Below are 57,671 nucleotides of genomic sequence, written 5' to 3'. Positions count from 1 at the left end.
CGGCACCGGCAAGGGCGCCGACACGATCACCAGCGGCCTTGAGGGCATCTGGACGAACACGCCGATCACCTGGGACAACAGCTTCCTGGAGATCCTCTACGGCTACGAGTGGGAGCAGTTCAAGAGCCCGGCCGGCGCCCACCAGTGGCGTCCCAAGGACGGCGCGGGCGCCGGCACCGTGCCCGATGCCCACGACCCGTCGAAGCGCCACGCCCCGACGATGCTGACGACCGACCTGTCGCTGCGCGTCGACCCGATCTACGAGCAGATCACCCGGCGCTGGCTGGACAACCCGGACGAGCTCGCGGACGCCTTCGCCCGCGCCTGGTACAAGCTGACCCACCGCGACATGGGCCCGATCGTGCGCTACCTCGGCTCGGAGGTCCCGGCCGAGACGCTGCTCTGGCAGGACCCGCTGCCCGAGCGGACGCACGACCTGCTCGACGCCGCGGACGCCGCCGCGCTCAAGGCCCAGGTCCTCGCCTCGGGTCTGTCGGTGTCGCAGCTCGTGTCCACCGCGTGGGCTTCGGCCGCGTCCTTCCGCGGCAGCGACAAGCGCGGCGGCGCCAACGGCGCGCGGGTACGCCTGCAGCCGCAGAGCGGGTGGGAGGTCAACGACCCCGACCAGCTCGCGACCGTGCTGCGCACGCTGGAGGGCATCCAGCAGGCGTTCAACGCGGGCGGCAAGCACGTCTCGCTGGCCGACCTGATCGTGCTCGCCGGCAACGCGGGTGTCGAGAAGGCCGCCGGGGACGCCGGCTTCGACGTCGAGGTGCCCTTCGCGCCGGGCCGCGTGGACGCCGCGCAGGAGCAGACGGACGTGGAGTCGTTCGCCGCGCTGGAGCCCACGGCCGACGGCTTCCGCAACTACCTCGGCAAGGGCAACCGCCTGCCCGCCGAGTTCCTGCTGCTCGACCGGGCGAACCTGCTCACGCTGAGCGCCCCCGAGCTGACGGTCCTCGTCGGCGGCCTGCGCGTCCTGGGCGCGAACCACCAGCAGTCGTCGCTGGGCGTGCTCACCACGACGCCCGGGAGGCTGACCAACGACTTCTTCGTCAACCTGCTCGACCTGGGCACGACGTGGAAGGCGACCGCCGGGGACGCCAACACCTTCGAGGGCCGCGACGCCTCGGGCCAGGTCACGTGGACCGGCACCCGGGCCGACCTGGTGTTCGGCTCGAACTCGGAGCTGCGCGCGCTCGCCGAGGTCTACGCGAGCGACGACGCGAAGGAGAAGTTCGTGAACGACTTCGTCGCGGCGTGGAACAAGGTCATGAACCTGGACCGGTTCGACCTGCGCTGATCACCCTCGCCGGACCGGAAGCCCTCGCCCTCCCGCAGGAGGACGAGGGCTTTCCCGTGCCGTCAGCGGCCGACCTTGGTGGAGATCTGGGCGGCCAGGTTGCGGGGGACGAGCCTGCCCACCGCGACGATCGCCTTGTAGCGCAGGTCCGGGATGCTGATCACGCGGCCCAGGGCCAGGTCGCGCATGGCTTCGGCGACCACGTTGTCGGCCTTGAGCCAGAGGATGCCGGGCAGGCCGGAGGTGTCCATGTTGGCGCGTTCGTGGAACTCGGTACGGACGAGTCCCGGGCACAGCGCCATGATCTTCACGCGCGGGTGGCCCACTTCGACGGCGGCGGCCGTGCTGAAGTTGACCACCCAGGCCTTCGAGGCGCTATAGGTGCCTCGGGTGAAGAAGGCGGCCACCGAGGCGACGTTGATCACGGCGCCGCGGCCCCGGGACTTCATGCCGGGCAACGCGGCCAGCGTCAGGCGCAGAACGGCCTCGCAGTGCACCTTCAGCATGCGCTGCTCGTCCTCGACCGAGGTCCGCAGGAACGTGTCGGTGTGAGCGAAGCCGGCGTTGTTCACCAGGAGGTCCACGCCGTCGCGGACGCGGGATTCGACCGCGGTGAGACCGTCCTCGGTGGACAGGTCGGCGGGCAGGGTCTCGACGGCGCCGCCGTACCGGAGCTTGAGCTGCTCGGCGCTCTCGGCCAGGCGCTGTTCGTCGCGGGCGACGAGGACCAGCGTGAAACCGTCGGCGGCCAGGCGGCGGGCGAAGGCGGCGCCGATGCCGGCGGTCGCGCCCGTGATCAGTGCGGTAGGCATGTTCGCAGATTAGCCCGCCGTCGAGGGCGTGGGTGGCGTGAGAGGATCGGGGGGTGCGATCGGCTCTTCTCGCGCCGCTGGCCGTCGTGGTGCTCACCGTGACGGCGCTTGCCTGCGCACCTTCCGCTCCCGTGGCCGGTACGCTCTCCGCCCCGGCCGGCGCGCCTTCGGCCACGCCATCGGCCACCGCGCCATCGGCCACGACGGGTTCGCCCGAGACGCCGGGCAAGCTGGTGTTCACCGAGGTGGCCACGATGGACAAGCCGGTGGCCTTCGCCGTGCGCAAGGACGACGCGCGCGTCTACGTCGCCGAGCAGGCGGCAAGCTCCGCACGCTGGACGGCGCGACCGTGCTCGACCTGTCCGGCGAGGTCAGCACCGGCAACGAGCAGGGTTTGCTCGGGGTGGCCTTCCATCCGAGCGGGCGGTGGCTGTACCTGGACTGGACCGACCGCGACGGCCACACCCACGTGACCGAGTGGGCCTTCGACGGGCGCGAGGCCACCGGGCGCCGGGACGTTCTGCGGCAGGACCAGCCGTTCGCCAACCACAACGGCGGGCAGCTGGCGTTCGGCCCCGACGGGTATCTGTACATCGCGCTGGGCGACGGGGGCAGCGGCGGCGACCCGGAGGGCAACGGGCAGGATCTCGGCACGTGGCTGGGCAAGATCCTGCGCATCGACCCGCGCGGGACGCCGTACAAGGTGCCGGAGGACAACCCCTTCACCGGGAAAGAAGGCGCGAAGCCGGAGATCTGGGCCTATGGGCTGCGAAATCCCTGGCGGTTCACCTTCGACCGGGACAGCGGCGACCTCTGGATCGGGGACGTCGGCCAGAACGCCTGGGAGGAGGTCGACTTCCAGCCGGCCGGTTCCGAGGGCGGCGAGAACTACGGGTGGAACCTGCGCGAAGGTGACCAGCCGTTCAACGGCGGCAGGGGGAGGGAACTCACCGATCCGGTGATCACCTATCCGCTGGGCGAGGGCGGCAACTGCTCGGTCATCGCCGGGTTCGTCTACCGGGGCGAGAAGATCCCGTGGTTGCGCGGGCGGTTCCTGTACGGGGACTTCTGCGCGGGATGGGTGAAGGCGGCGCAGGCCGACGAGCTGGAGGACGTCGTGGACGTGGGCACGGTCGAGCAACTGTCGTCGTTCGGGCAGGCGGCCGACGGGGAGCTGTACGCGCTCAGCCTCCAGGGACCCGTCTACAAGATCGAGGCGGCGTCGTGAGCCGCCTGCTGATCGTGCACCACACGGTCTCACCGGCCACGCACGAGCTGTTCGAGCAGGTGCTCAAGGGGGCGACCACGGACGAGGTCGAGGGGGTCGAGGTGGTGACGGAACCGGCCCTGGGCGCCACGGCGGCCGACCTGCTGGCCGCCGACGGGCTGCTCATGGGGACGAGCGCCAACATCGGCTACATGTCGGGCGCGCTCAAGCACTTCCTGGACACCGTCTACTACCCGTGCCTGGCCGAGACGCGGCGGCTGCCGTACGGGCTGTGGGTGCACGGCGACAACGACACCACCGGAGCGGTGCGCGCGGTGGAGTCGATCGCTGGCGGGCTGGGCTGGGAGCGAGCGGCCGCGCCGGTCACCGTCACGGGCCGCCCCGCCAAGACCGACCTGGAAGCCTGCTGGGAGCTGGGCGCGACCCTGGCCGCGGTCATCAGCCCGGCCGGTTGACCTCCGGCGATCTCACGAACCAGGCGATCATCAGGGCCGCCGTCACCGCGTGCGTGACGCTGGAGGCCACGCCCGCGCCGGTCGCGCCCCAGGCGGGGATCAGCGCGGTGTCCAGGCCGAGGTTGAGCGCCAGGGCCGACAGCGTGATCATGGTCATCGGGCGTGGCCTGGACAGCCGGGCCAGGTGCTGCTCGACGGGTTTGATGAGCGCCGCCATCACGGCCGCGGGCGCGAGGGCGAGGAGCGGGGCCACGCTCGCGGCGTACGGCGGGCCGTACACGAAAGGCAGCGCACAGGCGGCCCCGGCGGCGATCAGCGCGACGCACCCCAGTGAGATCACCAGGTTGAGCGTGAGCATGTGGGCGGTGACGGCGCGCGAGCCGGAGGCGGTGCCGCCCGCCTGGCCCGGCAGGCACACGTGGGCCACCGCCTCGGTCGGGATCTTCACCAGCATGAGGACCCCGGCGGCGACGGTGTAGAAGCCCGCCTCGCGGGGTGAGTGCAGGAACCCGAGCAGCAGCGTGTCGGCGGCGGGCAGCAGGTGGAAGGCGACGAGGCCGAGGTGGTAGCGGCCGGACAGGGCGAGCTGGCGGACGGCCAGGGCCCTGGCGGGGCGCAGCGCGCGCGCCCCGAGCGCGCCGGTGAAGCGCAGCACGGCCGGTACGCTGGCCGCCGCCCAGCACGCGACGACGGCGGTGAGCGTGAGCAGGTCGAAGGCGGCCAGCGCCAGGATCGGGAGGTACTGCGCGAACCCGGAGGCCAGTTGCGCCTGGTTGACCAGCCGGGTCCGGCCGCGCAGGAGCAGGACGCCGCGCAGGTTGAGCCAGCAGACGGTGAACGGGACCGACGCCAGCGCGATCGCCAGCGCGGGCGTGGCGGCGCGCGGATCGCAGGCGGCGGCCGCGGCGAAGGCGAGCAGGGCGGTGATCGTGCCCATGCCGAAGCCGATGACGACGGCGTTGCCCGCCAGCCGCGCCCGCAGTACCCGGTGCGGCCAGAAGGCGATCTGCGAGGTGTTCAGCGACCAGTGCCCGATGAGGACGGCGGTCGTGGCGATGCTGACGATCGCCGCGTAGAGGCCCCTGCCCTCCGGGTGGAGGGCGCGGGCCAGGGCGGCGCCGGCGACGATGCCGAGCGCCGTCTTCACGGCCTCGGCGGCCATCATCGGGAAGGCCGCGCGGATGGTCGTTCTCAGCGCCCGGCCCATGGGGCAGATCCTATGGACCACTCCCGTCGCGGATTATGTGGCGTGGTTTTCCGTGAAGTCGGGAGATCGTCTGCATTTGCCAAGGAGGGGAATTCAGCCGGAAATCTGGTCGATGAGATCCTCCACCTGGGCGTTGAGACGGGCGCCGCGGGTCCAGCCGGCGTAGTGGGTGAGGAAGGCGACGACCTCCCGCAACTCCTCCACGCTCAGCTCTCTGGCCCGCACCGCCGCGTCCAGTTGGATCAGCAGTTCCTCGTCCAGGCCGCCCTGGCCGACGAGCAGGCCGAGCAGCAGGAGCCGGCGTTCTCGGAAAGAGAGCGCGTCTCGTGACCACAGATCGGCGAACGTCATCTCTGCCATACAAACCGCACTCCCTATCCGGGTGATCCCCATATCTTTCGCTACTTCCGGAGATGGACCAATGGGGGTTGCGGGAACGTTGCGGCGGAGTGACCGTGAAGGCATGCGTGCCTTAGGTCTTCTCGCCGCCGCGTTGCTGTTCGTCACGGCCTGCGGGGCCGATCAGGGGGAGGCGCCGGGCGCGGCGCTGCCCCGCAACGACGGCGGCAACGCCAGCCAGCGGGGCGTGCACGTGCGCAACGCCTACCTGCTGAAAGGCGGCTCGCTGCACGCCGTGCTGATCAACTCCGGCGCGCGGGGCGACCGGCTCGTCCAGCTCACGATCACCTCCGGGACGCTCGCCCTGCCCGCCCCGATCGAGCTGCCGCCCGCCGAGCCGGTCGGCGGGGACCGGGCGATCGCCACCGCCACCGGGCTGGAGGCGCGGGTGGGCTCGTGGGTTCCGGCGACCTTCCAGTTCCAGGAGGCGGGCACGGTCACCGTGCAGGTGCCGGTCAAGGAATATCCCTAGGCTTCCGTAACAAGTAAAGCCAAGGGACGGCCAAGATTTGGTCAAGATTTGTCACCGGTCATGACGCTCATTCCGCATGAAAAAGGGCACAACAACACCGTTGGTCCGTTAAGCGGAGGTAAGCCCCGGTGATAACGGTACGGACCTGGGTCGTGGTCATGATCGCGGCTCTCCTGGCATCGGCCTGCGGCCAGCCGGCCTTCCACTACGTACGCGACAAGGGCGGCACGACCTACTTCAAGGTCCCCTCCTCCTTCGCCCAGCTCGACGCCTACCCGATCGAGCTGTACCTGAGCAGGCTCCACCCCGACTCCGAGGCCGCCAGGCTGCGCAAGGAGCGGGTGTGGTCCACCGCCTTCGACCAGGCGGGCGCGCCGACCCTCCAGCACCTGCTCAGCTCCGGCGAGCCGTTCGTGTACTCCACCGTCCACCAGCTCACCGTGCGCGAGCGCGACCGGGTCTCGCTCGACGGGCTGCGCGACTTCGTATTCCCGGTGACCGAGCCGGCCAGGACCGCGTACGTCACCGACCGGCTCGGCAGCGGGCAGATGCCGCTCTACCGCAAGTTCGAGCCGCTGCTCGACCGGGTCCTGACCCTGGACGGCGGCGCCAGGGGCGTACGGCTCCGCTTCAACTACCAGATCGGCCCCGACGTCCAGACCTTCGACCAGACCGCGATCCTCGACGAGAAGGGCTCCACGGTCTCGGTGCTGATCGTCAGCTGCCGGTCGCTCTGCTTCAGGGAGCGCGGCGGCGAGATCGACGAGATCGCGCGATCGTTCAAGCTGCTCCGGCTGCCCGGATGAGGGAGCTCCAGTGACCACGACCACCCCCCACCGGGGCGCCGGTGTCGCCCGTGTCATCAGGAAGAAGCTGCGGCTGTGGGATCGCGGCAGGTTCCTGATCGGGCTGCTGGCCGTCTTCCTCGTCCTGACCTGGAAGGCGATGGCGGACTTCGAGGGGATCATCCCATTCGGGGAGGCCGTGCGGTACGTCGGGCCGGCCCATCCGTGGATCTTCTGGTTGCTGGCCGCCGAGACGGTACGGCAGGCGCACTTCCTGGCCGGCGAGCGTTCCTCCGGCTATCACCGGTTCTGGAGCCAGAAGGTCTTCGGCGGCCTGGAACGCTGGTCGCACCGCCGCTTCGGCGACTGGACCCGCTTCCGCGCCGCCAGAGCCGTCAAGATCGTCTTCTGGGTGTCGCTGGTCGCGCTGGTGCTCGGGGTGGTGCTGGACGTCAGCCCGTTCGTCGCCCCGTTCAGGGCTCCGGCGCTGCCGTTCGTCCTCCCGCTCCTGGTGATCGTCGTCCTGGCCGCCGGGCTGTTCTGGCTCCTGTCGCGCGGCGGCGTGGAGACGTACCTGCCCGACGACATCACGACCCGCTTCGCCGACGTGTGGGGGCAGGACCACGTGGTCGAGCGGCTCAGGGAGAACATCGTCTTCCTGGACAGGCCCGGCGCCATCGAGGAACGCGGCGGCTACGTGCCCGGCGGGCTGCTGCTCTGGGGGCCGCCGGGCACCGGCAAGACGCTGATGGCCGAGGCGGTGGCCGGTGAGGCCGGCAAGCCGTACGTGCTCGTGGATTCCGGCGCCTTCACCGGCAGGTTCACGGGCGGCCTCAAGGTGAAGGCGCTCTTCAGGAGGCTGCGCAAGCTCGCCCTGCGCCACGGCGGCGTGATCGTCCTCTTCGACGGGGCCGACTCCCTCGGCAGGCGCGACCGCCCGGCCCGGCAGTGCTTCAGCGGCTGCCACGGCCTGAACTACCTGCCGGAGGAGACCCGGTCCGTCCTCGCCTTCCAGGCGCGCCGCCCCGAGCCGGACCCCGATTCCGGCGTCCTGCGAGCGCTGCTCACCGAGCTGTCCGGCCTGAAGAAGCCGCGCGACCGGCAGGTACGCCGCGTGCTGAACATGCGGCCCAAGCCACCACCCAGGTACCGCATCCTCATCATGATGGCCGCCACTCACCCCGGCGCGCTCGACGAGGCGCTGTTACGGCCCGGCCGCATCGACCGCGTCCACAAGGTCGGCTACCCGTCCAAAGCCGGGCGGGTACGCACCTACCAGGGCTACTTTGGCAAGGTCCGGCACGAGCTCACCCCGGAACAGATCGGCAAGCTGGCCACGATCACGCCCTACGCCACCGGCGCCACGATCAAGGAGCTGGTCAACGAGTCGCTGATCACCGCCGTCCGCGCCGGCCGCGAGGTCATCACCTGGGCCGACGTGCTCCGTGCCCACCGGTTCAAGCAGCTCGGGCCGCCGGAGGGCGTCGAGTACATCGAGCGCGAACGGCACGCCGTCGCCGTCCACGAGGCCTGCCACGCCGTGGTGGCCTACCACGTGCGCTCCCATCTGGAGATCGACGTCGCCACGATCGAGAAGGGCGCCGACCACCTCGGCATGGTCGCCTCGATCAGGCCGGAGGACCGGTTCACCCGGTGGAAGTCGGAGTACGAGGCCGACATCATGGTCTCGCTCGCCTCGCTGGCGGGGGAGCGGATGTTCTTCGCCGAGGACAACTCCTCGGGGGTCTCCGGCGACCTGCACGCGGCCACGTTCCTGACCGCGCTCATGGAGTCCTCGTGGGGGATGGGCTCCGGGGTCGCCTCGCTGCCCGCGCTGCGGGAGCTGGAGATCATGACCGGCCTGATGCCGGACGGGCTGGGGGAGCGGATCGAGGTCACCCTCGCGCGGCTGTTGGACAAGACCGAGCTGCTGCTGCGGGAGCACCGGCGGGAGGTGCTGAGCGTCGCCCACGCGCTGGAGACGCACCGCACGCTCGACGGGGACGACGTGGTGGCGATCATCGAGCGGCGGGCCGGCCCGCTGGCCGACGGGACCGTGTACGCCTCGGAGGAGTTCCACGCCGAACTGGAGGACTACCACCGGGAGGCGGCCAGGGCGCACCGCGAGCACAGCCGGGTCGAGCGGGAACTGCCGGGCGTGGTGGCGGACGAGGTCGTGGATCACCGGCCCGCGGCGGTGCCCTTCCGGAACCCGCCCATGCCCGCCCCGGCCGGGCCGGTTCCGCCTGGGGTCGTGCCTTCCTGGGGCAGGGCTGGTTCCGGTGGGCCTGCCGTACCGGCTGCGGGGGGTACGGCGCGGCCGGAGTTCGTGGCCTGGATACCCCCGCAACAGGCCCGGCCACAGCAGGTCCAACCGCAACAGACCCGCCCACAACAGGTCCAGCCGCAACAGACCAGCCCACAACCGGCCCGCCCGCAGCAGGTCCAGCCGCGACCGGCCCGTCCGCCGCAAGCGCACCAGCAGCGGCCCGTCGCGGCCGTCAACGAGCGCGCCCGGCCGGGCCTGGGCAGGGCGGTGCTGATCGCGGTCGGCAGCCTGGCCGGGCTGGTCACGGTGGCGGTGCTGGGCGGTCTGGCGGTCACCCGGTCGGGACCCAGCACCGAGCTGGCCTCGCCGGGACTGCTGGTGATCCTGTTCGTGGTCGTGGTGGCGCTGATCGTGGGCGCCTGCCTGGCGGTCGTGGCCGTCAGGGGGCTGCGCGCCGCCCGCGCCAGGGCGGAGGTCGAGCGCGACCGGGCCCATGCCCGCGCCCAGCTGCTGGCCGCCGCCATGGACCCCGACACGGCGATGCGCCTGCTCGGCTACGACGGCGGACGGGCTGCCGGAGAAGGATGACCTCAATCACATAAGGTGGTCGCTTCATTGCTTAGGGTGATACGGACCCGAGCAAGGAGTGATCGTCGTATGGGTCCTGGAATCGTCCGCAGCCTGGTGCCCGCGCGCATGGACCGCCTGCCCTGGTCGCCGTTCCACACCCGGCTGGTGATCGCGCTCGGCGTCGCATGGGTGCTGGACGGGCTGGAGATCACGATCGTCAGCAACGTCGCCGCGTTTCTGCAGCGCTCCGACACGCTGGGCCTGACCTCGGCGGAGGTGGGCCTGTCGGCGACCGTGTACCTCATCGGCCAGGTGGTCGGCGCGTTGTTCTTCGGGTGGCTGTCCGACCGGATGGGCAGGCGCAGGCTGTTCATCCTCACGCTGGCCGTCTACCTGATCGCCAGCGGCCTGACCGCGTTCTCCTGGGACCTCGGCAGCTTCCTCGTGCTGCGCTTCGTCGCCGGCACCGGCATCGGCGGGGAGTACGCCGCGGTCAACTCGGCGATCGACGAGCTGATCCCCTCCAAGTACCGGGGCCACGTGGACCTGGCCATCAACGGCACCTACTGGCTCGGCGCGCTGCTGGCCACCTCGGCGACCTTCGTCCTGCTCAACCCGTCGGGCCCGCTCGACCCCGACTGGGCGTGGCGGCTCGGCTTCCTCATCGGCCCGGTGCTGGGCATCCTGATCTGGGGCCTGCGCAGGCACCTGCCGGAGAGCCCGCGCTGGCTGATGACCCACGGCCGCGAGGACGAGGCGGAGCGGGTGGTCGCCGCGATCGAGAAAGAGGTGGAGAAGGAGGACAGGCTCGTCCTGGAGCCGGTGCCGGAGAGCGCGGCCATCGAGGTGGTGCCGCAGAAGCGGTTGCCGCTGGTCGAGGTGGCCAGGACGCTCTTCCGTACCTATCCGGGGCGCTCGTTCCTGAGCGCCACGCTGATGATCTGCCAGTCGTTCCTCTACAACGCGATCTTCTTCACGTACGCGCTGGTGCTCACCCACTTCTACGACGTCGAGGCCGGCGAGGTGCCCAAGTACATGTTCGCCTTCGCCCTCGGCAACCTGCTCGGCCCGATCGTGCTCGGCCGGTTGTTCGACACGGTGGGACGCCGGCAGATGATCGCCGGCACCTACATCGTCTCGGGGTCGCTGCTGGCCTTCACCGGGTGGTTGTTCGAGCGCGGCGTGCTGACCGCGACCACGCAGACGATCATGTGGTCGGTCATCTTCTTCATCGCCTCGGCGGCGGCCAGTTCGGCGTATCTGACGGTCAGCGAGATCTTCCCGATCGAGATGCGGGCGCAGGCGATCTCGCTGTTCTTCGCGATGGGCCAGGTCGTAGGCTCCTTCGGGCCGGCCGTCTTCGGCGCGCTCATCGGCGACCAGGCCAGCCCGGAGCCGACGCGGCTGTTCTACGGCTACCTCTTCGCCGCCGGGATGATGATCTTCGCGGGCCTGGTGGAGCTGCGCTTCGGGGTGAAGGCCGAGCGCGCCGCGCTGGAGACCATCGCCGAGCCGCTGAGCGCGATCGAGGCCAAGGCGCGGCGGCTCAAGAGCGAGGAACCGTGAACCGGCCGCGGTGGCGGGCCGTCGTCAGGATATGAACCGCCTTCTCCCGCTGAAGGGCGTGTGCGTGCTTCTCGCCGCCCTCCCGCTCGCCGCCTGCCAGAGCGACCGTGTCTGCACGCTCATCGGTACGCCCGTCGGCATCCAGGTGGACGTGGCGCCGCCGATCTCCGACCGGGTGGCGGCGGCCGAGATGGAGGTGTGCCAGGCGGGGACGTGCCGGCCGGCCAGGCTGGAGCTCTTCCGGGCCGACCGGGGCGGCCGGTCCGGCTTCGGCAACGTGGAAGGGCTGCGCAAGGAGCGGGCCGAGGTCTCGCTGAAGCTGACCGGCACCGCGGGCGAGCCGGTGGTGGAGCGGGACGTCCAGGTGATGCCGCGCGGCCGCTTCCCCAACGGGCCCGAGTGCGGCGAGGGCGGGCCGAACGCGAAGGTGCAGGTGGACGGCCAGGGCCTGCTGCACGAAGTGCCCTGATGTCTTGACCGGACCGCCCCGTGCCCCACTAATTGGACCTAGCGGCTAATAGTGGGGTGCGAGATGCCGGAGGTCGTGCGGATCAGCCTGCGGAACCGGTTGCGGGCGCTTTACACCTTCCAGGATGTGCTCGATCGCTTCGACATGATCGCAGACCGGTCGGCGGGAGCCGTACAGGTGCGCACGAGCCGGCGCGGCGGCTACCTCGTCGTGTGGGCGCCCGAGCACGTCGAGCGCGTCTTCGTCACCCACCAGCACCTCTACGCCAAGTCCGCGCAGTACCGGTTGCTCGCCGTCGTCACCGGCGACGGCCTGCTGACCAGCGAGGGCGAGCGGTGGGCCGGCCAGCGGCGGCTCATCCAGCCGATGTTCGCCAAACGCCACCTGGGCCGCTTCGCCGAGCACATGACCGAGGCCGTCGCGGACTTCGCCAAGGAATGGGAGCAACTGCCGGACGGCGCCCGCGTGGACGCCGCCACCGCCATGAACCGGCTCACGCTCGACGTGGTCGGCCGGGCGCTGTTCGGCTCCGGCCTGTCGGAGCAGGCCGCGCGGCTCGGGCCCGTCCTCACCTCCGGCCTGCGCGCGGGCGTGCGCGCGACGCGCCTGCAGTTGCTCTTCCGCACGCCGCCGTGGCTGGTGGACGCCGCCCACGCCGTCGTACGGCGGGCGCCCAAGTGGACCCCCGGCATCCGGGGCCTGCACGACGTCCTGACCACCACCGACGAGGTCGTGGAGGCGGTCGTCGCGGCGCACCCCGGCGGCACCGACGACCTGCTCGGCCTGCTGCTCGCGGCGCCCATGGACCGCAAACAGGTACGCGACGAGGTGATGACCTTCCTGCTGGCCGGGCACGAGACCACCGCCAACGGCCTGGCCTGGTTCTGGCACCTGCTCGCCCTGCACCCCGAGGCTCGCGCCCGCGTCGAGGCCGAGGTGGCCGAGGTGCTCGGCGGCCGCGTGCCGACCGCCGAGGACGCCGACCTGCTCGTCTACACCGCCGCCGCCTTCCAGGAGGCCTTACGCCTCTACCCGCCGGCCTGGTCGATCGTGCGTACGGCGGTGGCCGACGACCACCTCGGCGACCTGCCGGTGCCCGCGGGCACGAACGTGGTCGTCCCGGTCTACCTGGCCCACCGGGACCCGGGCGCCTGGCCGGATCCCGACCGGTTCGACCCGGAGCGGTTCCTGCCCGGGGCGGCGCCGCGCCGCTTCAGCTACCTGCCCTTCGGCGCCGGGCGGCGGATCTGCGTGGGGGCCGGGTTCGCGGTGATGGAGGCGACCTTGATCATCGCCATGCTGGTGCGGCGCTTCCGGCTGGAGATGGAGGCGGGCGCGGAGGTGCGGGCGGAGGCGACGGTGACACTCCGGCCGCGCGATGGGATTCCGATGAGACTGTACAAAGTGGTCTAATTCAATCGGATCCCGCGAAGATCGGAAGGACGCCCTTGACCCGGCTCCTCAGCGCGCAGGGGCTCATCCAGGCCGTACTGCGCCGCACGAACCTGCTCATGGCCGGCAAACGCGTGGCGATCGTCGGCGACGCGCCGCCGGGCCTGGCCACGCGGTTGCGCGCGATGGGCGCCCACCCCGGCTGCTCCATCGAAGAGGCCGACCTCGTCTTCGGCGACGGCTTACAGCCACTGGCGCTGAAGCCGGGCGCCGTGATCGTGGGCAGCATACGCTGCGACATCCTCGGCATGACAGAGGTCAGGCAGGACGTGCACTGCATCAACCTGGGCGCCGACGGCGCCGAGGTGTACCTCGTGAGCGTCCCGTGCTGACCGACATCGCCAACCCCGGGCTCTGGCCCGGCGGAGCCGACCGGATCGCGTGGGCGCGGCGCTTCATGCCCGTGCTTGGCGCGCTGTCGGGGGAGCTCGACCTGGACGGCTGGCGGGTCGGCCTGGTGCTCGTCCTGGAGCCCAAGACCGCCAACCTGGCCCTCGCGCTGCGGGACGCCGGGGCCGAAGTGATCGCGCACTGCCCCGGCAGGGAGACCTCAGACGACGTGGCCGCCGCGCTGGTGCGCGAGGGCATCCAGGTGCTGGCCAGATCCCGCACGACGCGCGCCCAGGACGACGACCTGGCCCGCCGGATGCTCGACGCCGGGCTCGACGCGCTGGTCGACGACGGCTCCCGGGTGATCAGGCTGGCCCACGCCGAGGACCGGCTCGGCCCGCTCAGGGGCGCCGCCGAGGAGACCACGAGCGGGCTGCGTCCGCTGCGCGTCATGGCCGCTGACGGCACCCTGCGGGTGCCGGTCCTCGCGGTCAACGACGCCCGCTGCAAGGTCCTGTTCGACAACGTGCACGGCACCGGGCAGTCGTGCGTCATGGCCGCGCTGGACCTCAGCGGACTGGAACTCGACGGGCTGACCTGCGTGGTCGCCGGATACGGCCACGTGGGCCAGGGCGTGGCCCGCTACGCCGCGGCCCTGGGCGCGCAGGTCGTGGTCAGCGAGGTGGACCCGTTCGCCGCGCTGCGCGCCCACCACGACGGCCGGCGCGTGCTGCCCCTGATCGACGCCTGCCCGGAGGCGGACCTGCTGTTCAGCGCCACCGGCGTCGCCGGCACGATCACGGCCGGGCACCTCGCCGCGCTGAAGCCGGGCGCCTTCGTCGCGGTGGCCGGGGGAGTGGAGGACGAGGTGGAGCGGCCGCCGGGCGGCCGCCAGGTCCGTCCCGGCGTCACCGACCACGGCGGCTGGTACCTGCTGGCCGAGGGCGAGTGCGTCAACTGCGCCGCCGCCGAGGGCAACCCGATCGAGATCATGGACCTGTCCCTGTCACTGCAGGCACTGGCCGTCGGCCACCTGCTCGGGCGGCGCCTGCCACCGGGCGTGCACCCGCTGCCCGACGAGCTGGACGAGCGGGTGGCCAGGCTGAAACTGGACGCGCTGGGCGTACGGCTTGACCGGGCGACCGATCGGCAGCGCGCGTTCCTGGACCGTGGACTGTGATCGTCGACGTCCGCGACGCCACCGTCCGGTACCGCTCGACCGGGCAGCAAGTGCTGCACGGCGTGGACCTGGCCGTGGAGCGCGGCGACTTCGTGCTGGTCGCCGGGCCGTCAGGGTGCGGCAAGAGCACACTGCTGCGGCTGCTCAACGGGCTGGTCCCGCACGCCTACCGCGCCGAGGTCACCGGGCGGGTGGAGATCGGTGGCCGGCCCGCCCTGGAGCAGTCGATCCGGCAACTCTCCACCGTGGTCGGCACGCTGCTGCAGGACCCCGCCAAGCAGATCGTCGGCACCACGGTCGCCACCGAACTGGCCTTCGGCCCGGAGAACCTCGGCCTGCCCCGCGCCGAGATCCGCGCCAGGATCGACGAGGTGGCCGCCCGTGTCGGCATCGCCCACCTGCTGGCCCGGCCCACCCACGAGCTGAGCGGCGGCGAGCTGCAGATGGTGGCGTTCGCGGGAGTGCTGGTGATGCGCCCGGACGTCGTGGTCGTGGACGAGCCGCTGGCCAACCTGGACCCGGACGCCGGCCGCCGCCTGCTGGGCGCGTTACGCCGCTTCGTCGACGACGGCGGCGCGGCCGTGGTGGTGGAGCACCGGGTGGAGGAACTGCTGGAGTTCGGCCCGGAAAAGGCGCTCTACCTGGAAGAGGGCCGCATCCGCTACTCGGGCGACATTTCGGGATTTTTGCGTCAGGCACCGGTGGCGCACGTCAAACTCCCCTTCGAGACCCTCGTGGCCCGCGCCGCCGAACTGCCCAGCCTCCCCGAGCCGGCGCGCCCGGCCCGCACCGGCCCCTCCCGCCTCGCCTACAAGAACGTCTCGCTCGGGTACGGCTCCCGCACCGTCCTGCACGACACCGACCTCGACCTGAAGGCCGACGAACGGGTCGCCGTCCTCGGCCGCAACGGCGCCGGCAAGTCGACCCTGCTGCGCGCCGCCGTACGCCTGCTCGAACCCACCGGCGGCGAGATCCTCGTGGACGGCGAGCCCGTCGGCGAACGGGACACGCTCAGCCTCGCCACGACCTTCGGCTACGTCTTCCAGAACCCCGGCCAGGCGCTCTTCTCCGCCACCGTGCAGGAGGAACTGGCCTTCGGCCCCCGCAACCTCGGGCAGGACCCCGAGCAGATCGCCGAGGTCTCCCGCGAGGCGCTGGCCACCATGCTGCTCGACCGCGAGCCCGGCATCATGTCCCGCCCGCCGCACACGCTCTCGCACGGCCAGCAGCGCCGCCTGACCGTGGCGCTCGCGCTGGCCATGCGCCCCAGGACGCTCGTGCTCGACGAGCCGACCGCCGGGCAGGACCTGCGCACCACGACCACGTTCATGGACCGCGTGCTCGACGGCGTCCAGAGCGTCTACTTCATCACCCACGACGTGGACCTGGCGCTCACCCGCGCCGACCGCATCGTCATCGTGGACGGCGGCCGCGTCGTCGCCGACGCCGCACCGGCCGAGCTGGCCCACGACGAGCGGCTGTGGACCGGCAGCGGCCTGCGCGAGACCAGTCTGGTCCGCGCCGTCCGTGACCTACTACCCGGGAAAGGAGCGATGGCGAAAGGAGCGATGGCGAAAGGAGCGATACCGCACCCGTTCGAGCTGGCCAGATCTGGAAGGACTCACCTGCCATGAAATCCCCCGACGCCTTACCCGTCCGCACCTCGCTGTGGGAGATCAACTCCCGCGTGGTCGTCTTCGCCGCCGTCGGCGCCGCCCTGTACGCGGTGCTCGGCCTGATCAGCTTCACCATTCCGGGCACCCAGAACGTCGACATCCGCCCCGCCTTCGCGCTCGTGCCGTTCATCGGCATGCGGTTCGGCCCGATCGCCGGATTCTTCACCGGCCTGGTCGGCAACATGGTCATCGACCAGATCAAGGGCTACGGCGCGCTGTTCTACTGGAACTGGAGCCTGGCCAACGCGCTGACCGGGCTGCTGGCCGGCATCCTGTTCGCCCTGCTCGTGACGCGCGTCGGCGCCTCGAAGGAGATGCTGCGCCTGGTCCTGGTGGGCGCCATCGCGTGGGTCTCGATGCTCATCGGGTTCGCCACGACCTTCACCGACATGTGGCTGCAGGACCTCACGTTCGGCGGCTGGGCCTCCTTCGCCTTCGGCCCGCTGCTGCTCAGCAACACGCTGGTCGCCCTCATTCTGGTGCCCGCGCTCGACGCGATCTGGGAACCGATCTCCAAGCGCATGGGCAGGTAACCGCGTGGACGTCACGCCACGGTATCTGGGAGGCGACTCCTTCCTGGGCCGGCGGGACCCGCGCGTGCTCCTGCTGGTCCCGGTCTGCTTCCTCGTGGCGGTGGCGCGCGTGAGCGACCTGCGCCTCATGCTGGTCTGCGCCCTCGTGGCCCTGGCCTACTACGGTGCGGCGGGCATCCCGTGGCACGCGGTCAGGGCCAACTGGGCCCTCGTCCTGACGCTGATGACGCTGACCGTGCTGGTCAACAGCGTCTTCACCAACGCGCTGCAGATCGAGGCGACCAAGCTGGCGCCGCCGTTGTTCGACATGCCGGTCACCGGGAATCCGGTCAGCCTGGCGACGCTGTCGTACTCGCTGACGCTTCTGATCAGGTTCGTGGCGATGGCCATGGTGGGCTTTCCCGTGGCGTTCTGCATCGCGCCGGGCGACCTCGGGGTCAGCTTCGCCCGGTTGCGGGTCTCGCAGCGGCTGGCGTTCGGGGTGGACCTGACGTTCCGGTTCCTGCCGTCCACGGCGGCGACCATGCAGCAGATCATCGACGCGCAGCGGGTACGCGGCTACACCCACCCGCGCACGAATAATCCGATAAAGCGGCTAATATCCCTCAAACCGGTCGTGATCCCCCTGACCGTGAACTCGCTCATCGACGCGGAGGACACCTCGAACGCCATGGACCTGCGCGGCTTCGGCGCCAAGCACCGCACCTGGATGCGCGAGCTGGCCTTCGACCGGGCCGACTACCTGCTCCTCGGCGCGTTCGCCGCCTTCGCGCTGGCACTGCTGGCGTACAAGATCCTCGGCACGGACGTCGTATGGGTCCCGTAGTCCACGGCGCGCCGCTCGTCCTCACCATGGACGGCCCGCCCATCGAGGACGGCACCGTCACGGTCGAGCACGGCCGCGTCGTGGAGATCGGGCGGGGCAGGGCCGAGGTGCATTGGCCGGGTGTAATGGTCGCCGGGTTGGTCAACGCCCACACCCACCTGCAGTACACCTGCATGGCCGAGGTCGGGCGGCGCGTCTACGACTCCTTCGAGCACTGGTCCGAGGTCTTCAACCAGGCCTACTTCAAGGGCGGCGAGGGCAGCTGGGACCCCGCGCTCAGGACCGGCGCCTGGGACTGGGCCGCCGCCGCCACCGAGGGCGCCTGGCAGTGCCTGCGCTCGGGAACCACCGCCGCCGCCGACATCGTGACCGATCCTGAGGCGTTCGTGGACACGCCGCTGGGCGGCCTGGCGTACCTGGAGATCATCGGCGACACCGACGCGAGCTGGCAGGAGGACGGGCGCGAGCGCTTCCTCAAGACGCTCGGCGGGCGCCGCGCGGGCATCTCGCCGCACTCGCCCTACACGCTCGACACCGGCGTGCTCGCCGACGCGGCCGTGCTCGCCCGCGAGCGCGGCACCCGCATCCACATCCACCTGGCCGAGTCCGCGCACGAACGCGAGTACACGATGGCGGGCACCGGGCCGCTGGCCGAGCTGGTGCGCCAGTGGTCCGCGCCGTTCGCGCTGCTGGAGGGCGGCTCGGGCCTGGCGCCCGCCGCCTACCTCGACAGCCTCGGGGTGCTCGGCCCGGACTGCCACCTCGCCCACGGCGTCCACCTCGGCCCCGACGACCGCGCGCTGCTGCGCGAGCGCGGCACCGCGATCGCGCTGTGCCCCCGCTCCAACCGCACCCTCGGGCTCGACGGCCCCGACGTCGCCGCGCTGCTGCGCGAGGGCAACCCCATCGCCGTCGGCACCGACTCGCTGTCGTCCGCGCCGTCACTCGACCTGCTCGCCGACGTCGCCGCGCTCAAGCGCCTCGCCGTACGGCAGGGCTACCACCACCCCGACCTCGACCGGCGGCTCATCGAGGCCGCGACACTCGGCGGCGCCCACGCCCTCGGCCTGCGGGACGAGATCGGCGTCCTGCGGCCGGGCGCGCGCGCCGACTTCGCCGTCTTCGACGTGGATCCCCGCGACCCCTACGCCGGCCTGGTCGAGCACGGTTCTGGACGGTGCGTGGCCACGGTTGTGGGCGGCACGAAACTTTGGGCCCTTTAGGGGCGTCCGAGCAGGTGCTAGCGTCCCGGGACGATGGCATCGCAGAGCCTGCGCTTCAAGCTGTACTCCCTCCTCAGCCTGCCGATCGTGGCGCTCGTCGCACTGTGGACCTTCGTCGCCGGTCATGTGGTCGGAGACTTCTTCGAGCTGCGCCGGGCCACCACCGCGTTCGAGAAGATCAGCGCCCCCGCGGCGGCGCTGGTCACCGAGCTGCAGCATGAGCGCAAGTCGGCGGCGATGTTCCTGTCCTCGCCGCCGCCCGACGGCAGCCTGCTCGTCTCCGCGCGCAAGCGCACCAACGCGGCGGCGGCCGCGTTCCGCACGCTGTCGGCCTCCGAGGAGGCGCAGACCATCACCACGCCCGAACTGCGCAACGCCATCGACGCCGTGCTGCGCAAGATCGGCGGCCTGGACGCGGTGCGCAGGGAGGTCGACGACCGCACCACCAGCCGCCTGTCGGTCGTGCAGGCCTACGGCGAGGCCACCGACGAGGTCTACCGCCTCTACGACCAGGCCGTCACCGTGCCGGACATCAAGCTCTACCAGCAGGCCGCCGGGCTCCAGCGCATCGCCCACGCCCGCGACCTCATGTCGCGCGAGGACGCGCTGATCTCCGGGGCGACGCTGGCCGGGCGGATCACCAGGGAGGAGTACGAGGCGGTCGAGGAGCTCTCGCCCAACAGGAAACTGCTGCTCGTCGATGGCGTGGCGGCCCTGGAAGCCGAGCTGCGCGCGCCGTACGACCTGTTGCTGGCCTCTCCCGAGCACCAGAGGATCTCCGCGATCGAGCGCGAGATCATCGAGACCGCGCGGCTGCCGCGCGTGCGCAACTCCTGGCAGGCCGCCGCCGACAGTTTCGGCGCCACTCTCGACCGGCTGCTGGTCAGCCGCTCGGAACTGCTGAACGCCCGCGCCGAGGCCGCCGCCGGCGAGATCGTCGTGCGGATCGTCGTGGTGGGCTTCCTCGGCCTGGTCACCATCATCGCGGCGGTCATGTGGTCGGCCCGCCTGGGCCGCCGCCTGGCCACCGAGCTCGACACCCTGCGCGACGCCGCCGCGGAACTGGCCGACGAACGGCTGCCGCGCGTGGTGGAGAAGCTGCGCGGCGGCGAGGACGTGGACGTCGACGTCGAGGCCCCGCCCATCCCCACCGACGGAGCCACCCAGGAGATCCGCGACGTCGCCCACGCCTTCGCCGGAGTACGCCGCACCGCGGTCGAGGCGGCCGTCGGCCAGGCCGCGCTGCGCAAGGGCCTGGGCCGCGTCTTCCGCAACATGGCCCGGCGCAACCAGGCGCTGGTACACCGCCAGCTCGTCCAGCTCGACGTGATCAGGCGGCAGATCACCGAACCGGAGACGCTCCAGGACCTGTTCACGCTCGACCGGCTCACCACCCGCATGCGCCGCCAGTCCGAGGGCCTGCTCATCCTGTCGGGCGGCTCGCCGGGGCCCGCCAACGGCGACCCGGTCCCGCTGGCCGACGTGGTGCGCGAGGCCATCTCCGAGGTCGAGGCCTACACCAGGGTGAACGCCCCGCCCATCCCCGACGCCTTCCTCGACGGCGCCGCCGCCTCCGACGTCACCCACCTGCTGACCGAGCTGGTCGCCAACGCCACCGCCTTCTCCCCGCCCACCACCACCGTCCAGGTGTACGGGCAGGTCGTCGGCCGGGGCTTCGCCATCGAGGTGGAGGACCGCGGGCTCGGCCTGCCCGACACCATCCGCGAGGAGGTCAACTCCCGGCTGGCCGACCCGCCGGAGTTCGACCTGGCCGACAGCGAACGGCTCGGCCTGCTCGTGGTCGGACTCCTCGCCCGCCGCCACGGCATCAAGGTCACCCTCAGCAAGTCGGCTTACGGAGGTATCACCGCAGTCGTCCTGCTTCCGCAGTCCCTCATCGTCTCCGGATTAACACGGCGTTCACATTCGGGCAAAAACCGGGAAACGGCAGCCTGGCAGCCTCGGCGTGGCTGAGTAAAACCCCGAAAGGACCTCCGTGAGCTACAAGGCTGAGTACATCTGGATCGACGGCACCGAGCCCACGGCTCTGCTCCGCGCCAAGACCAAGATCCTTGCCGTCGGCGCCGAGCCGCCGGTGTGGGGTTTCGACGGCTCCAGCACCAACCAGGCCGAGGGCCACGCTTCCGACCGGGTGCTCCGCCCCGTGTTCACCTGCCCGGACCCGATCCGCGGCGGTGACAACGTACTGGTCCTGTGCGAGGTCGAGGAGATCGACGGCGAGGCCCACCGGAGCAACACCCGCGCCCTCCTGCGTCCGATCGCCGAGCAGTTCGCCGACCAGGAGTCGTGGTTCGGCATCGAGCAGGAGTACACCTTCTTCAAGGGCTCGCGCCCGCTCGGCTTCCCCGAGGGCGGCTTCCCCGCTCCCCAGGGCCACTACTACTGCGGCGTGGGCGCCGAGGCCGTCTTCGGCCGCGAGATCGTCGAACTCCACCTCGACCGCTGCCTCGCCGCCGGCCTGAAGATCTCCGGCATCAACGCCGAGGTCATGCCAGGCCAGTGGGAGTTCCAGGTTGGCCCGGCGAGCCCGCTCGAGGTCGCCGACCACCTGTGGGTCGCCCGCTACCTGCTCTACCGCACCGCCGAGGAGTTCGGCGTGGAGGCCACCCTCGACGCCAAGCCCGCCCGCGGCGACTGGAACGGCGCCGGCGCGCACACCAACTTCTCCACCAAGGCCATGCGCGAGGGCTACGACGCCATCATCACCGCCTGCGAGGCGCTCGGCGAGGGCGACAAGCCGTTCGAGCACGTCCGCCAGTACGGCGCCGACATCGAGTCCCGCCTGACCGGCGCGCACGAGACCGCCCCGTGGAACAAGTACTCCTACGGCGTCTCCAACCGCGGCGCCTCGGTGCGCATCCCGTGGCAGGTCGAGGTGGACCGCAAGGGCTACATCGAGGACCGCCGCCCCAACGCCAACGTCGACCCGTACGTGGTGACCCGTCTGCTGGTCAACACCTGCTGCGCCGCCCTGGAGAAGGCCGGCCAGGTCTGACGGCACGCTCTCCGGAGGAACGCGGGCACCCCCGATCGGGACCCGCGTTCCTCCTTTTCACTTGGCAGAACCGTCACGCCAGGCGCGACTGGTAGACCCTGCGGGCCTCCGTCACCAGCCCGCCCCTGTCCTTGACGAGCTCCTCCAGCAGGTCCAGCCAGCGCAGGCAGAACGTCACGTCCTCTTCCCTCGCCACCCTGCGGCGCTCCACGTCCAGGTAGACCGGGCTCGAATGCGCCCGCACCAGGCCGCCGCCCTCCGCCACCGCCACCACGTACGTCGGCCAGTCCACGCGTAACTCCGCCGACACCTCGTTCGGCGGGCCCGCCGCCAGTTCGCCGTCGGCGGTCAGCAGCCGCACCCGCTGCACGCCGGGGCCGATCACCCGCGCCGTCGCCCGCACCCGGGTGCCCGCCTGCAGGTCGATCGTGGCGCCCGGCCGCTCGCCCTCCACCGACAGCTCCAGGAAAGGGCCCGTCGTGGCGAAGGTACGGCTGTGCCGTACCGCGTGGGCGTAGGACTCGGCGGTGAGCGGGCCGTCCACGTGCGCGTACGTGCGCTCGCCCCCGATCGGGCCGAGGCGTCCCGCGGTGCCGGCGACCGCGGCCACCCGGTTTCCGGCCCCGATCAGCCGCCGGTAGGCCCGGTCGGAGCCGATCGCCGAGGAGAAGCTGTCGACCAGGCCCAGCGCCGCGTCCACGACGGACATGCGGGCGTCGTAGATCGGGTAGCCGCCGTCGAACAACTGCTCCGGCGTCTCGACCGGGCCGCGGAAGGCGTTGGCGTACCCGATCAGCGCGCCCCGCTCGCGCAGCTTGTCCACCGAGCCCGACGGGACGCTCGGCGCGTCCTGCGCCAGGCCCACCCGGGCCACGTGGGTGGCGTCCGACCAGGGCAGGTTGCGGCCGGCCCAGAGGTCTTCTGTGTCGCCGTCGCCCGCGAGCAGGTTGACGACGTGCAGGTCCTCGCCGTGTTGCGAGTCGGCCACCCACTGGGGCGGGCGGTTGAGCCGTACGTGCAGGTCGCCGCCGTACCAGCCGCGGGCGGCGGCGTCGTAGATGCGCGGCGGGGCCAGCTCCACCAGCGTCTCGCCCGCGCCGGGGGTGAGCGTGGTCTCTGCGTGGCCGTACTCCATGCCCCGCGCCGCCCTGACGGTGAGCCGGCTCGACGGCACCTCCAGCACGACGTCGTCGCCGTGGAAGTACGGCAGGCCGTCGATGTCCCTGGCCGGTGAGGTGCCGTGCGGATACCAGCCCCGGCCGTCGGCCGTCCAGACGCTCCACCGGCATGGGAAGCCGGCGCGCAGGCGGAGGGTCTGCTGGGCGGCGAGTAGTGTCAGATCGTCACGCATCGGCTTCTCCCCGTAATCGAAGGCGCCGTTATCGTGCCACGACCCTGACTCGCCGGAAAGCCCGCCCATCCCCGGCGGAGTGGCTTTCTTACTCCGACGTAGAAGGATCTAGAGTCGAGGTGGTGGTTCGTATTTGGGCAGATCCGCGCGTTTCCCATGAAGATGGGCAATCAGCGCGCGCTGTGTTTCCGGGTCGCCGCGCCGGTCCGACTCCAGGTCCCGGATCGCCACCTCGATCAGCCCGCGGGTACGCGGCGGCACCTCCTGGAACGCCCGCTCCAGGGCATGGTCGTACGCCGTCCTCGCCGCCTCGTCATCGCCCTCGGCCCAGGCCAGCAACCCCAGGTCGAACAGCAGGAAACCCGGCCGGTCCGGCTTGACCGCCTGATACTGCTGGTAATAGTCCAGCGACTCCTGGTACCGGCCCAGCCGGTAGAGGCACCACCCCCTGGTCGACAGGTGGTCGGGATCGTACGGGCTGAGCGCGTCGAGCACCGCCTCGTAGCACGCCGCGGCCCGCTCCCGCTCGCCCAGCGAGAAGAGCGTGTCACCCTGGCCCGCCAGCGCCCCGGTGGAGCCCGCGTCCAGCGCCAGCGCCCGGTCGTAGGCCTCCAGCGCCGCGTCCAGATCGGGCGTCTCCCGGTAGCGGTAGGCCCACGCCAGCATCTCCTCGCAGTAGGCGGTCACCTGCCGGCCGGGCGCGGTCGCCTCCAGCCCCGCCTCGATCGCCAGCTCCCACGCGGCCACGTACGACAGCGTGATCGACAGCTCCGCCCAGATCCAGGCGGCGTCGGGCTCCAGCTCCACCGCCCGGGTGAGGTTTCTGATGGCCGACAGCGGGTCCCTGGCGGTGCGCTGGATGGAGCCGAGCACGTAGAGCCGCTCGGCGTTGCCCGGCGCCAGCTCCACCGCCCGGCCCGCGGCCTCGAGCGCGGCCTCGTAGCGCCCCGTGGCCGCCTCCAGCCAGGCCTGCGCCGAGTGGATCTCCGGGTCATCGGGCCAGACCCGGACCGCCTGGTGGAGCACCTCCCTGGCCTCGTCGAGGCGGCCGTCGTACTGCAGCGCCTCGGAGTAGTGCACGACGACCTGGGGGTCGGCCTCCCTGCTGACCACGGTGCCGGTCATGGCGTGGCCGCGCAGCAGGCGCACCGCCTCCTCGGCCCGGCCCAGGCGCTGCAGGGTGTTGCGGAGCATGACCAGGGCCAGCAGGTCGACCGGCTCGGCCGGGTGGCGTAGTTCCGCCGCTTCACGCAGGTCGGCCTCGGCCTCCGCGTAGTGGCCCTGGGCGAACTTGGCGGCGCCGCGTACCGACAGCAGCCACCTGCTGTCGTCGGACTGGGGGATGGCCCGGGTGGCGTGGGCGATGGCGTCGTCCAGCTCGCCGGTCATGCGGTAGACCTCGGCCAGCGTGCCGCGCGCCCAGGACAGCTCCGGGTCGATCTCGATCGCGCGTTCCAGGTCCTTTCTGGCCTCCTCCAGCCGCTGGAGGGTGTAATAGAGCTGGCCGCGCGAGCCGATCGCGAAGGCGGACGGCTGCAGCCGTACGGCCTGCTCGGCCAGCTCCAGGCCCTCCTCGGGGCGGCGCGTCATGCGCAGCACCTCGGCCAGGTCGAGCAGCGGGTCCGAGACCCCGGGCCACAGCTCGATCGCCCGGCGCAGGTGCGGCTCGGCCTCCTCGAAGCGGCCCAGCGCCAGCAGCGCGTTGCCGAGCCTGGCCCGCGCGAACGGGTAGTCCTCGTTGAGCTCGACGGCCTTGGCCAGCTCGCGCTCGGCTTCCTCGCGCCGGTCGGCCAGGCCCAGTTCGACGCCGAGGTGGGCGTGGAGGTCGGCGTAGCCGGGCGCGAGTTCGATGCCCGCCCGGAAGGCGGCCACCGCCGCCTCGCGCTCCTCCAGCTTGCTGTAGGCCAGCCCCAGCAGGCGGTGGTCCTCGGCGTCGCGCGGCGGCATGCGGGTGATGTGCCTTGCCACGTCGCGGGCGTCCTTCGCCTGCTCCTGCACGCTGAGGATCTCGCTGTAGGCCCAGCGCAGCGGGATGTCGTCGGGGGTGCGCTCGATGGCCTGCTCGACCGCCTCCCTGAGGTCGGTGACGTCGGCGACGGGTAGCTCCGGCAGCCAGAACTCGGTCAGCTTCGTCAGCGCCCGCGGGTCGAACGGGTCGATCTCCAGCGCCCTGCGGAAGGCGGCGTCGGCCTCCTGGACCCGTTTCAGCCCGTGCAGGATCTTGCCCCGGGCGGCGTGCGCGGCGGCGTCCTCCGGGTCCAGCTCCAGCGACCGGTCCAGCAGCCGCAGCGCCTCCGCCGGGTCGTCTGCCTCGGCGACCTGGGCCTGCGCGCGCAGCGTCCACGCGTTCTCGAAACCCACGCTCGCGGCCCGGTCGAGGTCGCGCTTGGCGCCGGGCAGGTCCATCAGCCGCCTGCGCAGGTCGCCGCGTACGGCCAGCATCCAGCCGTCGTCCGGGTCCAGCTCCAGGGCGTGGTCGAGCAGCGGCGCGGCCTCCTCCAGCAGGCCCAGATCGAGGCGGGCGACGGCCAGGTGGCGCAGCACGACCGGTTCGTCGGGCATGAGCGCGGCCGCCGTGGCGAGGGTCCGCTCGGCCTCCCGCACCTGGCCGACGCCGAACAGCGCGATGCCCTCCACGATCAGCGCCCTGGTGTCGTCGGGCAGGTCGGCCCTGATGGCGCGGACCAGTTCCAGCGCCCGGTCCATGTCGCCGGTGCCGAGCAGGATCTGGGCGGCGGCGAAGCGGACGACGTGGTCCTCCTCGGCGCCGAGTGCGGCGTCCACGTGCTCGCGCGCCTGGGGTCGGCGGCGCGCCCTGGCGCAGGCGTCGGCGGCGTCCAGGTGCAGCGCCGCGCCCGGCCGGCGGCGGGCGGCCTCGGCGGCGGCGTCGGCCGCGCTCTCGTCGTCGCCGATGTTCTGGAAGGCGATGGACAGCCACTCCAGGATGTCCGGATCGTCGCGGTCGGCCCGCAGCAGCGCCTCGATCGCCTCCTCGTGGCGGTCGGCCGCCAGCAGCGCGCCGCCGAGGTCGCGCCAGGCCGCCGAGGTGAGCTTGCCCAGCCGCTCGGCCAGGCCGAGCCGGAGCCTGGACAGCCTGACGTCGCCCTCCCACCGGGCGCAGGCGCGGTCGGCCAGGTCGAGCGCGGCGTACGGGTCGCCGGCCTCGGCCAGCAGTACTTGTGCGTAGGCGGTGTAGGGGCTCTCGGCGTCGCCCCCCTCGGCCACGATCCGCGCCGCCTCCTCGCGGCGGCCGGTGTGCAGCATCGCCAGCGCGTAGAGCGGCGGCGAGAACGAGGGCGGCGAGACCTTCAGCGCCCTGGCGAACAGGTCGCCGGAGCCCGCGTGGTCGCCGGACTCGCGCTTGAGCATGCCCCGGGCGATCAGCACCAGCCCGAGCAGGCCGTTCAGCTCCGCGTGCCAGTGCGCGGAGCGGGCCTTGAGCGCGGCGTGCAGGGTGTCCTCCAGGGCGGCGGCGCGCTCGGCCAGGCCGTCGGAGTGCTCCAGCCACAGGCCGGCCAGCAGCCAGCCCACCTGCTGCGACAGGTCGCCGGTGTCGGGGACCAGGTCGGCGCGCCGGCGGTTACGCCAGAGCTCGGCCATCGCCACGTGGTGTGACGTCATCATGTTCCCCTGGGGGTTCGGGTGGTGAGCGGGCGGCCGCCGCTCCTGGCATCCGGGGAGCGGCCCGTGCCGTCGTGCTTGAGATGGTGCATGAGCCGGCCGGCGATCACGTTCGTGTGGAGGGGGTCCCGATGCCTGGCCACCCAGCCCGCGTTGAGGAGGATCACCACCCGGTCGACGGGGGTCAGGGGCGGCAGGGTGTCCCCGAGGAGGAGGTGGTCAGCACATGTTTGCACGTCTGCCCAGTTCTTGGCGGAAAAGCCGCGCAAGCGGTCCCTGTGCAGCGCGGTGTGGAGGTGGCGGCAGAAGTCCGGATCGAGGACGGGCTCAGGGGGGACGCCGAGCTGCCGCAGCAGGTCCGTCCAGAAGTCCTCGAGCTGGTCGACCTCCTCGGCGAAGGCGTCCTGGCCGTCGGCGGGGCCGGCCAGCCGCAGCATGGAAAGGATCATCTGCGCCCTGAGGGTGTCCGGCGGCAGTTTCGCGACGGAGGGCACGCTCGGGTGCAGGTTCGCGACCGAGGGCATGCTCGGGTGCAGGCGGAAGGTGAACATGGCGCGGGCGTAGGCGGGGCCCAGCATGAACGCGGCCAGCGCGTCCTCGGCCAGCCGGGCCGCGTACGGCGTCGGCGGCCGGGCGAGCAGTTCGTTGAGCATCCTGGCCTTGTCGGCGGCGTGCTTGACGACGCTGGCCCCCGCCTCCCTGGCCGCCAGCGGCACGCCCCAGATGTTCCAGTCGGGGAAGCCGAGCTTGATGACCGCGCGCATGCTGAAGGCCGGTGTCCGCGAGGGCAGGGACAAGGCCTGGTGCGGGCCGAGCATCCGGGTGAGCAGGTGGTCGGTCACCATGCACACGCTGTCCTCGACGGCGCTGTCGCGCATGGCCAGGCCCGCGACGAACTCGACGTAGTTGTCGTAGACCGGCTCGGCCTCCGTCTTGACGAACTCGGCGTACCCGCGCCACAGCTCGGGCAGGTCGGCGCCGTCGGAGTCGAGCCGGTCGCGCAGTTTCTCCGCCTCGAAGCGCAGGTTCCCCGTCGCGGCCCGCAGGTCCTCCTCCAGCACGGTCTGCTTCTCCAGCTCCACCATCCGGTCGCTGAGCGGCTCGATCGTCTCGCGAATCCTGGCGACGCCGTCCTCGACCGCCCGGATGTGGCCGTCCAGGTCGGTGATGCTGGTCGTCAGCGGCCGGTTGCCGAGGTCGCCGAGCCGGCCCTTGCCCGGCCTGGCCAGCTCCTGCTTGATCGGGGCGGCGTTGCTGGCGAGCTCGCCGACGGCGTTCTCGGCCTCCTGCAGCGCGTCCATCACCTCGCGCATGTGCTCGCGCTTGCGGATCGCGTCGGTCACCGCGCCGCTGATCCGGTCCAGGTCGGCCAGCAGGCAGTCGAGCCTGATCGTCAGGATGAGTTTGCCGTCCACGTCAGCCGCCCCTGGCGAGCATGGCCAGGGCCCGGACGCCGGTCTCCCCGGTGACCCTGCCGTCGAGGCGCAGGCGCCAGACGGCGTTGAGGACGTGGGCCGGGGTGATGCCGGGACGCCGGCGTTCCTCGCCGGTCAGCGCGCGCTCGGCCGCGCCGACCATGCCGCCGGGTTCGTACCGGGCGCGGGGCAGGTGACGCTCCAGCAGGTCGAAGACGGCCGCGGCGGGAATGTGGGCCCGGTGCTCCGGCTCGGCGTTCGCCTTCTCGCCGGTGAGCGCCGTCCAGGCCGGTTCGATCATGGTCTCGACGGCGCGGGCGTACGTCCTGCCGTGCTTGTCCGCCATCGCCATGAGTAACTCGGTCATCGTGTGCACGCGTATCCGCCACGACGGGTGGGACGGGCTGGTCAGGTCCGCCTCCTCCGGGTCGATGCGCAGGCGCACGCACGACAGCGGGTAGGCGGGGCCGAGGGTGTAGGTGGCGTAGCAGTCGGCGATCAGCTCCTCGCTGTGCGGGTGGTCGGCCCGTTCCAGCAGGGGCCGCTCGTCCTTGTCCCGGACGTGGCCCACCTCGCGGATGACGTAGTGGCCGAGTTCGTGCGCGAGGACCGGGAGATGCCAGGCGTCGGGGGAGGGCGGCAGCCGGAGCATGTCGGAGGTTCTGGTGTACGACTCCGAGCGCGCGCACGCGGCGATCGCCACGTGGGCGGGGACGCCCGCGCGCTCGCACAGGAAGCTCACCAGCGCCTCGGCCGCGCCCCGGTCGGCGCCGAGCGCGTGCCGGCGCAGCAGGACGGCCTGCGCGTAGTCGAGCGCCTCGACCCGCAGCAGCTCGGTCTTCTCCCGCAGGTGGCGCAGGTGGGCCCAGTCGCGCACCTCCCGCAGTTCGAGTATCAGGTCGTCGGCGTGGCGCCTGATGGAGCGGGCGGTCGCGGTGCAGGGCTCCGAGCGGAAGGCCAGGCCGGCGGCCTGGTCGAGGGCGTCGATCTCGGCGCTGACATGGTCGTCGATCATGCGGTGGCGTCCTCGACCACGGTACGCACCCCGCGTACGGCCACCGGCAGGGACCACGCGTCGGCGTAGTCGGCGGCCAGCACGAGCACCACGCCGAGCAGGAGCGCGGCCACCGCGCCCGCGGCGAGCGGCGTGGCCAGCCACGCGACCAGGCCGGTGCTGACCGTGATCGCGATCGCGAGCACGTCCATGTGCCTGCCGAAGCGGTCGCCGAGCTCGGCCAGTTCGGCGCGGGCGCCGTCGAGCCTGGCACGGTCCAGGGCGTCGCGGGCGAGCCGCTCGTCGAGCGCGGATCTGACGCCGTCGGTGCCGAGCAGCGCGGACACCAGGAGCGGGCCCGCCGCCTCGTCCTTGTCCAGGCCGTTGGCCAGCTGGGAGACGGCCGTGTTGACCCGGTCGAGGGCGGCGGCGGGGATCAGGTGGTGCAGCGCGGTGAGCGCCTTGTGCAGGGCACGGGCGGCGAGCTTGGTGAGGGTGCCGGTGAGCGCGCCGACGCCGAGCTTGTCGAGGAGCTCCTGGGCGGTCGTGGCGACCGTGCTCACGACGGGGATCTTGGCGAGGGCGGCGCCGGCCACGCCGGCCGAACGTTCGTGGATGCGGTCCAGGCAGGCGGCGGCCTCCTGGCGGAGGGTGGCGATCGCGGTGGGCAGGTCGGGGGAGGCGCGCGTGGCGGCCTCGAAGCCGAAGTGGTCCGGGGGTTTCAGCGCCGTGGCCAGAAGCCCGAGGGAGTCCCCGGCCTCGCGCAGCCGCCCGGACCCGGCATCCGCCCCACCCCGACCTCCGCCGCCAACGGCCCCTGCTCCTCCGCCATCGCCCCAGCCTCCTCCGCTGCCATCGGCCCCGCCGCTGCCTTCTCCGGCACCGGGCTCGCCGACGTCGGCCGCGGCCTCACCGACGCCGGCTGCGGCGGAGATCAGGGCCTGGGACAGGGCGAGGTCGCGCACGGCCTCGGCGAGCAGGTCGTCCGGGCCGGGCTGTGGGGGCCGGGGTTGCGGTCCTGGTCGTGGTCCAGGTCGGGCGGGCCGGTGGGGCGGGCTGGTGGGGCGGGGTGGCTCGAAGCCGTACGTGCCGCTCTCGTCCAGGGCGGCGCGCGCCTGTTCGGCGAGGCGGTCGCGGGCGTAGCCGGCCCGCCGTTCGTTGCCCGCGGTCAGCGCGGCATGGAGCTCACCGACCGTGTCCTGCAGGGATCGTGCCGACCGCGCGAGGCCGTCGAGGTGCTGTCGTGAGCCCACTGTGCATCCCTCCGGAGCAACATTGTGAGGCTCCGGAGGGAAGGTTGCCTAGGGGAGGCGGAAGTCCAGGTCAGGAGTGATATCTGCCACGTCCATCTGGGCCTTTTGCAGACGTCCGGAATGGTCCCAGTTCATGGCCTGCCAGCGGGTGAACTGGTCAAGTACCCACATACCGGACTGGCGGCTGCCGTTGCCCGACTTGCCGTTGCCGCCGAACGGCAGGTGCGCCTCGGCGCCGCTGGTGGAGTTGTTGACGCTGACCATGCCGGCCGAGACGCCCTCGCGGAAGCGGAAGGCGTTCTTCGCGTCGGTGGTGTAGATGGAGCTCGACAGGCCGTAACCGGGCAGGTTGGCCAGCTCGATGGCCTCGTCCATGGTCTGGAACGTGGTCACGCCGACGATCGGGCCGAACGTCTCCTCCAGGAACAGCCGGTCGCCGGGACGTACGCCGTCGACCACCACCGGATGGTAGTAGAGCCCGCCCTCGCCGGTGAACTCGTGGTGCGGGCTCTCCTTGCTGATCTTGCCCGTGTCACCGGTCACGACCTCGTGGTGCGGCTGGATCCAGGTCAGGAACTCCTCGTAGCGGACCGCGAACTTCTCATCCAGCAGCGGCCCGGCCAGCACGTCGCCCATCGGCTCGCCGATCTTGGCGTTGGAGACGGCGCGGGCGAAGCGCTCGACGAACTCGTCGTGGACGCTCTCGTGCACGATGACGGTGCCGAGGCTGGTGCAGCGCTGGCCGGCCGTACCGAAGCCGCCGAAGAGCGCGCCCTCCACCGCCAGGGCGAGGTCGGCGTCCGGCATGACCACCATCGGGTTCTTGCCGCCGAGTTCGAGGCAGGCCGACTGCAGGTGGCGCCCGGTCAGCTCGCCGATCTTCCTGCCCACCTCGGAGGAGCCGGTGAAGCCGACCTTCTGCACGGTGCCCTCGGCCAGGGCGAGGTCCAGGCCCTCGAAGGTCTCCTTGCCGTCGGCGAAGACGATGTTGAGCACGCCTTCCGGCAGGCCGGAGGCGGCGAACAGCTTGTACATGGCGTGGGCGGAGGCGGCGGCGTACTCGGCGGGCTTCCACACCACCGCGTTGCCGCACAGCAGCGCCGGAACCAGATACCACGAGGGCACCGCGACGGGGAAGTTCCCGGCGGTGATCACCGCCGCCACGCCGACCGGGTTGCGGAAGGTGAACAGGTTCTTGTCCGGCATCTCCGACGGCACGGTCTGCCCGTACAGCCTGCGGCCCTCGCCCAGGAAGAAGTCGCAGGTGTCGACGATCTCCCGCACCTCGCCCAGCGACTCCTTGTACGGCTTGCCGATCTCCTCGGTCACCAGCCGCGCCAGCGCCTCCGCGTTGGCCTCCACCAGCCGCCCGATCGAGGCGATCACCCGCCCGCGCACCGGCGCCGGCACCTTGGCCCACTCGCGCTGCGCCTCCTTGGCGGTACGGCAGGCGGCCGCGAAGGCGGCGGCGTCCGCGAGGCCCACACTGGCCACGACCTCGCCGGTGCGCGCCGGGTTGGCCGAGATGTAGGTGCTGGTGGCAGGAACGTCCTTACCACCGACAATGGAGACAATCTGACGGGTCACCGATGACCTCCTCGTAGTTCCTCCGCAAAGACAATCATCCTGCCGCACATTTTCCCAAGCCCTGGCGAACGTCCGGCGATGTCCTGGTTCGTATTACTGCGCAGGCGAATCTCTGGCCCTGTCCGGATGCGTATAACCGGACGACCGTCTTCCCGAAAACGGCTGGGGTGCCGTTCCTCGAAGGGGTGTGTGCGGGGAGACGGCCGTGCGCGCGCGTCCCCGGGTGCTGTGGCGGTCCACCGGGGCGCGCGCCCTCACACCTGGAGTGACGATGCTCTTCCCCGGCCCGGTTCTGGAGTCGCTGGAGCGCGCGCCGGCGCGGACGGCCATCGAGCACGGCGAGCGGGTGGTCACCCGCGGGGAACTGCTCGGGCTGATCGCGCGGTGCGCGGGAGGCCTGCGCGCGAGGGGGCTGCGTCCCGGCTCCAGCGTCCTCGTCGTCGCCGCCTCGACCCCCGAGGTCTACGCCGCGCAGCTGGCCGCGCACGCGCTCGGCTGCCTCGTCGGCATGGCCCGTCCCGGCTGGGGCCCGGTGCGCACGGCCGAGGCGCGGGCGGCGGGCTTCGACGCCGTGCTCACCGGCGCCGAGGTGAACGAGCTGGCCGCCGGATCCGCCGCGGGCGCGGCCGAGGTGGGCGCGCGGCCCGACGACCTGGCGCGGCTCACGTTCACCAGCGGCAGCACCGGCAGTCCCAAGGCACCCGTCCAGACCTACCGCGCCTACAGCCTCGCCTACCGGACCGCCGCCTGGCCGCCGCCGCTGAAGGCACTGATGGCGAACTTCGAGCGCTGCCTGATCCACGCCAGCCTCGCCGGCCCGGTCATGATGACGTACCTGGGCAGGACGCTGGTCGCCGGCGGCGTCGCGATCATCCCCGAGCTGCCCCTGCACGAGGCGATCTCCACCCACCGGGCCACCGCCACGATGATGGCGCCGCCGGTCCTGGGCGGCCTGCTTGACCAGGACGCCGATCTGCGCAGTCTTCGTGCGCTGGTGCTCGGGGGCGCGCCGGCCGCGCCGTCGCTGCTGGAGCGGGCCGCCGACCGGCTCGGGCCGGTGATCTGGCAGGGGTACGGCCAGGCCGAGGCGGGCGTGATCGCCATGCTGACACCGGATGACGTGGCGGCCGGCCGTACCGGGGCGGTGGGGCGGCCTTTGCCGGCCGTACAGGTGAGCCTTCGTGACGGCGAGGGGCGGCCGGTGCCGCACGGCGCGGACGGCGAGGTGTGGGTGCGCAGCCCGCACATGATGGCCGGATACTGGCGCGCGCCCGAGTTGACCGGCGAGGTGCTGCGCGACGGCTGGCTGCGCACCCGCGACCTCGGCTTCCTGGACCGCGACGGGCTGCTCCACCTGACCGGCAGGACGCGCGACGTGATCATCGTCGGCGCGGAGGTCTGCTACGCGGGCGCGATCGAGCGGGTGCTGGCCGCGCATCCCGACGTGGAGCAGGCGTTCGTGGTCGGCGCGCCGGACCGGGAGACCGGCGAGGCGGTGCACGCGTTCGTGGTGCCCGCCGCGGGGCGGGCGCCGGACCTCGGCGCCCTGGCCGAGCTCGTGCCCGAGGAGTTGAGCGCGGCCAGCACGCCGAGGAGTATCACCGTCATCCGGGAGGTCCCGCTGAACGCGGCGGGCAAGCCGGACAAACGCGCGCTCAGACCCACGGGGCCGTCGGCCACCAGATGATCTCGAAGCGGCCGAGCAGCCTGCCCACCCAGTACAGGGCGGTGAAGGAGCCCGCGACGACGAACGCCGTGCCGGTGATGACGGCCGGCCGTCCCGGCCTGGCGCCCAGCCAGCGCTGCGCCCGGCCGCCGAGCGCGAGGGCGAGCAGCAGCACGAGCGCCGCCATGACGACGATGTTGCCGAGCGACTGCAGCATGAACGCCAGCGCGCCGTAGAGCGGGTTGTGGCTGGCGGCGGCGTCGCGGAAGAGCTGGCGGAACAGCCCGAACGGCCGGCCGATGAGGAAGGCGCCGATGAGCGCGCCCATGACCAGCATGCGCGCGTTCGGGAAGCGCCGCTCCAGCCGGGCCAGCGGATCCCCGACCAGGCCGAGCGCGGCCAGCCCCAGGAAGACCAGGATCAGCCCGATCAGCCCGAAGGTGACCATCGACTGGATGTTGCGCGCGAGCAGCCCGCCGGCCGGCGGCGAGTTGGCGAACTGCGGCATGGCGGTGCCGGCCAGACCCACCACGAAGCCGTAGACACCGGACGCCGCCAGCACGCCCACGGCCAGCCAGCCGAGCGGCTTGAGTGTGCGCGCCATCCGCGCGCCCGCCGAGCTGCCCGCGCCCACCAGGGGCGCGACCGCGCCCATAGCGGCGATGTTGCAGGCGGTGAACGTGCCGGCCAGCCCGGTCACGAAGGCGAAGACGACGCCGGCCAGGATCCCCGCGATCGGGGTTTCCGAGGCGTCGTGGCCGAGGAGGGTGTCGGCGACGCTCGCGCCGATGGTCTGGTCGACGAACTCGGCCGACCACACGACGGTCAGCAGGAAGCCGGCCAGCACGCTGAGCAGGACGACCAGCCACCGGCGGGCCGTGGGCCGCTCAGCCGGCGTGGTCGCGGTGGCGCGCAGGGTCATGGGAGGTGTTCCTCTCCTGTTCGAAGTGGCGCTCGCACAGGCGCAGGCGCCTGGCGTGCCAGACCATGTACGTGCCGAGGACGAGCTGGAGCGGGCTGCGCCACACCTCCTCCCATCGATCGCGCAGCCGGAGACAGGCGAGGACGAGCCGCCGGTGCCGTACCCGGCGGCCGCGCGGGGTCATCAGGCAGGGACCGCGGTTGGGCAGCGGGCGGGTGTGCCGGGCGGTGGACGCGAGATCGTGGTCGCGCAGGACCTCCCTGACGACCGCCCCGATGGTGATCGGCGCCAGGTGCCAGGCGGGGCAGGGCCGGTTGGCCGCCACCCCGAACGGGATGTGCCCGCCCGAGCGGTGGAACTCCGGATAGCTGAAACAGAGCACGGAACCGGCCGGGATCGGCTCCGCGCCCTCCAGGCAGATCTCCGCCGAGGTGATCCGGTGCGCGACGCCGAACAGCGGGAAGTCGTGCAGGGTCCGCTCGATGACCGCCTCCAGCGGCCCGTCGGCGCCGTGGGCGGCGATCTCCATGAGCACGTGCGCGGTGGCCTCGGCGCTCTGGACGACCGCCGTGTTGAAGAAGGTGCCCTGGAGATAGAAGGCGCGCTCGTGCTCGTCGAGGGTCCCGGGCAGCGGGTGCGGCACCTGGCCGAGGGTCTCGCGCAGGTGGCGGGTCAGGCGCAGGCGCCGGTCCATGTGGCGCAGGCCGCAGCACTTCAGCGAGGTGACCACGTCCTCCGAGTGGTCCACGATGAGCTCTCTGACGCCTGGCGGGCAGGGGACGCCGAACACGACCCGGTGGTAGAACTCCGCCCAGACCGGCATCATCAGGTCGCGCAGCCGTACGAGGCCGTTCTGCTGGGGGAGGGCGGCGCGCAGGCTGGCGGTGGCGAGCTCGTCGGCGGTACGGCTCGGCATCGTCAGGATGCGGCGGGTGCAGCGGGCGACGTCGTTGTAGCGGGGGCCGGGTTCCAGGTGTTCCTGGTGGACCTCGGCGCCGGGCGAGAGCCAGTACCAGAACAGGTCCGACAGCGCCGCGCCGCGGCTGCGGCCGTCGGCGGCGGGGTGCGCGTAGAGCTCCATGAAGCGGGAGAGGTCCACGAGGTCGCCGGGCACCGGGATGCCGTCCGCGCCGTTGATGCGGGCGAACAGCCACGTGCGCAGCTTGGTGACGGCGCCGGGCAGCCAGTACGGCAGGCTCAGCAGGACGGCGAGTGCCCCGAGGGTGGCGACCACAACAATCACACCCGGTTCTACGAATGCCGATATGTCCCGAGATTCACCGGAATCTTTTGGGCTGTCCTGAGCCGTACAACTCACATGGAGGTCTTCAACCTGCGCGACTTCGAGGACATGGCCCGGGAGAAGCTCGACCCGGTGTTCTACGACTACTTCGCCAGCGGGGCGCAGGACGAGGTGACGCTCGCGGCCAACGAGGCGGCCTTCCGGCGGCTGGCCCTGGTGCCGAGAATCCTGCGCGGCCACGGCCCGCCCCAGCTCGCGGGCAGAGTGCTGGGATGCGAGAGCTCGATGCCGGTCCTGCTCGCGCCGACCGCGTTCCACCGGCTGGCCTGGCCCGAGGGCGAGGCGGCCACCGCCCGCGCGGCGCGCGAGGCCGGCGTCATCATGATCGCCGCGATGCTGTCCACGATCACCATCGAGGAGATCGCGGCGGCCGGGGGCACGTTGTGGTTCCAGTTGTACATCCAGCCCGACCTGGGTTTCACCAAGTCGCTGGTACGGCGGGCCGAGGCGGCCGGCTGCCGCGCCCTGGTCGTGACCGTGGACTCACCCGCGCTGGGCAGGAACGAACGCGGCGACCGCAATGACTTCCACGACCTGCCGCCGGGCATCTTCTGCGCCAACATGCGCGGCGACGGAAACGTCCGGCAGGTCCGCCTTTCTCCCGAAATTTCGTGGAGGCATGTGGAATGGCTGTGTGGTGAGACACAGCTCCCCGTCCTGCTGAAGGGCGTCCTGCACCCCGCCGACGCCGCCCAGGCCGTGGACTGCGGTGTGGACGGCCTGATCGTCTCCAACCACGGCGGACGGCAACTCGACACCACCCCCGCCACGATCGACCGGCTGCCCGTGATCGCCGACGCGGTCGGCGGCCGGGTGCCCCTCCTGCTGGACGGCGGCGTACGGCGCGGCACCGACGTGGTGAAGGCCCTCGCGCTCGGCGCCTCGGCCGTCGCCCTCGGCCGCCCGGTGCTGTGGGGACTGGCCGGCGGCGGAGCCGACGGGGTGGCCCGGGTGCTGTCCCTGCTGCGCGGGGAACTGGAGAACGCGCTGACGCTGTGCGGGGCCGACTCGCCGGGCGCGCTGACCAAGGACCAGGTGGTGGGATGAAGGTCATCGGTGTGGGCGTCGGCAGGACCGGCACGCTGTCGCTGAAGGCGGCGCTCGAACGCCTCGGCCTCGGCCCCTGCTTCCACGGCCGCCACGTCCTGGACCACCCCGACCGGCTGCCCATGTGGCGCGCGGCCGCCGCCGGGCGCCCCGTGTCCTGGGAAGCGGTGTTCGCCGGATACGCCTCCAGCGTGGACTGGCCCGGCGCCGCCTTCTGGCCCGAGATCCTCACCGCCTTCCCCGGCGCCAAGGTGATCCTGACCGAACGCGACCCCGAGGCGTGGTACGCCAGCGTGTCCAGGACCATCTACCGCATGTTCGGCGACGCCGAGCCCGACGCCCGGGTGGCCGAGGCCAGGCGGACCGTGCCCGGCCTGGACGTGTTCACCGCGTTCCACCGGGCCATGATCTGGGACGGCTTCTTCTCCGGCCGCTTCACCGACCGCGCCCACGCCATCGCCGTCTACGAGGAGCACAACGCGGAGGTCCGCCGGGCGGTGCCGTCCGAGCGGCTCCTGGTGATCGAGCCGGGATCGGGGTGGGGTCCGCTGTGCGACTTCCTGGGCGTGCCGGCGCCGGGCGAGCCGTACCCGCACCTCAATGATCCTGAACGGTTCTGGGCGCGGGTCGAGGCCCGGATGGCGGAGTCGCGTCCCGCTCCCTAGACGGAGCGTCAGGTACGGCGGGCGCTCACCACCGCGAACGACAGGAACTCGCCCTGGTCCGCCTCCAGCATCGCGATCGTCTGCCCGGCGGCGTCGCCGGGGCGGTGCTCCATGCAGGCGCGGGCCCACAGGAGCCAGTCGTTCCAGCCGCCGGGCTGCAGGCGCGCGGACGTCACCGTGACCAGCTCGGTGATCTCCCACTGGAAGCGCCACCACTCGGCGGTGTGCCAGGCGAGCGCCTCCCAGCCCACCAGGGCCTTGATGTGCGGCGGGATCGCGCCGAGGTCGCGGATCTCGGCGGTCATGCCCGGGGTGGCGATCCCGAGCTGACCGCCCGGCTTGAGGAAGCTCGTGATGTAGGCGAGGTAGCCGTCCGCGGTGCCGAAATACTCGTAGGAGTCGATGCTGACGATCGCGTCAAAAGACTCTTTCTCGAACGGCAGCGCGTGGGCCTCGGCGTTGACCGCCTGCACCCGGTCGGCGACCCCCGCCTCCGCGAACACGGCCGCCGCCGTGTCCGCCGCCACCCAGAGGTCGGCCGCCACCACCTCGACGCCGAACTCCCTGGCCAGGAACACCGACGTCGCCCCCATGCCGGAGCCCAGGTCCAGGACGCGCATGCCCGGCTTCAGGTCGAGGTCGCGGGACAGGTCCTCCAGCAGCCACAGGGGATGCGGGCCCATGTCCAGGCCGACCACCCAGGCGGGGTCGTAGTGGGAGGAGCGGGGATAGACGTCGGGGCGGTGCAGTTCACTCAGTGCGGTCACAGGGCGGCATCCCACCACGCCACCACCCCCACCAGCAATCCAATATCCCCACCCACCCACCCACCGGGCCTCCCCGAACTGCCCGCTCAGGGTCCGGGCACCCCCAGAGCCTGTGCGTCTGCCGGTCGTCGGGGCGTCGCGCAGGGTGTCGAGCGGGTGGCGCGTTGAGGTGCCGGGCGGGGGCCTTGCGGCCGGGGGTGTCGGCTGGTCGCGTGGGGAGGGGCTGCTCGGGCTGGACAGGCGGTGGCGGGAGGAAGATCACGGGGGCGGTGGTGACCAGTGGTCAGAGGGTGCGGGGCGGTGATTGCGGGGTGGGTCGGGGTGGCGGGTCGCAGGTGGTTAGGGGGTGGTGGTCAGGGCGGTGCGGATGCGGGCCAGGCCGCGGCGGATGCGGGTCTTGGCGGTGCCCAGCGGGATGCCTTCGCGGTCGGCGATCTCCTGGGCGGTCAGGCCGTACAGGATCGACAGGACGAGCGGGCGGCTTTGGGAGGCGGGGAGGGCGAGGAGTTCCTCCTGGATGCGTTCTACTCGGGCGCCGGGGTCGGGGCGGGGCGCCGGGATGGGTAATCGCCACGGGTCCACGGGCAGGTCGCGGCGCAGGCGGACGGCGTCGACCGCCAGGTTGCGGGTGATGGTGAGGAGCCAGGTCGCGACCCGGCCGCGGCCGGGGTCGTACGCGGCGGCGTGCCGCCACGCCCGGACGAAGGCGTCCTGGGCCACCTCTTCCGCCAGGCACGGGTCGGCGACCACGCTCAGCGCCAAGCCGTACACTCTGGGTTGAAAGCGCCGCACGAACACGGCCGCCGCATCGGTGTCACCCGATGCCATTCCTGCCATGAGCGTCTCATCGGAGAGTGTCCACACATCCCACGACGATTCCCGCTGGGGGATGGTTCAAAGTTGAATGGCTGTTTTTATGCCCGGAAATCTGCGAATTCAAAGCCGGGCGAGACCACGCAGCTGACCAGAACCTCCTGAGCGGCCGCCGGGCGGGCCGACTGCCACACGCCGCCGGGCACGATCGCCTGCGGGACCTGCCCGTTCTCGACGTCCGGGCCCAGGACCACATGCTGGTCGCCGATGGTCAGGCCGAGCGGGCCGCCCCGGTGCCACAGCCACACCTCGTCCGAGCGCACCACGTGCGGGACCGACTCCTCGCCGGGCATCAGCAGGAAGTAGATGCCGGTGGCACTGGCCCGCTCGCCGTCGTAGCCGCCGGGGGTGAAGCGGGCGGTGGTTTTCCAGGTCTGGCGGTACCAGCCGCCCTCGGGGTGGGGGAGCAGGTCGAGCGCGGCGGCGACCGGCGGGCGGGGCACGAAGGCGACGGCCTTGCCGTGGACGTCGCGGCGCAGGAACCGGTCGCCGTCCAGGACGAGCTGGCCGTCCGTCGTGCCGGCCAGGGCCAGGGCCTCGGCCTCGCCGGCGACCTGGGTGGCCGGTCCGTCAGGGAAAAGGGTGAGATCCACGGGAGCGATGCTAGTCGGGGTTGACGACGAGGCCGGGGACGTCGGTCAGCGGGGTGAGGTCGAGACCGTCGGCCGGCAGGACGCTGACCAGCTTGAGCGTGGGCAGCCGGGCGATGATCGACAGGTCGGTGACGTCGGTGTGGTGGAGGCGCAGATATTCGAGGGGCGGGCCCGCCGACACCACGGCCTCCAAGCACTCGGGGACGCCGTGGAGGTCGCGCAGGGTGATCGAGAACAGATCGCGCGCGTGGGCGAGGGCCGAAGGAGACAGGCGCTGCCGGACTCCTCGGAAGGAGACGACCCTGAGCTCCGTCTGCCGCGACAGCGCCTGCGTCGAGAACTCTTCCTCCAGGAGGCTCAGGCCCAGCTGCTGGAGCCGCGGGAGCCGGTCGAGGAAGGCGAGATCGGGCTCGTGGACCGCGCCCCACAACCAGAGGCCGAACAGGCTCTCCATGTCCTGGAGGGGAGTCAGGTCCAGCGGCCGGTCGGTCCGCAGCCACAGGCGTTTCAGGCCGGTCAGGAAGCGGACGGGCCCGAGGTCGCCCGCCAGCTCCGACAGCTCCAGGAACTCGAGTTGCGGCATGTCCTTCAGGAACGCCAGCGATTCGACCCTCCGGTCGATCCACAGGGCGGTCATCCGCTTCAGGTGCCGCAGGTTCCGCAGTTCACGCGGGTCGGTGACGACGATCCGCGGTGGGTCGGGGATCGCCGCGAGCACGTCGAGCGCGTAGCGGCGGGAGTCGAAGAAGCGCCACATGTCGACGACCGTGAGTTGCACCGGCCGCCGGGGGTCGGTGGCGAAGGCGGTCAGCTTCCTGACGGCGGCCTCGCCGTTGATCAGGCCGGTCATCCGCACCGTCAGCGCCGCCTGCAGCGGGGTGAACGCCGCCAGGTCGTCGGGCACGCGGCGCAGGATCTCCTCGCCCGCTGCCGCCAGGATTCTGGCCTCGTCCTCGCTGCGCGGCGGGATCACCTCGGCCAGGCACGCCTCCACCCGCTCGCGCAGCTCCAGCGGGATCTCCCTGATCGTCTCCAGGCAGGACGCCACCAGCAGTCGCAGCCGCCGCGTGTGCCGTCCGCCGTCGTCGGCCCGGTCCAGGAGGCCGCGCAGCAGGTCGCGGCGCAGGCGGCCGGTGGCGTGCCCGGCGGTCATGACGACGACCTCGCGCCACTGGTCCAGGTGGGCGCGTTCGACGGCCGCCTCGACGTCGTCGTCCTCGACGAGCTGGCCCGCCGCCAGGTACTCCTGCACGGTCTTGTGGGCGAAGTCGATCCTGCCGGGCACCGGTTCGCGCAGCACGCCACTGCGCCGCAGCAGATACTCCAGCACGTCCGCCGCCTGGTACGGCATGCGCGTCATCCCGGTCAGCCGCTGCTCGATGCGGCGCAGGGCGGTGGCCTTGGCCAGTTCGGAACGGCCCATGGAGACCACGCGCCAGGCCAGGTCACGCAGGATCCAGATCTTCTGCTCCGGGTCGAGGACGATGTCGTCCTGGATGCCGCGTTCGGCGTCACGCCGTTCTAGAAGGAGGGTGAGGACGGCGTCGTACAGGGCCATCCTGCTGCGGGGCAGCTGGGTGCGGCGGTCGAGGTTGAGCGCGCACAGCATGGCGGCCAGCAGCGGGGTGGAGGCCAGCAGGCGCAGGTGGGGGTTGCTCTCCAGGCGGGCGAGCAGGGCGCGTTCGTAGGAGGGCAGGTCGTCGGCGTGGCAGGGCAGGCTGGGGCACTCGCGCATGGCCACGTGCCACTGGCGGACGAGTTCGCCGAGGTCGTGCGGGGTCATGGGCTCCAGCAGGGCGGCGGTGAACCCTTCGTCGGCCAGCCAGCGCACGTCGGCCGCCGCGGGCCGGGAGGTCACCACGACGCGCAGTTCCGGGTTGGCCGCGAGGAGCCTGGACAGCCACTGGCGGACGGCGTTGCGGTGCCGTACCAGAAGCTCGTCGACGCCGTCGACCAGCAGCAGGCCGCGGCCGGACGCGAGCACGCGCTCGGCCCAGCCGCGCGGCATCAGTCCCGCGACCTCCTGGGCGACGTCGTCGAGCAGGTCGGCGGGGGCGGGCAGGCGGCCGTCGGCGTGGCTGCGCAGCTTGACCATGAGGGGGACGCGGCCGTTCCAGGCGGCCAGGTCGCCGGTGAAGCCGCGGCGGGCGGCGGTCACGGCGAGCCAGCGCAGCAGCGTGCTCTTGCCGGATCCGGCCTCGCCGCGCAGCAGGGTGAGGCGGCCGAGCGCGGACTCGATGCGGCGGCTGCCGGGCTCGCTCTCGTCGCGGCCGGTCAGCGACGAAGGCGCGAGGCGTTCCAGCGGGCGGCGCTCGTGGTCGGCGCTGACGGTGAGCGAGATGTAGGCGACGCTGAGGGAGGTGCGCGGGCGGTAGGTCTCCATGGGCACGCCGAACAGCTCGATCTCGTCGAGGGTGCGGCTGAGGAAGGCCAGGTAGTGCTGCTCGAAGGCGAGGTCGTCCTGGGAGCCCTCGGGGGCTTCGAGCGTGCGGACGGGCAGGCGGGCCAGAACACGTTCCATGCCCTCGGCCAGGCCGCTGAGGCGGGCGAGGTTCTCGGTCGCGGCGCGCGGCAGGTACGGGGGGAGCTGCTGCATCATGCCGACCAGGCAGGTCACGCACTCGGCCAGCAGCACGCCGTAGAGCGCGTCCTCGGTGGTGCCGAGGCGGGGCGGCGCGACGGTGTCGAGCACGCGCCTGGCCAGCCGCGCCGGGTCGGCGTCGGCGTTGAACAGCGCCTCGTCGGACAGGTCCGCCGTGCGCAGCGACTCGACGACCTCCAGGAGTACGGCGGAGCGGGCGTCCTCGCCCAGCCCGCGGTACTCCTGCTCGACCAGGTCGCGCAGCCGGGACTCGACGGCCATGGCCATGCCTTCGAGCTGGTTGCCGAACTTCCTGGGGGCCAGCCGGTCACGGAAGCCGCTCTGGATCATGTCCTTGAGCTGCGCGTCGCGGTCCCGGTTCGCGGCACGGGCGGCGAGCCATTCGCGCATCGCGCGTTCCGCGATGGCCTTGCCCGCCGCCACGACCGCCGTCTCCACACCTGGCATAAATGCGATCATGCCGGAAATCTCACCCCTTCACGGCGCCCCCCAGCAGACCCGCCACGAACTGCCGCTGGAACACCAGGAAGACCAGCATCAGCGGCAGCGTGGCGAGGAACGCGCCGAGCATGAGCCCGGCGTAGTCCACGTGGGACAGCCCGATCAGGTGGTTCAGCGCCACCGGCACGGTGTAGCGCTCCTCGGAGTTGAGCATGAGCAGCGGCCAGATGAAGGAGTTCCACTGCGTCATGAAGGTGAAGATCACCAGCGCGCCGAGCTGCGGCCGGACCACCGGCAGCACGATCCGGTAGAAGATCCGCATGTCACCGGCCCCGTCCAGGCGCCCGCTCTCCAGCAGCTCGTCCGGGAAGTCGAGGAACGCCTGGCGCATGAGGAAGATCCCGAAGGAGTTGGCCAGGAACGGGATGATGATCGCCTGGTAGGTGTCGACCCAGCCGATGCTGGCCATCATCTGGAACAACGGCACCAGCAGCACCTGGAACGGCACCATCATCGTGGCCAGGACGACGCCCAGGAGCAGGCCCCGGCCGCGGAAGCGGTACTTGGCCAGGCCGTACCCGCACATCGCCGACACCAGCGAGCTGAGCGCTGTGTAGACGAGCGCGGTCCAGATGCTCGTGGCCATGACCCGCGCGAAGTGCACGGACTCCTCAAGCTTGACGATGTTGGCCAGCAGGTCGCCGCCGGGCAGGAACGGCGGCGGGGAGGCGAACAGCTCGCTGCCGTCGTGGGTGGCCGCCACGATCATCCAGTAGAACGGCACCACGCTCACCAGGGCGCCCAGAACCGCCAGCACCCACACGAGCCGCCTCATGCGCGCTCCTTCCCGGACGTACGCGAGCCGAAGTAACGGAACTGCACCCAGGACAGCGCCCCGATCAGCGCCACGACCGCCCACGCGATCGCCGCCGCGTAACCGAAGTCGAACTGCTTGAAACCGACCTGGTAGAGGTAGAGGATCGGCGTCAGCGTGGCGTCGCCGGGCCCGCCGCCGGTCAGCACCAGCGGCTCGTCGAACAACTGCAGCGTCCCGATCGTCGAGGTGATCGAGCAGAACAGCACGACCGGCCGCAGCTGCGGCAGGATCACCCGCCGGAACGCGGTCAGCGGCCCGGCGCCGTCGATGGCCGCCGCCTCGTACTGCTCGCGCCCGATCCCCTGCAGCCCGGCCAGCAGGATGACCGCGTTGTACCCCACCCAGCGCCAGGTCAGCGACGCGATCAGCGCCACCCGGGCCCAGAACGGGTCGTTCAGCCAGTCCACCTGCAGCCCGAGGAACTGGTTGACCGCCCCGCCCTCGGTGCGCAGCAGCACGCGGAACACCACCGCGTACGCCACCAGCGTCGTCACCGCCGGCAGAAAGTACGCCACGCGGAGCGTCGCGCGGAACTTCAGCCACGACTGGTTGAGCACGTAGGCCAGCACGGTCGCAAGACCGATCATGACCGGCACCTGGACCACGAGGATCAGCCCGGCGTTGGCCAGCGACCGCAGGAAGGACGGGTCGCGCACCAGCCGCGCGTAGTTCCCGAACCCGCCTTCGAGACTCTGCAGCAGCGACGCGGCCAGCGGGTAGGCGAAGAAGAGCGCGAGCAGCGCCGCCGCCGGTCCCGCGAAGACCCATCCGACGGTACGGCGACGCCGGCCGTACCGGCGCCGGGTCCTGGGGACATCGACCGCGACGGAGCTCACGGGGCGATCTCGCGCTGGGTGGCGGCGGCGAGCTGCTCGGCCGCGCTGTCCAGCACCGTCTTGGGGTCCTCGCCGTTGAGCAGGCAGGCCGAGACGGCCTTCTTCAGCAGCTCCTCCGCCTGCTTGTCGTCACCGGTCAGCTCCACCGGCGGGATCTGCTTCACCTGGTCGGCGAACATGCGGTTGACCTTCTCGCCGCCGAAGTACGGCTGCGGCTCGTCGAACAGCGGGTCGCTCAGCGCGGGCAGGTAGGCGGGGAAGAGCGCCTCGGTCCGCATCATCGAGACCTGCCGCTCCTTGCTCGCGAGCATCCAGTCGAGGAAGGCCCACGCGGTCTGCTGGTTCTTGGTCTGCGCGGTGATCGACAGCGCCGACCCGCCATTGGCCGAGGTACGGCTGCCGCCGGCGTCGAAGGCGGGCAGCGGGACGACCCCGAACTTGCCCGACAGCTCCGGCATGTCGGCCGTCAGCGTGCCGCTCCACCAGGCGGCGGTCGGCTGGGTGGCGGCCTTGCCCTGCTTGGTGGCGGTGACGCGGCCGTCCCAGCCCTTCTCGTTCTGCAGGAGGTCCTTGTCCTTGAGCGTCTTGAGCAGGGTGAGCGCGCGGACCGCGCTGGTGGAGTTGACCGCGACCTTGCCGTCGACGAAGTAGCCCTGGCCGAGCTGCTGCAGGAGCGTGGTGAACCCGGCGGCGGTGCTCAGGTCGGAGACGAACAGGCGCTTGCCGGTGGCCTGCTTGATCTTCTCGCCGGCCTTGACCGCGTCGTCCCAGGTGGCCAGCGAGCCGGGGTCGACCTTGGCCTTCTCGAAGTAGTCGCGGCGGTAGTACAGGCCGACGGGGGCGGAGTCCCAGGGCAGGGCGTACAGGCCCTTGGCGGTGGAGGCGGCCTTCCACTTGGCCGGGTCGAAGTCGGCCTTGTACTTGCCGGCCACCGAGGTGAGGTCGACCAGGCCGCCGGGGAAGTTCTCGGCGTAGCCGGGGACGGCGGTGTCTTCGAGCGTGATGATGTCGGGCAGGCCGGCGCCCGACTTGAGGCCCACGGTGATCTTGTCGTAGGCGTTGTCGTAGCCGATGTCGGTCACCTTGACCTTGACGCCCGGGTTGGCCTTCTCGAACTCCGGGGCCAGCCGTTGGAGCGCCTTGGCGGCGACATCCCACGACCAGATCTCGATATTTCCGGACACCTTGGCGTTCGCGGATGCAGTGATCTTCGGCGCTTCCTTGGCCGGGACGCCGCCGGTGGCGCAGGAAGCGGTGAGAACGAGTGATAGCCCGGCGATGGCTCTCTTCACGGGGTAGCTCCCGGTGGTATGTCACGTGATGTATTCTGAGTTTTGAATACAGTAGACGTGTGGTCCCGGTCACGCCAGTCCCTTTGCCGGGAAATGTCGGTCTCGCCCACTACGCTGCATCGAGTGATCTCCGAAACCGCAGCTCAGACCGCGCGGCACGCGAGAGTGGCCGCCGGGCTGGCCGAGCTGGAGCGGTGGCTCGGCGACCAGGTACGGCTCGGCCTGGGCCAGGCGGGGGATCGCGACTGGGATGATCTGGTCAAGCGGCTGGTCGACGCCCAGGTGCCCGGGGCGGCCGGCCTCGTGGCGCGGTTGGAGCGGGTGCGGGCCGCGGCGGGCTGGCCTGGTGCGCTGCTGTCAGAATACGCCCTGCTCAACCTGCTGGCCGTGGCGTACCGGCGGCGTGCAGAGCTGCCCCCGGCCTTGGGGCGGACCGTGCTGACCCGGGTCGGATTCACGACCTCGCGGGCGGAGGTGCTGGCCGAGCCGCACGTCCGTGACCGGTGGCTGGTGCTCGGGGTCCGGGACGAGCCGCTCGACCACGTGACCGCAAGGCGCGTGTGGCTGCGCGGCCGGGCCACGGGCCGTCCGGCCCTCATCCTGACCTTCACCCCCGCCGCCCACCCCATGGACGAGACACCGCCGCCCGGCTCCACCCTGGAGGCGGCCCTGGCCTTCTATCCCGCCGCCGCCCCGTTACGCGCCCTGATCGCCGGCCCGGACGGGGAGGAGCCGCCGGAGTTCGCCCGCCCCGGCATTCCCGCGCCCGGTCCGCACGGCACCTTCCCCGCGCCGGACGCGGTGGCAGGGCTTGATCTCCACGAGGACTCTCCCGTGCCCGGCCGGAGGGTCCGGGAGGATTTCGGGGCGGTTTCGGTGGCGGCCGCCCTGGAGGAGGTGGCCGGGGCGCTGGCGGCCGATCCCTGGACGGACGCGTGGCCGTTGCTGCTGGACGCGGTGGTGCCGGGGCGGGCCGACCTCGGGGGGCTGCCGCTGCACCCGGCCTGTCACGACCCGTGGCGGCTGATCGCGGTCTCCGGCGGCGGGCCGGTGACGGTGGCCGCCGAGTGGACGCCGCGCGGGCTGCGCCCGCTGACGGTGTGGGACGACGACGCCAGGCCGGTGCCCCTGTGAACGGCCCGGCGGGCAACGAACCCGTGCACGTCCCGGTGAGCGACGAGCCTGCGCGCGGCCCTGTGAACGACGAGCCCGTGCACGCCACCGTGAGCGACGAGCCCGCGCGCGGGCCGGTAGGTCGCCCCGTGTGGGAGGAGATGGTCTCCACCGCTCTGGTGGGGACGGCGCGCCGGCCGTACCGGGGAGAGTTGCTGGGGGATGCGGCGGTCGAGGTCATGCGGCGGCGGGCCGGGCAGGTGCCCCTCAGCCGGCGGGACGGTGAGCAGGCGGAGGCGGAGGAGCGTGCGGCGGTGCCGTGGCGGGCGGCGGAGCGGCTCGGGCGGATTCTGGGCGGCGAGCACGGCAGGGTGCTGGGCGAATGGCTGGCGGTGGCGGCGGCGAGCGGGCGCAGGGTGCCGCCGCACGTCCTGCCCGACCTGCTCGAACGCGGCAGGCGCGACCGGTCGATCAGGGCGTGGCTCGGCGTGCTGGCCGGGCGGCGCGGGCGGTGGCTGGCCGCACGGAACCCGGCCTGGGCCTTCCTGCTCGACGAGCCCACCGGCGAGAGCTGGGAGTACGGCTCGCCCGCCGACCGCCGCGCCCACCTGCGGGCCGTCAGGGCGGCAGACCCGGCGGCGGCACGGGCGCTGCTCGAGGGCACGTGGGAACGGGAGACGCCGGAAGATCGGGCGGAGTTCATGGAGGCGCTGGTCGTGGGCCTGAGCATGGCCGACGAGCCGTTCCTGGAACGCGCCCTGGACGACCGCCGCCGCGAGGTACGCCAGTCGGCGGCCAACCTGCTGGCGGGACTGCCGGACTCCCGGCTGGCCGGGCGGATGGCGCGGCGGGCGGCGGACTGCCTGGTGGTGTCCGGCGGCCGCATCGAGGTTCGGCCGCCGCGCGAGTGCGACGCGGCGATGGAGCGTGACGGCGTGCGGGCCAAGCCGCCGCGGGGGATCGGCGAGCGGGCGTGGTGGCTGCAGCAGGTGGTGGCGCGGGCGCCGCTGCGGATGTGGGCCGAGCCGCGGGTGATGCTCGGGCTGCGGATCTCCGACTGGGACGCCGAGGTCAAGGCGGGATGGGTGCGGGCGGCGGTGCTGCAGCGGGAGGCGGGGTGGGCGCGGGCGATGTTCGCGCACGATCCGATCGCGGATCTGCTGGGTGTGCTCCCGTCGGAGGAACAGCAGGAACTAGCCGCCGAGTTCGTGAAAAATCAGGACATGGATAGCCAGCTCATCATGGTCCTCGGTGGCGTCGAACGGCCGTGGGGGGCGGCGCTGGCGGCAGCCGTACTGAACAAGATCGCCATGATCGCGGCCACCCAGCCCTGGAACCTCGGCGAGCTCGCCAGGCTCGCCGGTGAACGTGTCGATCCGGAGCTGCATCCGCTGGCCGGGCAGAGCGGTGCGGCGGAGGTGGCCGAGGTGCTGCGGTTCCGGGCGGACATGGTGGAGGAACTGGGAAGGGAGAGCGCATGACGGTCCTGCGGGCCCATGCGGAGGACGAGTACGCCGAGGAGCTGGCGCTGCTGGCCAAGGAGGACGACCGGCCCAGGCCGCCCGGCTGGGCGTTGTCGCCCTGGGCCGTGACCGCGTACGTGCTGGGGGACGGGGGCCGGATCTCCCCCAAGTACGTGGGCGCCCGCCGTATCGTCGAGGTCGCCGTCGCCACGCTGGCCACCGACCGGGCGCTGCTGCTGCTCGGCGTCCCCGGCACGGCCAAGACGTGGCTGTCCGAGCACCTCGCCGCGGCGATCAGCGGCGACTCCACGCTGCTGGTCCAGGGCACCGCGGGCACCCCCGAGGAGGCCGTCCGCTACGGCTGGAACTATGCCCGGCTGCTGGCGGAAGGTCCCTCCCGCGACGCGCTCACGCCGAGCCCGGTCATGCGCGCGATGGCCGAGGGCCGCATCGCCAGGGTGGAGGAGCTCACCCGGATGCCCTCCGACGTCCAGGACGCGCTGATCACCGCGCTGTCGGAGAAGACGTTGCCGATCCCCGAGCTCGACACGGAGGTCCAGGCCCAGCGCGGCTTCAACCTCATCGCCACCGCCAACGACCGCGACCGCGGCGTGAACGAGCTGTCCAGCGCGCTGCGCCGGCGCTTCAACACCGTCGTGCTGCCGGTCCCCGCCACGGCCGAGGAGGAGATGGAGATCGTCACCCGCCGCGTCGCCCAGCTCGGCCGTTCCCTGCAGCTGCCCGAGACGACGACCGGCCTGGAGGAGATCCGGCGGGTGGTCACCGTCTTCCGGGAACTGCGCGACGGCGTCACCGAGGACGGCCGCACCAAGCTCAAGTCGCCCAGCGGCACCCTGTCAACGGCCGAGGCCATCTCGGTGCTGACCAGCGGCATCGCGCTGGCCGCCCACTTCGGCGACGGCGTGCTGCGGGCCGCCGACGTGGCCGCCGGGCTCGTCGGCGCCGTCGTGCGCGAACCGGCCGCCGACCGGGTGGTGTGGCGCGAGTACCTGGAGACCGTGGTGCGCGAACGCCCGGACTGGCATGACTTCTACCGGGCCTGCCGCGAGGTCTCATGATCGAGGTGTTCGGCGTCCGGCATCACGGGCCCGGGTCGGCGCAGGCCGTACGGGAGGGCCTGGCGCGGCTGCGGCCGGACGCGATCCTCATCGAGGGCCCGCCCGAGGCCGACGCGCTCGTCCGCTTCGCCGCCGGGTGCGAGCCGCCGGTCGCGCTGCTCGCGCACGTTCCTGGCGACCCGTCGCGGTCGGCCTTCTGGCCGTTCGCGGTGTTCTCGCCGGAATGGCAGGCCATCCTGTACGGCACGCGCCACGGCGTCCCGATCCGCTTCTGCGACCTGCCCGCCGCCCACCTGCTGGCTCCGGAGGGCGGCGGCGAACGCGGCGTACGCGACCCGATCGGCGAGCTGGCCGCGGCCGCCGGGCACGACGACCCGGAACGCTGGTGGGAGGACGTGGTCGAGCACCGGGCCGGCGCCGCGCCGCCGTTCGAGGTGATCGGCGAGGCCATGGCGGCACTCCGGGAGGGCTACACGCCGGACGCCTTCGAGGCCCGGCGCGAGGCGTACATGCGGCGTGTCCTGCGCGCGACCGTCAAGGCGGGACATGAGCGGATAGCGGTGGTCTGCGGCGCCTGGCACGTGCCCGCCCTGGCCGGGCCGCCGCCGCCCGTGAAGGCCGACGACGCGTTGCTGCGCGGCCTGCCCAAGGTGAAGGCGGCGCTGGCGTGGGTGCCGTGGACGTACGAGCGGCTGGCGATCCGCTCCGGCTACGGCGCGGGGGTGGGCTCGCCCGGCTGGTACCACCACCTGTTCACGGTGGCCGACCGGCCGGTCGAGCGGTGGCTGGGCGCGGCCGGAGCGGTGCTGCGCGAAGAGGGACTGGCCGTGTCGTCCGCGCACGTCATCGAGGCCGTACGGCTGGCCGAGAGCCTGGCCGCCCTCCGCGGCCGCCCTCTGCCGGGGCTGAGCGAGGTCACCGAGGCGGCCAGGGCGGTGCTGTGCGACGGCGACGAGCTGCGGGTCGCGCTGATCCAGCGCCGCATGGTCGTCGGCGACCGCCTGGGCCACGTGGGCGACGACGCCCCGCTCGTACCCCTGCAGCGCGACCTGCGCGAGCGGCAGCGCCACCTCCGCCTCCACCCCGCCGCCCGGGAGGAGCCGGCCGCCCCGCCCGTACGCGAGCTGGAGCTGGATCTGCGCAAGACGCTGGACCTGGGCAGGAGCCACCTGCTGCACCGGCTGCGGCTGCTCGGCGTGCCCTGGGGGGTGCCGGGGGAGGCGCGGGGCAAGGGGACGTTCAGGGAGACCTGGCGGCTGGAGTGGCGGCCGGAGTTCGACCTGGCGCTGATCGAGTCCGCGGCGCTCGGCACCACGGTGGAGGCCGCGGCCACCCGCCGCGTGCTGGACCCGGCGCCGACCGGCCAGAACCTGGGCGAGCTCGCGGCGACGGTCGAGAAATGCCTGCTGGCTGAGCTGCCCGGCGCGCTGCCCGGCGTCCTCGCCGCCCTGTCGGAGCGGGCCGCGCTGGACGCCGACATCACGCACCTGATGAGCGCGCTCCCGGCGATCGTCCGCGCCCACCGCTACGGCGACGTCCGGGGGACACCGGCCGAGGGACTGGCGGCGGTCGCCCGCTCGATGCTGGACCGCGTCAGGGCCGGACTTCCCGCCGCGCTGCCCGGACTGTCCTGGCAGGCAGCGGGCGCGATGCTGGCCCAGGTGGACGGCGTGCACGCCGCGGTCGACCTGCTCGGCGACCCGGCGGCCCGCGAGCGCTGGCTGGCCACGCTCCTCGGGATCTGCGACACCCCCGGCGCGCACGGCCTGGTCGAAGGACGGCTGACGCGGATCCTGCTGGACGCGGGCGCGCTGGCCGACGCCGAACGGCGGCTGGCGCGGGCCACCTCGCGCGGCGGCGGGCCGGCCAGGGCGGCGGCGTGGATCGAGGGGTTCCTGGCCGGGGGCGGGCTGCTGCTGGTGCACGACGCGCGGCTGCTGGACCTGGTCGACGCCTGGATGAGCGGGCTGTCCGGTGCGCAGTTCACGGAGGTGCTGCCGTTGCTGCGGCGGACGTTCGGCGGCTTCGCCGTACCGGAGCGCAGGGCGATCGGGGAGCGGGTGCGGTCGGGCGCGGGCGGCGGGCGGCCCGAGCGGGAGGTCGACGAGCGGCTGGCGGCGCCGGCCGAGCGGACCGTGCTGACGATACTCGGGAGGGCCCATGGATGAACGGCTGCGCAGGTGGCGGCTGGTGCTCGGCGGCGGCGAGGCGGACGGCACCGGCCTCGGCCTGCACGGCGACGACGCCCGGATGGACGCGGCGCTCGGGTCGCTGTACGAGAGCGGGGAGCGGGGCGGGCTGGGGGCCTCGGCGCCCAGGGTGGCCCGCTGGCTGGGTGACGTGCGCACCTACTTCCCGCCCGGTGTCGTGCGGGTCATGCAGCAGGACGCGATCGACCGGCTCGACCTGACCCGGCTGCTGGTCGAACCCGAGATGCTGGAGGCGGTCGAGCCGGACGTGCACCTGGCCGCCACGCTGCTGTCGCTGGCCAAGGTGATGCCGGACGAGGCGCGGGAGTCGGCGCGGGCGCTGGTCAGGGCGGTGGTCGGCGACCTGGAGAAGCGGCTGACGGCCAGGACGCGGACCGCCGTGGCGGGGGCGCTGGACCGGGTGGCGCGCACGCGGCGGCCGCGCCGTACCTCCGATGTCAACTGGAACCGGACGATCCTCGCCAACCTCGGCCACTACCTGCCCGACCGCAACACCGTGGTGCCCGAGCGGCTGGTCGGGCACGCCCGCAAGCGGCGCTCGCTCCGCCGCGACGTCGTGCTGTGCGTCGACCAGAGCGGCTCGATGGCGGAGTCGGTGGTGTACGCGGGGGTGTTCGGCGCGGTGCTGGCCTCGATCCCGGCGCTGCGCACCCGCATGGTGGTCTTCGACACCGCGGTGGCCGACCTCAGCGACCTGCTGCACGACCCGGTCGAGCTGCTGTTCGGCACCCAGCTGGGCGGCGGCACCGACATCAACCGGGCGCTGGCCTACTGCGAGGGGCTGCTCGAACGCCCGGCCGACTCGGTCCTGGTGCTGCTCAGCGACCTGTTCGAGGGCGGGATCAGGGACGAGATGCTGCGCAGGGTCGCCGCGATGACCGGGGCGGGGGTGCGGGTGATCGTGCTGCTCGCGCTGTCGGACGAGGGCACGCCGCTGTTCGACCGCGACAACGCCGCCGCCCTTGCCGCGCTGGGCGTGCCCGCGTTCGCGTGCACGCCCGACGCCTTCCCCGAGCTGATGGCGGCCGCGATCGAGGGCCGTCAGCCGGCCGCCCCGTAGATGCCCTAGGCCGGATTGCCTAGGTCCTGCGCCCGATGTGCCTGACCTGGGATGATCGTAGGTTGCCTGTCATGACAACTGTTGCTGAAGCCCCACCTGCCCCAATAAGCGTGATCTCGCGGAAGTACCGCTCGCTGAGCTTCGGGCTGGTCGCGCTCGTCACCCTCGTCGCGTTCGAGGCGATGGCCGTGGCCACCGCGATGCCCGTGGTCGCCCGCGAACTCGGCGGCATGCACCTGTACAACCTGGCCTTCAGCGCGACCCTCGCCGCCAGCGTCATCGCCACCGTCCTCGGGGGCCGGTGGTCGGACGTGCGCGGCCCCCTCCAGCCCATGGGCACCGGCGTCGTGACGTTCGTCGCCGGTCTGCTGCTGGCCGGATTCGCCCCCACGATGGAGATCTTCATCGCCGGGCGCTTCGTCCAGGGCCTGGGCGCCGGATTGATCCAGGTGTCGTTGTACGTGGTGGTCGCCCGGGTCTACCCGGGTTCCATGCACCCCAAGGTCTTCGCCTTGTTCTCCGCCGCCTGGGTGGTCCCCTCGATGGTGGGCCCGGCCATCGCCGGACTCGTCGTCGAGCAGGTCGACTGGCGCTGGGTCTTCCTCGGCGTCGCCGTGATCGTCGTGCCCGCCGCCCTGCTCCTGTGGCGCGGCACCGCCGGCTCCGACGTCCGCTCCGGCGCCGCGGAACCCGCCCCCGGCCTCGGCCGCAAGCTCGTCTGGGCGGCGCTGACCGCCGTAGCCGCCGCGCTCATCCAGTACGGCAGCGCTCTCGGCCTGGCCGGTCTGCCCCTGCTCGTCGCCGGTGTCGTCGTCCTGGCCGTGGCCCTGCCCAGGCTCCTGCTCAAGGGTTCCCTGCGCGCCGCCCCCGGCCTGCCGACCGCCCCGGTCCTGCGCGGCCTGGCCTTCGGCTCCCTGACCGCCTCCCAGGTGCTCATCCCGCTCATGCTCATGAACGAGCGCGGCCTGTCCCCGATCGGCGCCGGCATCGTCCTGACCGTCGGCGCGCTCGGCTGGTCCACCGGCTCCTGGTTCAAGGGCCGCGGCACCATCAGCAACATGGCCGCCCTGCGCGGCGGCGCGCTCATGATCGCTCTCGGGATCGCGCTGGTCAGCCTCGTGCTCGTGGACGCCGTCCCGCTCGCCGTCGCCTACGTCGCCATGGCCGTCTCCGGGCTCGGCATCGGCGCCCTCCACCCGACCGTCTCCGTGCTGGTGCTGGAGATGTCCAAGCAGGGCGAGGAAGGCAACAACTCCGCGGCCGTCGGCGTCGGCGAGTCCGTCTTCACCGTCGTCGCGGTCGCCGTCACCGGCGCCCTGTTCACCGCCACCCAGGAGACCTACATCGCCGGTTTCGCCTTCACCTTCGGCCTCGCCATCCTCGGCGCCATCCTGGCCCCCCGTTTTGCCCAGTCCGCGAAGACGGGCACACTGGAGGGGACCGCGTCATAAAAGGGGGGTACATGCCGCGAGTGCGGGAGCTTGAGGTCTTCAGGCTCGTCCTGCCGTTCGGCGGACGCCAGGAGACCCTGCTCGTCAAGCTCACCGACCACGGTGGCATGACCGGCTGGGGCGAGGCGATCGCCCCCGAGGCCAAGACCTGGACCAACCTTGAGGAATCCCTCGGCGCCCGGCTCATCGGCGTCGACTGGGAACACCCCGACAGCGCGCCCAGCGGTGACCCGGCCGTGGACATGGCCTGCTGGGACCTCTGGACCAGGATGCGGGGCGTGCCGCTGGCGCACGCGCTGGGCGGCAGCCGTACCTCGTTGATGGCGACCGTACGGCTGACGCCGGACCCGTCACTGGAAAGCCTGGTCTCCCGCGTGAACCAGCAGGTGTGCGCCGGATACGGCCACGTGACGCTGGACATCAGACCGGGCTGGGACGTAGAGCCGGTGCGGGCGGTGCGGGCGGCGTACCCGGCGCTGACGCTCGCGGTGGACGGGGCCGGGTGCTACACCACCCCCGAGCAGCTCATCGCCCTGGACTCCTACGGCCTGGAAGTGATCGAGCGCCCCTTCGCCGTCTCGGACCCCTACCTGCACGCGACCCTCCAGGACCAGGTGTCGGCGGCGGTGGCGGTGGAGGCGAGCACGGCAGCTGAACTTGACGACTACCTGACATTGCGGGCAGGGCGGGTGCTGCTGCTGCGTCCCGCGGCGTTCCCGTCGCTGAGCGAGACCCGCAGAGCCCATGACCGGGCGGCAGCGGCGGGCTGGGACATCCAGTGCACCGGCGGCCAGGGCGCGGGCTTGGCAAGAGCGGCGACGGTGGCGGTCGCGAGCCTGCCGGGATGCACCCTGGCGTGCGACGTGACCCAGCCGCCACGCAACAACCAGATCGTGGACCCGATCGTTGGCGCGAACGCGGGCGTGATCGCCGTCCCGTTCACCCAGCCCGGCCTGGGCCACACGATCGACGAACCCCGCGTACACCGCCTGGCCAAGGACCGGTTCCGCGCCTGAAAAGCAAGGCGTTCCGCTTCGCTCCACACGTGCTTCCAGTCGAGCTGAAGCTCGACCCCTGAAGGCCCTCGCTCCGCTCGGACGTCCTGCCTGCGGCCCCACCCCTTGACCAGAGCGGTGGCCGCCCCCTTCCGCCCACCCGACTGGCGGCCGGTCGAGTTGCCTCGGCCGCCTGGGCTGACCAGCGGCCCACACCAGGCACGTCGTGACGGAGTAGGCCAGGGTCACGCCCGGAACGGCTGTGTATGGGCCGGTTTGATCGCTAAGGTGACGCTGTGCGGACCCGATGGGCGTCAACGGCCACAGCCGCAATCGCTGTGGCACTGCTCGCCGCATGCGAACTCTTTCCGACCACGTCTCGCCCGCCGTCCGACGTCGTCGATGAGATGAGGGCTGTGGGAAAGGTCGTCGCGTCAACCACGACCGAGTGGTACTGGGATGGGCACACGGCCATTGACCAGGTCATCGTGGTTGACGTCGGACGCCTGGACCCCGGCGACGCCGTCGCCACCGCGATCCGCGCCCTTCAGCAGCGCGGCTGGCAGCCGATCAAGGGCGTGCGGAACAGTCCGGTGGGCTTGGAGAGCGGCAGCCAGGCAGAAGCCGAGATCTGGGTGGAGCCGCTGGCCTCCTACAAGATCCCGGATTCCGGTGGCTTCAATGAGCAGCTCGATGCCTCGAACGCGGGGCTGTTCCGAAAGCTTCACGCTCAGAATGGGACAGGTGCGTTCGTGGTGCTGACAGCGAGTCCTACTGACTGAGCTGGTCTCGTCTACGACGGCGTGACGCGGCGCTCAGGCATAGATCACGACGTGGACCGGGTCGCCCGACGGACGCCCCCTTCTGTCCACCCGACAGGCGGGTGGGACGACCGGTTGCGCCGTGCTCACCGATACCTGGAAGCGCTCAGCTGCTCGCCGCAGCGGCCATCCATCCTCCACCACGCAGCGGGCGAGCCGAAGTCGACCGGTCTCGGTCAAGGGGGCGTTACGGTGGGGCATGAGGGTCTCCTGGTCATCGGTGCAGATGTCGCAATCCACACCGAACCCGGAGACCCTCCCTCATTTCAAGGTCATCCGGCCCGTGTCCCGCGTTCTCAACCTCTGTGGGTAATACAGCTAGCCCCCGCTGGGATCCCTCTCGGTGGCGACAGCGGAGGCGGAGAGGAGGGTCGCGGCGGCGAGGCTGCCCCAGAGGGCGGCCGGGCCGTGGGGTGCCAGAGCGGTGATGACCGCCGGTGAGGCGGCGAGGCCGAAGCCCGTGGAGAGCTGGAAGCGGGCGAGGGCGCGTCCCAGGACATGGGCCGGGGCGAGGGCGGTGACGAGCGCGGTGGCGCTGCCGGCGTAGACGATCTCGCCGAGGGTGCAGATCACGGACACCACGGCTACGGCCGGGGCGGCCCAGCCGGGCCCCAGGGAGGTGGCCGCGAGGAAACCGAGGTAGGACGCGGCCAGTACCACGCCGGACAGAGCCAGCACGGTCCGCCGGGAGAAGCGGGACAGCAGGACGGTGACCGGCACCTGCAGGGTGATCACCAGCACCGTGTTGGCCACGAAGATGACCGCCGGCCACACCGGGGAGGCGTGCATCTGAGTGACCAGGACCAGGGGGAGCGCGATTTCGGGGACGTTGAGGCAGAAGACGTAGATCACGTTGGCACCCAGCAGGGCGCGCATCCGGGGGGCGGGCGCGCTGTCCTTGGCCGGCGCGGCGGCCGGATGAGCGTGCACGTGGACCGACCACGCCAGCGCCGCCGCGGCGAGGTAGGCGAGCCCGGTCACGGCTGCCAGCGCCTGCAACGCGGTGGTACCGCCTGCCAGGAACGCGGTGGCGAGGAGTGCGCCGGCGCCCAGGCCGGCGTTGCGCAGGGCGCGGCCACCCGCGAGGGCGGCGTCGCGTTCGCGGCCGTGGGCGATCGTGGCCACGAGGGCGGCGTGGGCGGCCGGCCATGCCTGGTTGCCGATGCCGAGGAAGAGTGCCGCCGTCGCGAACAACCAGACGTTCCCCGCAGGGGTGGCCAGCAGCAGGGCCACGCCCAGTACCCGCACCAGCATCGACGCCGCCACGACCGTGCTGCGTGGGCCCCGGTCCAGCCATCGGCCGACCGCGGGCACGCACGCCAGGCCCGCGACGGCGCCGGCCGTCATGGCGATGCCGGTGGCCGGCGCGGACAGCCCCAGCACCGTCACCCCGTACAGCAGCAGAAAGGGCCGCAGCAGGCCGGTGCCGAGCGCGTCCACGACCAGGGCGACGGCATAGCGCGGGCCTCCGGAGGCACGGACGAGGGCACCGGGACGGATCTTGGTGGTGGTGGCCATGGCGTCAACGATGCGTCCGGCCGCCGGGCCGGCGGGGGGGGGGGGGGGGGGCCCCACACAACCACCCCGCCCCCCCCCCCCCCCC

47 protein-coding genes and 1 pseudogene (1 of these 48 running past the window's edge) are annotated in these 57,671 nt (G+C 72.2%); 28 read left to right on the top strand and 20 right to left on the bottom strand.

Features of this window, described 5'->3' with window-relative positions; genetic code table 11:
* Positions 1 to 1,303 carry the 3' portion of a catalase/peroxidase HPI gene (gene katG / locus ACFWYW_RS43240; protein ID WP_379641265.1) on the top strand. The gene continues 917 nt to the left of window position 1, outside the view, so 1,303 of the gene's 2,220 nt are visible here — the last part of the coding sequence; its start codon lies beyond the left edge, outside the window; the stop codon is at positions 1,301 to 1,303.
* 62 nt (positions 1,304 to 1,365) lie between these two features.
* Here the strand turns inward: katG and ACFWYW_RS43235 are convergent, their stop codons facing one another.
* Entirely contained in the window at positions 1,366 to 2,115 is a 750-nt protein-coding gene (locus ACFWYW_RS43235) for an SDR family NAD(P)-dependent oxidoreductase (RefSeq protein WP_379618843.1), read from the bottom strand.
* A gap of 349 nt (positions 2,116 to 2,464) precedes the next feature.
* On the opposite strand from ACFWYW_RS43235, the gene ACFWYW_RS43230 reads away from it, so the two are divergent.
* A complete protein-coding gene (locus tag ACFWYW_RS43230; RefSeq protein WP_379618845.1) occupies positions 2,465 to 3,343 on the top strand; it encodes a PQQ-dependent sugar dehydrogenase in 879 nt (292 codons plus the stop codon).
* The gene (locus ACFWYW_RS43225; protein WP_379618847.1) at positions 3,340 to 3,798 is read left to right on the top strand and encodes a flavodoxin; all 459 of its coding nucleotides are present in this window, start codon (positions 3,340 to 3,342) and stop codon (positions 3,796 to 3,798) included. The genes ACFWYW_RS43230 and ACFWYW_RS43225 overlap by 4 nt, the downstream gene beginning before the upstream one ends.
* On the opposite strand, the gene ACFWYW_RS43220 is transcribed toward ACFWYW_RS43225, so the two are convergent.
* Together ACFWYW_RS43220 and ACFWYW_RS43215 are read right to left on the bottom strand one after the other, a co-directional pair.
* Complete coding sequence (locus tag ACFWYW_RS43220; RefSeq protein ID WP_379618849.1) at positions 3,782 to 5,005, bottom strand: lipopolysaccharide biosynthesis protein; 1,224 nt, start codon at positions 5,003 to 5,005, stop codon at positions 3,782 to 3,784. The genes ACFWYW_RS43225 and ACFWYW_RS43220 overlap by 17 nt on opposite strands.
* Positions 5,006 to 5,098: 93 nt before the next feature.
* On the bottom strand, positions 5,099 to 5,365 hold the full coding sequence (locus ACFWYW_RS43215) for a carboxymuconolactone decarboxylase family protein (RefSeq protein WP_379618851.1): 267 nt from the start codon (positions 5,363 to 5,365) through the stop codon (positions 5,099 to 5,101).
* 103 nt (positions 5,366 to 5,468) lie between these two features.
* Between ACFWYW_RS43215 and ACFWYW_RS43210 the strand changes: the two genes are divergently transcribed.
* From ACFWYW_RS43210 to glnII, 14 genes are all read left to right on the top strand, one after another.
* Positions 5,469 to 5,876, top strand: a complete 408-nt coding sequence (locus tag ACFWYW_RS43210) for a hypothetical protein (RefSeq protein ID WP_379618853.1) — start codon at positions 5,469 to 5,471, stop codon at positions 5,874 to 5,876.
* A 158-nt stretch (positions 5,877 to 6,034) separates the two neighbouring features.
* On the top strand, positions 6,035 to 6,682 hold the full coding sequence (locus ACFWYW_RS43205) for a hypothetical protein (protein WP_379618855.1): 648 nt from the start codon (positions 6,035 to 6,037) through the stop codon (positions 6,680 to 6,682).
* 10 nt (positions 6,683 to 6,692) lie between these two features.
* Positions 6,693 to 9,518: an AAA family ATPase gene (locus ACFWYW_RS43200; protein WP_379618857.1), complete on the top strand. Its 2,826-nt coding sequence runs from the start codon at positions 6,693 to 6,695 to the stop codon at positions 9,516 to 9,518.
* Positions 9,519 to 9,587: 69 nt separating this feature from the next.
* Entirely contained in the window at positions 9,588 to 11,066 is a 1,479-nt protein-coding gene (locus ACFWYW_RS43195) for an MFS transporter (RefSeq protein ID WP_379618859.1), read from the top strand.
* 31 nt (positions 11,067 to 11,097) lie between these two features.
* On the top strand, positions 11,098 to 11,535 hold the full coding sequence (locus ACFWYW_RS43190; RefSeq protein WP_379618861.1) for a hypothetical protein: 438 nt from the start codon (positions 11,098 to 11,100) through the stop codon (positions 11,533 to 11,535).
* Positions 11,536 to 11,598: 63 nt separating this feature from the next.
* Complete coding sequence (locus ACFWYW_RS43185; RefSeq protein WP_379618863.1) at positions 11,599 to 12,948, top strand: cytochrome P450; 1,350 nt, start codon at positions 11,599 to 11,601, stop codon at positions 12,946 to 12,948.
* Positions 12,949 to 12,983: 35 nt separating this feature from the next.
* Positions 12,984 to 13,319, top strand: coding sequence for a hypothetical protein (locus tag ACFWYW_RS43180; RefSeq protein ID WP_379618865.1), 336 nt, complete (start codon positions 12,984 to 12,986; stop codon positions 13,317 to 13,319).
* Positions 13,313 to 14,497: an adenosylhomocysteinase gene (locus ACFWYW_RS43175; protein ID WP_379618867.1), complete on the top strand. Its 1,185-nt coding sequence runs from the start codon at positions 13,313 to 13,315 to the stop codon at positions 14,495 to 14,497. Before ACFWYW_RS43180 ends, ACFWYW_RS43175 begins: the two co-directional genes overlap by 7 nt.
* Positions 14,494 to 16,131 (top strand): ABC transporter ATP-binding protein, encoded by a 1,638-nt coding sequence (locus ACFWYW_RS43170; RefSeq protein WP_379618869.1) that lies wholly within the window; start codon positions 14,494 to 14,496, stop codon positions 16,129 to 16,131. Before ACFWYW_RS43175 ends, ACFWYW_RS43170 begins: the two co-directional genes overlap by 4 nt.
* On the top strand, positions 16,128 to 16,706 hold the full coding sequence (locus ACFWYW_RS43165; protein WP_379618871.1) for an ECF transporter S component: 579 nt from the start codon (positions 16,128 to 16,130) through the stop codon (positions 16,704 to 16,706). Before ACFWYW_RS43170 ends, ACFWYW_RS43165 begins: the two co-directional genes overlap by 4 nt.
* Positions 16,707 to 16,710: 4 nt before the next feature.
* Positions 16,711 to 17,532, top strand: a complete 822-nt coding sequence (locus tag ACFWYW_RS43160) for an energy-coupling factor transporter transmembrane component T family protein (protein ID WP_379618873.1) — start codon at positions 16,711 to 16,713, stop codon at positions 17,530 to 17,532.
* Positions 17,520 to 18,755: an amidohydrolase family protein gene (locus ACFWYW_RS43155; protein ID WP_379618875.1), complete on the top strand. Its 1,236-nt coding sequence runs from the start codon at positions 17,520 to 17,522 to the stop codon at positions 18,753 to 18,755. Before ACFWYW_RS43160 ends, ACFWYW_RS43155 begins: the two co-directional genes overlap by 13 nt.
* Positions 18,756 to 18,788: 33 nt before the next feature.
* Positions 18,789 to 20,729, top strand: a complete 1,941-nt coding sequence (locus ACFWYW_RS43150) for a nitrate- and nitrite sensing domain-containing protein (RefSeq protein ID WP_379618877.1) — start codon at positions 18,789 to 18,791, stop codon at positions 20,727 to 20,729.
* Between the two features lie 22 nt (positions 20,730 to 20,751).
* Positions 20,752 to 21,771, top strand: a complete 1,020-nt coding sequence (gene glnII, locus ACFWYW_RS43145; protein ID WP_379618879.1) for a glutamine synthetase — start codon at positions 20,752 to 20,754, stop codon at positions 21,769 to 21,771.
* 73 nt (positions 21,772 to 21,844) lie between these two features.
* Here the strand turns inward: glnII and ACFWYW_RS43140 are convergent, their stop codons facing one another.
* From ACFWYW_RS43140 to ACFWYW_RS43115, 6 genes are all read right to left on the bottom strand, one after another.
* Positions 21,845 to 23,122 (bottom strand): CehA/McbA family metallohydrolase, encoded by a 1,278-nt coding sequence (locus tag ACFWYW_RS43140; protein WP_379618881.1) that lies wholly within the window; start codon positions 23,120 to 23,122, stop codon positions 21,845 to 21,847.
* Between the two features lie 108 nt (positions 23,123 to 23,230).
* Positions 23,231 to 26,746 (bottom strand): tetratricopeptide repeat protein, encoded by a 3,516-nt coding sequence (locus ACFWYW_RS43135; protein WP_379618883.1) that lies wholly within the window; start codon positions 26,744 to 26,746, stop codon positions 23,231 to 23,233.
* The gene (locus ACFWYW_RS43130; protein WP_379618885.1) at positions 26,743 to 28,158 is read right to left on the bottom strand and encodes a hypothetical protein; all 1,416 of its coding nucleotides are present in this window, start codon (positions 28,156 to 28,158) and stop codon (positions 26,743 to 26,745) included. The genes ACFWYW_RS43135 and ACFWYW_RS43130 overlap by 4 nt, the downstream gene beginning before the upstream one ends.
* Before the next feature lies 1 nt (position 28,159).
* A complete protein-coding gene (locus tag ACFWYW_RS43125) occupies positions 28,160 to 29,173 on the bottom strand; it encodes a hypothetical protein (RefSeq protein ID WP_379618887.1) in 1,014 nt (337 codons plus the stop codon).
* On the bottom strand, positions 29,170 to 30,405 hold the full coding sequence (locus ACFWYW_RS43120) for a hypothetical protein (RefSeq protein ID WP_379618889.1): 1,236 nt from the start codon (positions 30,403 to 30,405) through the stop codon (positions 29,170 to 29,172). Before ACFWYW_RS43120 ends, ACFWYW_RS43125 begins: the two co-directional genes overlap by 4 nt.
* 48 nt (positions 30,406 to 30,453) lie before the next feature.
* Positions 30,454 to 31,992: an aldehyde dehydrogenase family protein gene (locus tag ACFWYW_RS43115; RefSeq protein WP_379618891.1), complete on the bottom strand. Its 1,539-nt coding sequence runs from the start codon at positions 31,990 to 31,992 to the stop codon at positions 30,454 to 30,456.
* A gap of 205 nt (positions 31,993 to 32,197) precedes the next feature.
* Here ACFWYW_RS43115 and ACFWYW_RS43110 point away from each other — a divergent pair, with 205 nt between their 5' ends.
* Positions 32,198 to 33,679 (top strand): class I adenylate-forming enzyme family protein, encoded by a 1,482-nt coding sequence (locus ACFWYW_RS43110; RefSeq protein ID WP_379618893.1) that lies wholly within the window; start codon positions 32,198 to 32,200, stop codon positions 33,677 to 33,679.
* Here ACFWYW_RS43110 and ACFWYW_RS43105 read toward each other — a convergent pair.
* The gene (locus ACFWYW_RS43105) at positions 33,648 to 34,580 is read right to left on the bottom strand and encodes a hypothetical protein (protein ID WP_379618895.1); all 933 of its coding nucleotides are present in this window, start codon (positions 34,578 to 34,580) and stop codon (positions 33,648 to 33,650) included. The two genes, ACFWYW_RS43110 and ACFWYW_RS43105, sit on opposite strands and share 32 nt — an antisense overlap.
* Positions 34,546 to 35,823, bottom strand: a complete 1,278-nt coding sequence (locus ACFWYW_RS43100; RefSeq protein ID WP_379618897.1) for a hypothetical protein — start codon at positions 35,821 to 35,823, stop codon at positions 34,546 to 34,548. The genes ACFWYW_RS43105 and ACFWYW_RS43100 overlap by 35 nt, the downstream gene beginning before the upstream one ends.
* Positions 35,824 to 35,898: 75 nt before the next feature.
* Here ACFWYW_RS43100 and ACFWYW_RS43095 point away from each other — a divergent pair, with 75 nt between their 5' ends.
* Together ACFWYW_RS43095 and ACFWYW_RS43090 are read left to right on the top strand one after the other, a co-directional pair.
* Entirely contained in the window at positions 35,899 to 36,930 is a 1,032-nt protein-coding gene (locus ACFWYW_RS43095) for an alpha-hydroxy acid oxidase (RefSeq protein ID WP_379618899.1), read from the top strand.
* Complete coding sequence (locus tag ACFWYW_RS43090; RefSeq protein WP_379618901.1) at positions 36,927 to 37,595, top strand: sulfotransferase family protein; 669 nt, start codon at positions 36,927 to 36,929, stop codon at positions 37,593 to 37,595. The genes ACFWYW_RS43095 and ACFWYW_RS43090 overlap by 4 nt, the downstream gene beginning before the upstream one ends.
* Positions 37,596 to 37,603: 8 nt before the next feature.
* On the opposite strand, the gene ACFWYW_RS43085 is transcribed toward ACFWYW_RS43090, so the two are convergent.
* From ACFWYW_RS43085 to ACFWYW_RS43055, 7 genes are all read right to left on the bottom strand, one after another.
* The gene (locus ACFWYW_RS43085) at positions 37,604 to 38,362 is read right to left on the bottom strand and encodes an SAM-dependent methyltransferase (protein ID WP_379618903.1); all 759 of its coding nucleotides are present in this window, start codon (positions 38,360 to 38,362) and stop codon (positions 37,604 to 37,606) included.
* A gap of 339 nt (positions 38,363 to 38,701) precedes the next feature.
* Positions 38,702 to 39,199 (bottom strand): RNA polymerase sigma factor, encoded by a 498-nt coding sequence (locus ACFWYW_RS43080; protein WP_379618905.1) that lies wholly within the window; start codon positions 39,197 to 39,199, stop codon positions 38,702 to 38,704.
* A gap of 77 nt (positions 39,200 to 39,276) precedes the next feature.
* Positions 39,277 to 39,828 (bottom strand): cupin domain-containing protein, encoded by a 552-nt coding sequence (locus tag ACFWYW_RS43075; RefSeq protein WP_379618907.1) that lies wholly within the window; start codon positions 39,826 to 39,828, stop codon positions 39,277 to 39,279.
* Positions 39,829 to 39,838: 10 nt separating this feature from the next.
* Positions 39,839 to 42,877: an NACHT domain-containing protein gene (locus ACFWYW_RS43070; RefSeq protein ID WP_379618909.1), complete on the bottom strand. Its 3,039-nt coding sequence runs from the start codon at positions 42,875 to 42,877 to the stop codon at positions 39,839 to 39,841.
* A 22-nt stretch (positions 42,878 to 42,899) separates the two neighbouring features.
* Positions 42,900 to 43,706, bottom strand: coding sequence for a carbohydrate ABC transporter permease (locus tag ACFWYW_RS43065; protein ID WP_379618911.1), 807 nt, complete (start codon positions 43,704 to 43,706; stop codon positions 42,900 to 42,902).
* Entirely contained in the window at positions 43,703 to 44,584 is an 882-nt protein-coding gene (locus ACFWYW_RS43060) for a carbohydrate ABC transporter permease (protein ID WP_379618913.1), read from the bottom strand. Before ACFWYW_RS43060 ends, ACFWYW_RS43065 begins: the two co-directional genes overlap by 4 nt.
* Positions 44,581 to 45,876, bottom strand: coding sequence for an ABC transporter substrate-binding protein (locus ACFWYW_RS43055; protein ID WP_379618916.1), 1,296 nt, complete (start codon positions 45,874 to 45,876; stop codon positions 44,581 to 44,583). Before ACFWYW_RS43055 ends, ACFWYW_RS43060 begins: the two co-directional genes overlap by 4 nt.
* A 123-nt stretch (positions 45,877 to 45,999) precedes the next feature.
* Here ACFWYW_RS43055 and ACFWYW_RS43050 point away from each other — a divergent pair, with 123 nt between their 5' ends.
* The 8 genes from ACFWYW_RS43050 (at position 46,000) to ACFWYW_RS43015 (ending at position 56,029) form a co-directional block, all read left to right on the top strand.
* Positions 46,000 to 47,010 (top strand): SWIM zinc finger family protein, encoded by a 1,011-nt coding sequence (locus ACFWYW_RS43050; RefSeq protein WP_379618918.1) that lies wholly within the window; start codon positions 46,000 to 46,002, stop codon positions 47,008 to 47,010.
* The gene (locus ACFWYW_RS43045; protein ID WP_379618920.1) at positions 47,007 to 48,470 is read left to right on the top strand and encodes a DUF5691 domain-containing protein; all 1,464 of its coding nucleotides are present in this window, start codon (positions 47,007 to 47,009) and stop codon (positions 48,468 to 48,470) included. Before ACFWYW_RS43050 ends, ACFWYW_RS43045 begins: the two co-directional genes overlap by 4 nt.
* A complete protein-coding gene (locus ACFWYW_RS43040) occupies positions 48,467 to 49,531 on the top strand; it encodes an AAA family ATPase (protein WP_379618922.1) in 1,065 nt (354 codons plus the stop codon). Before ACFWYW_RS43045 ends, ACFWYW_RS43040 begins: the two co-directional genes overlap by 4 nt.
* Positions 49,528 to 51,699: a DUF5682 family protein gene (locus ACFWYW_RS43035; RefSeq protein WP_379618924.1), complete on the top strand. Its 2,172-nt coding sequence runs from the start codon at positions 49,528 to 49,530 to the stop codon at positions 51,697 to 51,699. Before ACFWYW_RS43040 ends, ACFWYW_RS43035 begins: the two co-directional genes overlap by 4 nt.
* Complete coding sequence (locus ACFWYW_RS43030; protein WP_379618926.1) at positions 51,692 to 52,801, top strand: vWA domain-containing protein; 1,110 nt, start codon at positions 51,692 to 51,694, stop codon at positions 52,799 to 52,801. The genes ACFWYW_RS43035 and ACFWYW_RS43030 overlap by 8 nt, the downstream gene beginning before the upstream one ends.
* A 110-nt stretch (positions 52,802 to 52,911) precedes the next feature.
* Entirely contained in the window at positions 52,912 to 54,252 is a 1,341-nt protein-coding gene (locus tag ACFWYW_RS43025; protein WP_379618928.1) for an MFS transporter, read from the top strand.
* Between the two features lie 11 nt (positions 54,253 to 54,263).
* A complete protein-coding gene (locus ACFWYW_RS43020) occupies positions 54,264 to 55,268 on the top strand; it encodes an enolase C-terminal domain-like protein (protein ID WP_379618930.1) in 1,005 nt (334 codons plus the stop codon).
* Positions 55,269 to 55,663: 395 nt separating this feature from the next.
* Positions 55,664 to 56,029 carry a hypothetical protein gene (locus tag ACFWYW_RS43015; protein WP_379641263.1) on the top strand — a complete coding sequence of 122 codons (366 nt, stop codon included), beginning with the start codon at positions 55,664 to 55,666 and terminating at the stop codon, positions 56,027 to 56,029.
* Between the two features lie 57 nt (positions 56,030 to 56,086).
* Here the strand turns inward: ACFWYW_RS43015 and ACFWYW_RS43010 are convergent.
* Positions 56,087 to 56,269: pseudogene (locus ACFWYW_RS43010) on the bottom strand (IS481 family transposase); the annotation flags it as partial.
* A gap of 117 nt (positions 56,270 to 56,386) precedes the next feature.
* Positions 56,387 to 57,586 carry an MFS transporter gene (locus tag ACFWYW_RS43005; RefSeq protein ID WP_379618934.1) on the bottom strand — a complete coding sequence of 400 codons (1,200 nt, stop codon included), beginning with the start codon at positions 57,584 to 57,586 and terminating at the stop codon, positions 56,387 to 56,389.
* Between the last annotated feature and the right edge of the window lie 85 nt (positions 57,587 to 57,671).

It is taken from the genome of Nonomuraea sp. NPDC059023 (genome assembly GCF_042740095.1).
Lineage (GTDB): Bacteria > Actinomycetota > Actinomycetes > Streptosporangiales > Streptosporangiaceae > Nonomuraea.
The sequence above is the reverse complement of the archived record's forward strand: the minus strand, read 5'-3'. Positions and strand labels throughout refer to the sequence as shown.

Excerpts from the sequence above, each read along its gene's own strand:
- ACFWYW_RS43235 (WP_379618843.1), bottom strand. The coding sequence starts at position 2,115 with ATGCCTACCGCACTGATCACGGGCGCGACCGCCGGCATCGGCGCCGCC.
- ACFWYW_RS43220 (WP_379618849.1), bottom strand. The coding sequence starts at position 5,005 with ATGGGCCGGGCGCTGAGAACGACCATCCGCGCGGCCTTCCCGATGATG.
- ACFWYW_RS43215 (WP_379618851.1), bottom strand. The coding sequence starts at position 5,365 with ATGGCAGAGATGACGTTCGCCGATCTGTGGTCACGAGACGCGCTCTCT.
- ACFWYW_RS43210 (WP_379618853.1), top strand. The coding sequence starts at position 5,469 with ATGCGTGCCTTAGGTCTTCTCGCCGCCGCGTTGCTGTTCGTCACGGCC.
- ACFWYW_RS43205 (WP_379618855.1), top strand. The coding sequence starts at position 6,035 with ATGATCGCGGCTCTCCTGGCATCGGCCTGCGGCCAGCCGGCCTTCCAC.
- ACFWYW_RS43195 (WP_379618859.1), top strand. The coding sequence starts at position 9,588 with ATGGGTCCTGGAATCGTCCGCAGCCTGGTGCCCGCGCGCATGGACCGC.
- ACFWYW_RS43190 (WP_379618861.1), top strand. The coding sequence starts at position 11,098 with ATGAACCGCCTTCTCCCGCTGAAGGGCGTGTGCGTGCTTCTCGCCGCC.
- ACFWYW_RS43185 (WP_379618863.1), top strand. The coding sequence starts at position 11,599 with ATGCCGGAGGTCGTGCGGATCAGCCTGCGGAACCGGTTGCGGGCGCTT.
- ACFWYW_RS43165 (WP_379618871.1), top strand. The coding sequence starts at position 16,128 with ATGAAATCCCCCGACGCCTTACCCGTCCGCACCTCGCTGTGGGAGATC.
- ACFWYW_RS43155 (WP_379618875.1), top strand. The coding sequence starts at position 17,520 with ATGGGTCCCGTAGTCCACGGCGCGCCGCTCGTCCTCACCATGGACGGC.
- ACFWYW_RS43150 (WP_379618877.1), top strand. The coding sequence starts at position 18,789 with ATGGCATCGCAGAGCCTGCGCTTCAAGCTGTACTCCCTCCTCAGCCTG.
- ACFWYW_RS43140 (WP_379618881.1), bottom strand. The coding sequence starts at position 23,122 with ATGCGTGACGATCTGACACTACTCGCCGCCCAGCAGACCCTCCGCCTG.
- ACFWYW_RS43135 (WP_379618883.1), bottom strand. The coding sequence starts at position 26,746 with ATGATGACGTCACACCACGTGGCGATGGCCGAGCTCTGGCGTAACCGC.
- ACFWYW_RS43125 (WP_379618887.1), bottom strand. The coding sequence starts at position 29,173 with ATGATCGACGACCATGTCAGCGCCGAGATCGACGCCCTCGACCAGGCC.
- ACFWYW_RS43105 (WP_379618895.1), bottom strand. The coding sequence starts at position 34,580 with ATGACCCTGCGCGCCACCGCGACCACGCCGGCTGAGCGGCCCACGGCC.
- ACFWYW_RS43095 (WP_379618899.1), top strand. The coding sequence starts at position 35,899 with ATGGAGGTCTTCAACCTGCGCGACTTCGAGGACATGGCCCGGGAGAAG.
- ACFWYW_RS43090 (WP_379618901.1), top strand. The coding sequence starts at position 36,927 with ATGAAGGTCATCGGTGTGGGCGTCGGCAGGACCGGCACGCTGTCGCTG.
- ACFWYW_RS43080 (WP_379618905.1), bottom strand. The coding sequence starts at position 39,199 with ATGGCAGGAATGGCATCGGGTGACACCGATGCGGCGGCCGTGTTCGTG.
- ACFWYW_RS43070 (WP_379618909.1), bottom strand. The coding sequence starts at position 42,877 with ATGCCAGGTGTGGAGACGGCGGTCGTGGCGGCGGGCAAGGCCATCGCG.
- ACFWYW_RS43065 (WP_379618911.1), bottom strand. The coding sequence starts at position 43,706 with ATGAGGCGGCTCGTGTGGGTGCTGGCGGTTCTGGGCGCCCTGGTGAGC.
- ACFWYW_RS43040 (WP_379618922.1), top strand. The coding sequence starts at position 48,467 with ATGACGGTCCTGCGGGCCCATGCGGAGGACGAGTACGCCGAGGAGCTG.
- ACFWYW_RS43035 (WP_379618924.1), top strand. The coding sequence starts at position 49,528 with ATGATCGAGGTGTTCGGCGTCCGGCATCACGGGCCCGGGTCGGCGCAG.
- ACFWYW_RS43030 (WP_379618926.1), top strand. The coding sequence starts at position 51,692 with ATGGATGAACGGCTGCGCAGGTGGCGGCTGGTGCTCGGCGGCGGCGAG.
- ACFWYW_RS43020 (WP_379618930.1), top strand. The coding sequence starts at position 54,264 with ATGCCGCGAGTGCGGGAGCTTGAGGTCTTCAGGCTCGTCCTGCCGTTC.
- ACFWYW_RS43005 (WP_379618934.1), bottom strand. The coding sequence starts at position 57,586 with ATGGCCACCACCACCAAGATCCGTCCCGGTGCCCTCGTCCGTGCCTCC.